The organism is Paenarthrobacter sp. FR1 (assembly GCF_051106045.1).
Lineage (GTDB): Bacteria > Actinomycetota > Actinomycetes > Actinomycetales > Micrococcaceae > Arthrobacter > Arthrobacter nitroguajacolicus_A.
This window is the reverse complement of record NZ_JBPFSF010000015.1, coordinates 54430-109460: the sequence shown is the minus strand read 5'-3', so window position 1 is coordinate 109460 and position 55031 is coordinate 54430. Positions and strand designations below refer to the sequence as shown.

General features: G+C 63.4%; 51 protein-coding genes and 1 tRNA gene (1 of these 52 running past the window's edge). 24 read left to right on the top strand and 28 right to left on the bottom strand.

The annotated features are described in order from the left end of the window. Window positions 1–181: 181 nt before the first annotated feature. Complete coding sequence (locus tag ACR30Z_RS21730; RefSeq protein WP_144652471.1) at window positions 182–676, top strand: SRPBCC domain-containing protein; 495 nt, start codon at window positions 182–184, stop codon at window positions 674–676. Next, window positions 669–1190 (top strand): GNAT family N-acetyltransferase, encoded by a 522-nt coding sequence (locus tag ACR30Z_RS21725; protein WP_434374577.1) that lies wholly within the window; start codon window positions 669–671, stop codon window positions 1188–1190. Before ACR30Z_RS21730 ends, ACR30Z_RS21725 begins: the two co-directional genes overlap by 8 nt. Before the next feature lie 24 nt (window positions 1191–1214). Here ACR30Z_RS21725 and ACR30Z_RS21720 read toward each other — a convergent pair whose 3' ends face one another. Both ACR30Z_RS21720 and ACR30Z_RS21715 read right to left on the bottom strand, forming a co-directional pair. Then, the gene (locus tag ACR30Z_RS21720) at window positions 1215–2237 is read right to left on the bottom strand and encodes a LacI family DNA-binding transcriptional regulator (protein WP_434374576.1); all 1023 of its coding nucleotides are present in this window, start codon (window positions 2235–2237) and stop codon (window positions 1215–1217) included. A gap of 20 nt (window positions 2238–2257) precedes the next feature. Beyond that, window positions 2258–4003, bottom strand: coding sequence for a glycoside hydrolase family 13 protein (locus tag ACR30Z_RS21715; RefSeq protein ID WP_434374575.1), 1746 nt, complete (start codon window positions 4001–4003; stop codon window positions 2258–2260). 212 nt (window positions 4004–4215) lie between these two features. On the opposite strand from ACR30Z_RS21715, the gene ACR30Z_RS21710 reads away from it, so the two are divergent. The 7 genes from ACR30Z_RS21710 (at window position 4216) to ACR30Z_RS21680 (ending at window position 14175) form a co-directional block, all read left to right on the top strand. Then, the gene (locus ACR30Z_RS21710; RefSeq protein WP_434374581.1) at window positions 4216–5514 is read left to right on the top strand and encodes a sugar ABC transporter substrate-binding protein; all 1299 of its coding nucleotides are present in this window, start codon (window positions 4216–4218) and stop codon (window positions 5512–5514) included. 98 nt (window positions 5515–5612) lie between these two features. Further along, on the top strand, window positions 5613–7250 hold the full coding sequence (locus tag ACR30Z_RS21705; protein ID WP_144652475.1) for an ABC transporter permease subunit: 1638 nt from the start codon (window positions 5613–5615) through the stop codon (window positions 7248–7250). Continuing rightward, window positions 7250–8182 (top strand): sugar ABC transporter permease, encoded by a 933-nt coding sequence (locus tag ACR30Z_RS21700; protein ID WP_434374574.1) that lies wholly within the window; start codon window positions 7250–7252, stop codon window positions 8180–8182. The genes ACR30Z_RS21705 and ACR30Z_RS21700 overlap by 1 nt, the downstream gene beginning before the upstream one ends. A gap of 2 nt (window positions 8183–8184) precedes the next feature. Beyond that, window positions 8185–10119 carry a glycoside hydrolase family 13 protein gene (locus ACR30Z_RS21695; protein WP_434374573.1) on the top strand — a complete coding sequence of 645 codons (1935 nt, stop codon included), beginning with the start codon at window positions 8185–8187 and terminating at the stop codon, window positions 10117–10119. 130 nt (window positions 10120–10249) lie between these two features. Further along, a complete protein-coding gene (locus ACR30Z_RS21690; RefSeq protein WP_434374572.1) occupies window positions 10250–11695 on the top strand; it encodes an FAD-binding oxidoreductase in 1446 nt (481 codons plus the stop codon). A 278-nt stretch (window positions 11696–11973) separates the two neighbouring features. Next, window positions 11974–13185 carry an MFS transporter gene (locus ACR30Z_RS21685; RefSeq protein ID WP_244296839.1) on the top strand — a complete coding sequence of 404 codons (1212 nt, stop codon included), beginning with the start codon at window positions 11974–11976 and terminating at the stop codon, window positions 13183–13185. A 501-nt stretch (window positions 13186–13686) separates the two neighbouring features. Then, window positions 13687–14175 carry a pyridoxamine 5'-phosphate oxidase family protein gene (locus ACR30Z_RS21680; protein WP_434374571.1) on the top strand — a complete coding sequence of 163 codons (489 nt, stop codon included), beginning with the start codon at window positions 13687–13689 and terminating at the stop codon, window positions 14173–14175. 56 nt (window positions 14176–14231) lie between these two features. Here ACR30Z_RS21680 and ACR30Z_RS21675 read toward each other — a convergent pair whose 3' ends face one another. The 6 genes from ACR30Z_RS21675 to ACR30Z_RS21650 all read right to left on the bottom strand — a co-directional run bounded on the left by ACR30Z_RS21675 (window position 14232) and on the right by ACR30Z_RS21650 (window position 21414). After that, window positions 14232–15461, bottom strand: a complete 1230-nt coding sequence (locus ACR30Z_RS21675; protein WP_144652481.1) for an amidohydrolase family protein — start codon at window positions 15459–15461, stop codon at window positions 14232–14234. 36 nt (window positions 15462–15497) lie between these two features. After that, window positions 15498–16520 carry an ABC transporter ATP-binding protein gene (locus ACR30Z_RS21670; protein WP_144652482.1) on the bottom strand — a complete coding sequence of 341 codons (1023 nt, stop codon included), beginning with the start codon at window positions 16518–16520 and terminating at the stop codon, window positions 15498–15500. Window positions 16521–16528: 8 nt separating this feature from the next. Continuing rightward, a complete protein-coding gene (locus ACR30Z_RS21665) occupies window positions 16529–17581 on the bottom strand; it encodes an ABC transporter ATP-binding protein (RefSeq protein WP_434374570.1) in 1053 nt (350 codons plus the stop codon). Continuing rightward, window positions 17578–18579, bottom strand: a complete 1002-nt coding sequence (locus ACR30Z_RS21660) for an ABC transporter permease (RefSeq protein ID WP_144652484.1) — start codon at window positions 18577–18579, stop codon at window positions 17578–17580. The genes ACR30Z_RS21665 and ACR30Z_RS21660 overlap by 4 nt, the downstream gene beginning before the upstream one ends. 81 nt (window positions 18580–18660) lie before the next feature. Further along, window positions 18661–20385 carry an ABC transporter substrate-binding protein gene (locus ACR30Z_RS21655; RefSeq protein ID WP_434374569.1) on the bottom strand — a complete coding sequence of 575 codons (1725 nt, stop codon included), beginning with the start codon at window positions 20383–20385 and terminating at the stop codon, window positions 18661–18663. A gap of 51 nt (window positions 20386–20436) precedes the next feature. Then, the gene (locus ACR30Z_RS21650; protein WP_434374568.1) at window positions 20437–21414 is read right to left on the bottom strand and encodes an ABC transporter permease; all 978 of its coding nucleotides are present in this window, start codon (window positions 21412–21414) and stop codon (window positions 20437–20439) included. Window positions 21415–21630: 216 nt separating this feature from the next. Between ACR30Z_RS21650 and ACR30Z_RS21645 the strand changes: the two genes are divergently transcribed. After that, the gene (locus ACR30Z_RS21645; protein ID WP_434374567.1) at window positions 21631–23097 is read left to right on the top strand and encodes a chlorohydrolase family protein; all 1467 of its coding nucleotides are present in this window, start codon (window positions 21631–21633) and stop codon (window positions 23095–23097) included. Between the two features lie 52 nt (window positions 23098–23149). Next, a complete protein-coding gene (locus ACR30Z_RS21640) occupies window positions 23150–23833 on the top strand; it encodes a GntR family transcriptional regulator (protein WP_244296843.1) in 684 nt (227 codons plus the stop codon). A 63-nt stretch (window positions 23834–23896) separates the two neighbouring features. Here ACR30Z_RS21640 and ACR30Z_RS21635 read toward each other — a convergent pair whose 3' ends face one another. From ACR30Z_RS21635 to ACR30Z_RS21615, 5 genes are all read right to left on the bottom strand, one after another. Continuing rightward, window positions 23897–25312, bottom strand: a complete 1416-nt coding sequence (locus tag ACR30Z_RS21635) for a DUF4032 domain-containing protein (RefSeq protein ID WP_144652488.1) — start codon at window positions 25310–25312, stop codon at window positions 23897–23899. Beyond that, window positions 25309–26904 (bottom strand): beta-N-acetylhexosaminidase, encoded by a 1596-nt coding sequence (locus ACR30Z_RS21630; RefSeq protein WP_434374566.1) that lies wholly within the window; start codon window positions 26902–26904, stop codon window positions 25309–25311. The genes ACR30Z_RS21635 and ACR30Z_RS21630 overlap by 4 nt, the downstream gene beginning before the upstream one ends. Window positions 26905–27015: 111 nt before the next feature. Beyond that, entirely contained in the window at window positions 27016–28098 is a 1083-nt protein-coding gene (locus ACR30Z_RS21625; RefSeq protein WP_062070492.1) for an ABC transporter ATP-binding protein, read from the bottom strand. Between the two features lie 206 nt (window positions 28099–28304). After that, on the bottom strand, window positions 28305–29102 hold the full coding sequence (gene otsB, locus ACR30Z_RS21620; RefSeq protein ID WP_144652490.1) for a trehalose-phosphatase: 798 nt from the start codon (window positions 29100–29102) through the stop codon (window positions 28305–28307). Continuing rightward, window positions 29092–30591, bottom strand: coding sequence for an alpha,alpha-trehalose-phosphate synthase (UDP-forming) (locus ACR30Z_RS21615; RefSeq protein WP_434374565.1), 1500 nt, complete (start codon window positions 30589–30591; stop codon window positions 29092–29094). The genes otsB and ACR30Z_RS21615 overlap by 11 nt, the downstream gene beginning before the upstream one ends. A 176-nt stretch (window positions 30592–30767) precedes the next feature. Between ACR30Z_RS21615 and ACR30Z_RS21610 the strand changes: the two genes are divergently transcribed. The 3 genes from ACR30Z_RS21610 to ACR30Z_RS21600 all read left to right on the top strand — a co-directional run bounded on the left by ACR30Z_RS21610 (window position 30768) and on the right by ACR30Z_RS21600 (window position 32503). After that, window positions 30768–31646, top strand: a complete 879-nt coding sequence (locus ACR30Z_RS21610) for a DsbA family protein (protein ID WP_144652492.1) — start codon at window positions 30768–30770, stop codon at window positions 31644–31646. A 159-nt stretch (window positions 31647–31805) separates the two neighbouring features. Further along, window positions 31806–31882: transfer RNA gene (locus tag ACR30Z_RS21605), tRNA-Thr, on the top strand. Between the two features lie 159 nt (window positions 31883–32041). Further along, the gene (locus ACR30Z_RS21600) at window positions 32042–32503 is read left to right on the top strand and encodes a GNAT family N-acetyltransferase (protein ID WP_434374564.1); all 462 of its coding nucleotides are present in this window, start codon (window positions 32042–32044) and stop codon (window positions 32501–32503) included. A gap of 162 nt (window positions 32504–32665) precedes the next feature. Here the strand turns inward: ACR30Z_RS21600 and ACR30Z_RS21595 are convergent, their stop codons facing one another. Together ACR30Z_RS21595 and ACR30Z_RS21590 are read right to left on the bottom strand one after the other, a co-directional pair. Next, on the bottom strand, window positions 32666–33157 hold the full coding sequence (locus ACR30Z_RS21595) for a DUF2306 domain-containing protein (protein ID WP_434374563.1): 492 nt from the start codon (window positions 33155–33157) through the stop codon (window positions 32666–32668). A 79-nt stretch (window positions 33158–33236) separates the two neighbouring features. Then, entirely contained in the window at window positions 33237–33626 is a 390-nt protein-coding gene (locus tag ACR30Z_RS21590) for a hypothetical protein (RefSeq protein WP_434374562.1), read from the bottom strand. A 157-nt stretch (window positions 33627–33783) separates the two neighbouring features. Between ACR30Z_RS21590 and arr the strand changes: the two genes are divergently transcribed. Next, a complete protein-coding gene (gene arr, locus ACR30Z_RS21585) occupies window positions 33784–34194 on the top strand; it encodes an NAD(+)--rifampin ADP-ribosyltransferase (protein ID WP_434374561.1) in 411 nt (136 codons plus the stop codon). A 16-nt stretch (window positions 34195–34210) separates the two neighbouring features. Here the strand turns inward: arr and ACR30Z_RS21580 are convergent, their stop codons facing one another. The 7 genes from ACR30Z_RS21580 to ACR30Z_RS21550 form a co-directional block, all read right to left on the bottom strand. After that, window positions 34211–34666, bottom strand: coding sequence for an SdpI family protein (locus tag ACR30Z_RS21580; protein ID WP_434374560.1), 456 nt, complete (start codon window positions 34664–34666; stop codon window positions 34211–34213). A gap of 124 nt (window positions 34667–34790) precedes the next feature. After that, window positions 34791–35684, bottom strand: a complete 894-nt coding sequence (locus tag ACR30Z_RS21575) for a glucose 1-dehydrogenase (protein ID WP_144652497.1) — start codon at window positions 35682–35684, stop codon at window positions 34791–34793. A 264-nt stretch (window positions 35685–35948) separates the two neighbouring features. Further along, window positions 35949–37028 (bottom strand): LacI family DNA-binding transcriptional regulator, encoded by a 1080-nt coding sequence (locus ACR30Z_RS21570; protein WP_434374580.1) that lies wholly within the window; start codon window positions 37026–37028, stop codon window positions 35949–35951. A gap of 38 nt (window positions 37029–37066) precedes the next feature. Next, window positions 37067–37972, bottom strand: coding sequence for a carbohydrate ABC transporter permease (locus ACR30Z_RS21565; protein ID WP_144652499.1), 906 nt, complete (start codon window positions 37970–37972; stop codon window positions 37067–37069). Continuing rightward, on the bottom strand, window positions 37969–38850 hold the full coding sequence (locus ACR30Z_RS21560; RefSeq protein WP_144652500.1) for a carbohydrate ABC transporter permease: 882 nt from the start codon (window positions 38848–38850) through the stop codon (window positions 37969–37971). Before ACR30Z_RS21560 ends, ACR30Z_RS21565 begins: the two co-directional genes overlap by 4 nt. A gap of 48 nt (window positions 38851–38898) precedes the next feature. Beyond that, a complete protein-coding gene (locus tag ACR30Z_RS21555) occupies window positions 38899–40236 on the bottom strand; it encodes an ABC transporter substrate-binding protein (protein WP_434374559.1) in 1338 nt (445 codons plus the stop codon). A 49-nt stretch (window positions 40237–40285) separates the two neighbouring features. Further along, window positions 40286–41722: a GH32 C-terminal domain-containing protein gene (locus tag ACR30Z_RS21550; RefSeq protein WP_144652502.1), complete on the bottom strand. Its 1437-nt coding sequence runs from the start codon at window positions 41720–41722 to the stop codon at window positions 40286–40288. A gap of 160 nt (window positions 41723–41882) precedes the next feature. Between ACR30Z_RS21550 and ACR30Z_RS21545 the strand changes: the two genes are divergently transcribed. The 4 genes from ACR30Z_RS21545 to ACR30Z_RS21530 all read left to right on the top strand — a co-directional run bounded on the left by ACR30Z_RS21545 (window position 41883) and on the right by ACR30Z_RS21530 (window position 46101). Further along, entirely contained in the window at window positions 41883–42005 is a 123-nt protein-coding gene (locus tag ACR30Z_RS21545; RefSeq protein WP_280115991.1) for a hypothetical protein, read from the top strand. 47 nt (window positions 42006–42052) lie between these two features. Further along, the gene (locus ACR30Z_RS21540) at window positions 42053–43615 is read left to right on the top strand and encodes a glycoside hydrolase family 32 protein (protein WP_144652503.1); all 1563 of its coding nucleotides are present in this window, start codon (window positions 42053–42055) and stop codon (window positions 43613–43615) included. 68 nt (window positions 43616–43683) lie between these two features. Continuing rightward, on the top strand, window positions 43684–44292 hold the full coding sequence (locus ACR30Z_RS21535; RefSeq protein WP_144652504.1) for a dihydrofolate reductase family protein: 609 nt from the start codon (window positions 43684–43686) through the stop codon (window positions 44290–44292). A gap of 141 nt (window positions 44293–44433) precedes the next feature. Further along, window positions 44434–46101, top strand: coding sequence for a RecQ family ATP-dependent DNA helicase (locus tag ACR30Z_RS21530; RefSeq protein ID WP_434374558.1), 1668 nt, complete (start codon window positions 44434–44436; stop codon window positions 46099–46101). 21 nt (window positions 46102–46122) lie between these two features. Here ACR30Z_RS21530 and ACR30Z_RS21525 read toward each other — a convergent pair whose 3' ends face one another. Both ACR30Z_RS21525 and ACR30Z_RS21520 read right to left on the bottom strand, forming a co-directional pair. Continuing rightward, window positions 46123–47052, bottom strand: a complete 930-nt coding sequence (locus ACR30Z_RS21525; RefSeq protein ID WP_434374557.1) for an NAD(P)H-hydrate dehydratase — start codon at window positions 47050–47052, stop codon at window positions 46123–46125. Next, window positions 47030–47806 (bottom strand): histidine phosphatase family protein, encoded by a 777-nt coding sequence (locus tag ACR30Z_RS21520; RefSeq protein ID WP_434374556.1) that lies wholly within the window; start codon window positions 47804–47806, stop codon window positions 47030–47032. Before ACR30Z_RS21520 ends, ACR30Z_RS21525 begins: the two co-directional genes overlap by 23 nt. A 133-nt stretch (window positions 47807–47939) precedes the next feature. On the opposite strand from ACR30Z_RS21520, the gene ACR30Z_RS21515 reads away from it, so the two are divergent. Then, window positions 47940–49241, top strand: coding sequence for an NAD(P)/FAD-dependent oxidoreductase (locus tag ACR30Z_RS21515; protein WP_434374555.1), 1302 nt, complete (start codon window positions 47940–47942; stop codon window positions 49239–49241). Here ACR30Z_RS21515 and ACR30Z_RS21510 read toward each other — a convergent pair. After that, window positions 49213–49959, bottom strand: a complete 747-nt coding sequence (locus tag ACR30Z_RS21510) for a 3-keto-5-aminohexanoate cleavage protein (protein WP_434374554.1) — start codon at window positions 49957–49959, stop codon at window positions 49213–49215. The genes ACR30Z_RS21515 and ACR30Z_RS21510 overlap by 29 nt on opposite strands. Before the next feature lie 41 nt (window positions 49960–50000). Here ACR30Z_RS21510 and ACR30Z_RS21505 point away from each other — a divergent pair, with 41 nt between their 5' ends. Next, window positions 50001–50462, top strand: coding sequence for a GatB/YqeY domain-containing protein (locus ACR30Z_RS21505; protein WP_144652508.1), 462 nt, complete (start codon window positions 50001–50003; stop codon window positions 50460–50462). 23 nt (window positions 50463–50485) lie between these two features. Here ACR30Z_RS21505 and ACR30Z_RS21500 read toward each other — a convergent pair whose 3' ends face one another. The 3 genes from ACR30Z_RS21500 to ACR30Z_RS21490 form a co-directional block, all read right to left on the bottom strand. Then, window positions 50486–51217 (bottom strand): DUF72 domain-containing protein, encoded by a 732-nt coding sequence (locus tag ACR30Z_RS21500; protein ID WP_434374553.1) that lies wholly within the window; start codon window positions 51215–51217, stop codon window positions 50486–50488. A 41-nt stretch (window positions 51218–51258) separates the two neighbouring features. Then, on the bottom strand, window positions 51259–51489 hold the full coding sequence (locus tag ACR30Z_RS21495; RefSeq protein ID WP_144652510.1) for a hypothetical protein: 231 nt from the start codon (window positions 51487–51489) through the stop codon (window positions 51259–51261). Between the two features lie 101 nt (window positions 51490–51590). Continuing rightward, a complete protein-coding gene (locus ACR30Z_RS21490; RefSeq protein ID WP_144652511.1) occupies window positions 51591–52049 on the bottom strand; it encodes a MarR family winged helix-turn-helix transcriptional regulator in 459 nt (152 codons plus the stop codon). 139 nt (window positions 52050–52188) lie between these two features. Between ACR30Z_RS21490 and ACR30Z_RS21485 the strand changes: the two genes are divergently transcribed. The 3 genes in view from ACR30Z_RS21485 to ACR30Z_RS21475 are tightly spaced (at most 2 nt apart) and all read left to right on the top strand, a layout consistent with a single transcriptional unit that may run on beyond the window. Further along, window positions 52189–53133, top strand: coding sequence for an SDR family NAD(P)-dependent oxidoreductase (locus tag ACR30Z_RS21485; protein WP_434374552.1), 945 nt, complete (start codon window positions 52189–52191; stop codon window positions 53131–53133). A gap of 2 nt (window positions 53134–53135) precedes the next feature. Next, window positions 53136–54026: an amidohydrolase family protein gene (locus tag ACR30Z_RS21480; RefSeq protein ID WP_434374551.1), complete on the top strand. Its 891-nt coding sequence runs from the start codon at window positions 53136–53138 to the stop codon at window positions 54024–54026. A gap of 1 nt (window position 54027) precedes the next feature. After that, window positions 54028–55031, top strand: the 5' portion of a protein-coding gene (locus ACR30Z_RS21475) for an acyl-CoA dehydrogenase family protein (RefSeq protein ID WP_434374549.1). It continues 232 nt past the right edge of the window; 1004 of the gene's 1236 nt are visible here — the first part of the coding sequence; its start codon is at window positions 54028–54030; the stop codon falls past the right edge of the window.

Sequence of the window (55031 nt, the reverse complement as noted above, 5' to 3'; positions counted from 1 at the left end):
AAGCTAAGACCCACAGCGCCGATGGTACTGCACCCGGGAGGGTGTGGGAGAGTAGGACACCGCCGGACAACCATTCGAAGAGCCCCGACCACAGGTCGGGGCTCTTCACCTTTAACACCCACACACCAGGCAGGCACACCCCGGGCCCGCTAACCCGGAGCCACCGGTAGAGTTGGTGGTCATGGAAAACCTCTTCAGCCACCCCGCGTCGGAGCCCGAGTCGTCCCAGCCGGCCAGCGCCGACCTGGAGCCGCTCATCATCACCGTCGTGGTCCCAAGCAACGTATCGCACGCCTTCCAGGGATTCACGGACCACCCCCACTTGTGGTGGCCGCTGGAACAGGAGAGCGTCTTCGGCGCTGGATCCCACGTCGAGTTCGAGGAGAACCTGATCCTGGAAACCGCCGAAGACGGGCGTACGTCCGTGTGGGGGACCATCGACGATTGGCAGCCTCCGTTGTCTTTCCACGCCAGCTGGTACCCGGCGAGCACCCCTCTGTGGTCCACCGAGATCCGCGTGGCCTTCCGGTCCGTGGAGGAGGGCACTGAGGTGCGGTTGGTGCACGACGGTTGGGAAGGCGCGGAAGACCCTGCCGCTTCCAGGGCTTCCTACGCTGAAGGTTGGCCCCGTGTCTTGGAGCGCTACGTGAGATTCATGGGCGGAGCAGTTGCCTAGGGTCCGCCGGCTCCGCGCAGACGACTGGCAGCTGTTGCGGACAGTACGGTTGGAGATGCTGGCGGACACTCCCATGGCATACGTCGAAAGCCTTGACGCTGCCCGCCGGCAAACCGATACGCAATGGCAGGAACGCGCTGCCGCGATGTCCGGCGACTCGAGCGTTACCCTGGTGGCTGATGGCGGCGAGGACGGCAGCAAGCTCTCCGGTTTGATGCGTGTGGTGGTCAAACACCCGCAGGACCCGGAGAAGCCCCTCCAAGCGATGCTCATCAGCGTGTACGTGGCGCCGGAGCATCGGGGACTGGGGTTGGCAGATGAACTCCTCAACCAGGCATGCAAAGCCGCCGGCGAAGACCTCGGCGCCGAACACCTCGAGCTTGGAGTGCATCAGGACAATTCCCGAGCCCTGGCGTTCTACCGGCGGCATGGATTCGAGACCACGGGCGCCAGCCGGCCCTACCCGCAGGACACGAGCAAGCTGGAGCTCGTCATGGAGCGCCCTCTGCCGTAAGGTCCGGCGGCATCGCGTAAAGCGCTACGAGGCGCTTATTTTGGGGACGGCCGTGCTGGTGCGCACCACCAGCTTGGTGGGGTGCTCCGTGTCGGCAGGCTCCAGGATCAAGCCGTTGTTGATGGCGCCCAGCAGGGTCCGGACTGCCAGCGCACCTTGCCCTTTGGCATCCTGGTCGATGGTGGTGAGGCCCATGACATTCCCAAGATCGTGCCCATCGATGCCCATGACCGAGAGATCGTCCGGGATGCGCAGCCCGAAGTCCCGGGCAGCCAGGATGGTGCCGATGGCCATTTCGTCAGAGGCAGCGAACACTGCCGTGGGGCGCTCCGGGGCGCTGGCCAACAACTGGCGGGCCGCGGCGTAGGCGCCTTCAATGGTGAAGTCAGCCGAAACGATCCATTCGGGCCTGACTGGACAGCCGGCGTCGTTCATTGCTCTTTGGAAGCCGCTGCGGCGGGTTCCCGGCAAGTGGAAGTCTTGGTCGTAGGCCTCATGCCCGGTGATATGGGCGATCTTGGTGTGTCCCAGGCCCAGAAGGTGGTTGGTTGCCTTCAACGCGATCGCTGTGTCGTCGATCCTGATGGTGGAGGCTCCGGGAAGGGGGCCGCCGATGCCCACGATCGGCCTGTGGACTGCGTGGAGCTGCTGGATCTCCTCTTCGCTGAGCTCCAATGACACCGCTATGACCGCGTCCACGCGTTTGCGCAGCAGGAAGTCGTTGAAGACGCTGTGCCGATGGGTGGGGTTTTCGCCGATGTTGTAGAGGGTGAGGTCGTAACCGGCCTCGAGCAATGCCGCGGAGGCACCCTCGATCACCGCTGAGAAGAACCAGCGGTGGACCGAGGGAACCACCAAGCCAACGTTGTGCGTCCGGCCGGAAGCCAGGCTCGACGCATGGTAGGACAGCACGAAACCCAATTCGGCAGCTGCGGCGCGGGCCCGCTCCCGGCTGGTGGGGGAGACGTTACCTTTGCCGCTGAGCGCCCGTGAAACAGTGGCAACGGACAGCCCTGCGCGCTCGGCCACATCCTTGATGCCGGTCATGCCGCTCCTTGGTGGAAAAGTTAGCTGGCTGTTAGCCAGATTGTCTCCCCTGAGCCTAGTAGATCTGAGCCTAGTAGATCCGCGCCTGCTTCCGGTGCGGAGCTGCGCAGGATCGTCTCACCTGCCGGGAGTGGCATGGCTTCGGTCCCGACGTTCATGATCACCAGAGTGTTGCCGTTGAGATAGGCCAGCGAAGAGTCGGTGCAGTAGTCCTCTACCCAGGCGAGGGATCCTTCGCCGAGCCGGTGTGTTGCCCGCACAGCGAGCATCTCCCGGTACAGAGCGAGGTGCGACGCCGGATCGGACTCCTGCTTGTCCCTCGCCAGGGCGGGCCAGGACTCGGGCTGCGGGAGCCAGGGATCCAGGCCGCTGCCGAAGCCGGCGTGCGGCTCGGCGGACCGCCAGGGGAGCGGGACCCGGCAGCCGTCACGGCCGATCCGGGCGCCACCTGTGCGGGCGAAGGTGGGATCCTGGCGGAAGCTGCCGGGAATGCTGGAGGAATCGGGAAGGCCCAGCTCTTCACCTTGGTAGAGGTAGGCGCCGCCAGGGAGGCCGAGCATGAACATGGTGGCCGCGGCAGCCCGGCGTCGTCCCAGTTCTTCGTTGGGCTGAACGTCGTCGGGACCGATGCCGTCGCCGTCGCGTGGTCCTGGACCGTCGTAGCCGAAGCGTGAAACGTGCCGGACAACGTCGTGGTTGGACAGTACCCAGGTGCTCGGGGCGCCCACTGCGTCCAAGGAGATCAACGAGTCGGTGATGATGTGGCGTAGTCGGTTCACGTCCAGGCCGGCATGCAGGTACGGGAAGTTGAAGGCTTGGTGCATCTCGTCGGGACGGACCCACTGTGCCAGCCGGGGGAGTGGGTCCACGTTGGCTTCGGCGCACAGGATGCGGTCAGGACCGTACTCTTCCAGGATGGAGCGCCAGCGGCGGTAGATGTCGTGCAGGGCGGGCTGGCCGAACATGGGAGCATCCTCGCCGGGGAAACCTTCGGAGCTGTTGCCGTCCGCTCGTCCACCCCAGTTGGGGAGCCCGGCGGCTTTGACCAATGCGTGGGCGACGTCCACCCGGAAACCGGAGATGCCGCGGTCCAGCCAGAAGCGGAGGACGCGTTCGAACTCGGCGTGGACGGCAGGGTTGTCCCAGTTGAAGTCCGGCTGCGATGAGTCGAAGAGGTGGAGGAACCACTGGCCGGGCTGGCCATTCGGCTCGATGATCCGCGTCCATGCCGGTCCACCAAAGTGGGACTGCCAGTTGTTGGGCGGCTGGTTGCCGTCAGGTCCTTGGCCGTCACGGAAGATGAACATATCCCGCTCCGGGCTGTTGACGCCTGCCGCGAGTGCCGCCTGGAATGCGACGTGCTGGTCTGAACAGTGGTTGGGGACGAGGTCCGCGATGACGCGCAGGTTGAGCCGGTTGGCCTCTGCGATCAGGGCGTCGAAGTCGGCCAGGGTGCCGAACAGGGGATCCACGTCGCAGTAGTCGCTGACGTCGTACCCTGCGTCCCGTTGGGGGGAGCGGTAGAACGGCGACAACCACACGGCGTCGACCCCCAGGTCCGAAAGCTGTGAGAGCTCAGCCGTGATGCCCGCAAGGTCTCCTACGCCGTCCCCATTGAGGTCGCGGAAGGATCGCGGATAGATCTGGTAGATCACGGCGGAACGCCACCATCCGTGTGCCTTCGAAGCGTCATGGACAGGGGTGAGCTGCGTGAAGGCTGCTGTGGGCTCGTGGGCCGCAACCGGGAGCAATGAATCAACGGACATGCACACATCGTAGAAGAGACTGGAACAAATTGAAAGCGCTTCCAATTCTCAGTACCCTTTCATCACGCATTGAAGATGGCTCGGGGTTTTCAAAGGAGCATCCCGGCATGTATTGTGTGGAAGCGCTTGCAGTTGTGAGCCACATCACCGACGACACCACCGGGGGCAGAGCCCTTGCCGTCGTCGACGCAGAAGAAACGAAAGGGACACCAATGAAGGTGCACAACACCCTCGCGACTCAAACCACCCGCCGCGTTTTCGCCACCGGCGCGATCTCCGTGGTTGCAGCCCTGGCCCTGAGCGCCTGTGGCGGCAGCGCCTCCACCGCTCCCAGCTCGGACGCTGCCAAGCCCGACCTGAAGGCTGCCGGCGCCGGCACCATCACCATGTGGGTGGATGCAGAGCGTTCCCCGGCGTTGAAGGACATCACCGAAAAGTTCAAGACGGACACCGGCATCGACGTGAAGCTCGTGGTCAAGGACTTCGCAGCAGTCCGCGATGACTTCATCACCCAAGTGCCAACGGGCCAAGGACCGGACCTCATCGTTGGACCGCACGACTGGATCGGCAAGTTCGTCCAGAACGGCGTGATTGCACCCGTGGAACTGGGCGACAAGGCCAGCCAGTTCCAGGATTCCTCCATCAAAGCCATGACCTACAACGGTGCCGTCTACGGTGTACCGTACGCCATCGAAAACATCGCCCTCCTGCGCAACACCAGCATCGTGGACAGCAAAGCCGCCACCTTGGACGAGGTGGTGGCCAACGGCAAGAAGGCCGTAGCGGACGGCAAAGCCACCTTCCCTTTCCTGGTGGGCATGGATCCGAAGCAGGGCGACCCGTACCACCTGTACCCGCTGCAGTCCTCCATGGGTTCCCAGGTGTTCGGCAAGAATGCCGACGGCGGCTATGACGCCAAGCAACTCCTCATCGGTGACGCTGCCGGCGTCGAATTTGCCAAGAAGCTGGCCGCTTGGGGCGATGCCGGCGAGAAGATCATCAACTCCAACATCACCGGCGACATCGCCAAGGAGAAGTTCCTGGCCGGTGAATCCCCGTACTTCCTGACGGGCCCGTGGAACGTGCCGGACGTGCAGAAGAAGGGCATCACGTTCGCCGTGGACGAGCTCCCTGCCGCTGGTGGCGAACCTGCGCAGCCGTTCATCGGCGTCAACGGCTTCTTTATCAGCGCCAAGAGCGCCAACGCACTGGCCACCAATGAATTCGTGACCAATTACCTCACCTCCGAGTCTGCCCAGGACTCCATGTACGCGGCGGGTGGCCGCCCGCCGGCGCTGAAGGCATCGTTCGAGAAGGCTGCCAGCGACCCCGTGGTTGAGGCCTTCGGCAAGATCGGCGCCACCGGCGTGCCCATGCCGGCCATCCCGGAAATGAGCGCGGTGTGGGCTGACTGGGGAGCTACCGAACTCGCCATCATCAAGGGCCAGGGTGACCCGGCTGAGGCGTGGACCAAGATGGCCGCCAGCATCAAGTCCAAGATCGGCGGCTAGTACCGCAACCGGGTTATTCCACCGGTCTGCCCTGGGCCGGGCGGCATTCCACCGCCCGGCCCCTGCCTGCCGCCAACCGCTTTACCCAAGGATCCACAATGCCAAAGCCAGATCTCCAAGAACTGCCGTCCACCGTAGCCAGCCCGGCGCCGACGCAGCCGCCTCGCGCAAAAGCCCGCCGCGCACCCGTCAAGCGCCACCCCGACTCCCTCAAGGGCACCCTCCTCAAGATTGTCCTGTTGGGCCTCGTGGACGCTTTCGCCGTGTACGTCCTGATGATGCTCTTCCTGAGCCAGTCGTGGGCTGCGCTGGCGGTTTCCTCCCTGGTGGTTCTTGCCATCAACTGGATCTACCTCCGCAAGGGCGGACTGCCAGCCAAGTACTTGGCTCCGGGCGTGCTGTTCTTGCTGGTGTTCCAGGTCTTGGTGGTGGTTTTCAGCGGCTACATCGCATTCACCAACTACGGCGACGGGCACAACAGCACCAAGGACGATGCCATCTCTGCCATCCAGCTGACGGCCCAGAAGCGTGTCCCGGATTCACCTGCGTACAAGGCCTCCGTCCTCACCAAGGGCAACGATTTCTACCTGCTGTTCACGGATCCGTCCGGGAAGGCGCAGATCGGCAGCACGGAACAGCCCCTCACCGAGGCAACAGGCGCGGGCAAGGATTCCACCGGCAAAGCAAACTCCCTGCCCGGCTACCAAACCTTGAAGTTCCAGGAGATTGTGGCCAATCAGCAGGAGATCCTGAAGATCACGGTCCCGGTTTCGGACAATCCCGCTGATGGGACGCTCCGCACTGCGGACGGCAGCACGGCCTACCAGTTCAAGCCCGCGCTCAATTACGACGCCGCCACGGATACCTTCACGGACACCGAGACCGGCACCCAATACCGCGACAACGGCAAGGGCGCGTTTGCCGACGCCAACGGCGGGACACTGGCCACCGGCTGGAAGATCGACGTCGGCATGGACAACTTCGCCCGTGCCTTCACGGACCCCAGCCTCCGCGGACCACTCCTGGGCGTGATCCTGTGGACCTTCACCTTCTCCATTGCATCGGTGGCATTGACCTTCGTTATGGGCCTCTTCCTGGCCATCACGTTCAACCGCGAGGACCTCCGCGGCAAGAAGGTGTACCGGATCCTCATGATCCTGCCCTATGCCTTCCCGGCTTTCCTGTCCGGATTGGTGTGGTCCGGCATCCTGAACCCCGAGTTCGGCTGGCTCAACCAGACCCTGCTGGGCGGTGCGAACATCGGGTGGCTCACAGACCCGGTCCTGGCCAAGATCAGCGTGCTGGTGGTCAACGTGTGGCTCGGCTTCCCGTACATGTTCCTCGTCTGCACCGGCGCGCTGCAGTCGCTGCCCTCCGAAATTGACGAGGCCGCACGCATGGACGGCGCCTCCGCCTGGCGGGTGTTCCGCTCCATCAAGCTGCCGCTGCTGCTGGTGTCCGTGGCACCCCTGCTGATCTCATCCTTCGCCTTCAACTTCAACAACTTCAACGTCATCTACATGCTCACCGGCGGTGGGCCACGCTTCGCGGACACCGACCGTGACATCGGATCCACCGACATCCTGATCACGCTGGTCTACAAGGTGGCGTTCGGCCAGGGAACGGGTCGCGACTACGGCCTGGCCAGCGCACTGGCCATCATCATCTTCATCATCGTGGCCACCATTTCGGCCATCAGCTTCAAGCAGACCAAAGCACTCGAGGACGTGAACTGATGAGCGTACGCACTCTCGCCGCCAGCAAGGAAACAGCGTCCGACGGCGGCCCCTCGCCGCTGGTGCCCAAGCGCCGTCCGTTCGGGGTTTGGTTCAAGGACAAGGGGTGGCGGCACGTGGTGGGCGTCGCCACGACGATCTTCGCCGTGTTCCCCCTCCTGTACGTGCTGTCCGCTGCACTGGATTCCAACGGCACCCTGGTGGGCTCCAACGGGCTGTTCTCCAGGTTCGACACCGGCAACTTCGTGGCACTTTTCAGCGATCCGAGCCGCCCGTTCGGCCGCTGGTTTGTGAACACCCTGGTAGTTGGCGTGGTGACATCGGCCGCCACCGTCTTCCTCGGAGCCATGGCCGCGTACGCCTTCTCCCGCATGCGCTTCAAAGGCCGCCGGATGGGACTCCTGACCCTGCTCCTGCTGCAGATGTTCCCGCAACTGTTGGCCGTCGTCGCGATCTTCCTGCTCCTGAGCGGCATCTCCCAAGTGATCCCCGCGCTGGGGCTCGGCAGCCAGTTGGGCCTCATCATGGTGTACCTCGGCGGCGCACTGGGCGTGAACACCTACCTCATGTACGGGTTCTTCAACACAGTCCCGCAGTCCTTGGATGAGGCCGCCAAGATCGATGGTGCCAGCCATGTGCAGATCTTCTTCGGCATTATCCTCCGCCTGGTGACACCGATCCTGGCTGTTGTGGGGCTGCTGGCCTTCATCGGCATCTCCAGCGAGTTCGTCATTGCCAGCGTGGTGTTGACCGATCCGGACAGCCAGACACTCGCCGTCGGGCTTTACTCCTACGTGGCCCAGCAGCGTTCCGAAAACTGGGGCGTCTTCGCGGCAGGTGCCGTGATCGCCGCGCTTCCTGTGATGGCCCTGTTCCTCTTCCTGCAGAAGTACATCGTCAGCGGACTCACCGCTGGCTCAGTGAAAGGCTGATCATGCCCATCGCCCTTCCCCACCACGACGGCTCCAGTCTCTTCGTATCCAAAACTGCGTCCGAGTCTGTGTCCCTTGGCGATACCGTCCGGCTCCGGGTGCGTGTCCCGCAGCGGTGGGGTCCGGCGTCGAGGGTTTGGGTCCGCTCCGTCCAGGACGGCGAGCCGCGCTACGACGCTGCCATCCGGCTGGGCGCAGCCGACGGCTGGGAGTGGTGGGAAGCGGCGATGCTGGTAGCCAACCCCGTGGCCCAGTACCGCTTCCTGCTGGAAGTCGCTGAAACGCACGACGACGGTGCTGCCGCCAGCGCAGCGATCGGCAGCACCGTCGGACGGAGCTACTGGAACCTGAACGCCCAGGGCCTGTACCGCCGGGACGTGTCCGATGCCGCGGATTTCCGGCTGACGGCGTTTGCCCCGGCCCCGGAGTGGCTGCACAAGGGCACCATGTACCAGGTGTTCCCGGACAGGTTCGCCCGCTCGGAGCAGGCGGACCACCATCCCACCCCCGACTGGGCCATCGCATGTTCCTGGGACACCCCGGTAGTCGGGACGGGCGAACAGGCCTCCACACAGTTCTACGGGGGAGACCTGCCGGGAATCACGGGCAAACTGGACCACCTGCAGGAACTGGGCGTCGATGTCCTCTATCTGACCCCGTTCTTCCCCGCACGTTCCAACCACCGCTACGACGCCTCCACCTTCGACTCGGTGGACCCGCTCCTGGGAGGGGACCAGGCCTTGGTGGACCTGGTTGAAGCCGCACACGCGCGCGGGATCAAAGTGATGGGCGACCTCACTGCGAACCACTCCGGCGACGCACACGAGTGGTTCGTTAAAGCGCTCGCCGATCCAGGTTCGGAGGAAGCCGGGTACTACTACTTCAGCGCCGACCATTCGAGCTACGAATCTTGGTGGGGTGTGCCGTCGCTGCCCAAGTTCAACTGGTCCTCGGATGCCCTGCGCCGACGCTTCATCGCCGACGATGATTCCGTGGTGGCACGCTGGCTCAAACCGCCATTCAGCCTGGATGGTTGGCGCATCGACGTCGGCAACATGACCGGGCGCCTCGGATCGGTGGACCTTAATCACGAAGTAGCCCGACTCATTGCGGACCGGGTCCGCGAGATCAACCCGGACGCCGCCCTGCTGGCCGAGTCCACGTCCGACGCAGCCCCCGATGTCACCGGCGAGCACTGGCAGGGCGCCATGACGTACTCCAACCTCACCCGCCCGTTGTGGTCCTGGCTCGCCAAGGATGCTCCCAATGTGAACTTCTTCGGCTCACCCCAAGCGGGACCCAACAGGATCGAGGCCGAGGAGTTCCTTGCGACGCACCAGGACCTCGCCTCGGGATTTAGCTGGGGTGTGCGACAAAACAATATGAACGCCCTGAACACCCATGACACCGCGCGGGCCACAACGGTGATGGTCGACGGCGGCCCGGAAGTGGGCGCTGCGCTCACGTACTGCCTGCCGGGCGTGCCCGTGGTGTTCGCCGGCGATGAATTCGGCTTGGAGGGGTTCAATGGAGAAGACTCCAGGACTCCCATGCCGTGGGATGCTGCCGAGCGCGCGCTCACGGACCTGCGATCCGTCCACGCCAACCTGGGGCGGCTCCGCAAGGATCTTCCAGCGCTCACGGAAGGCGGGGTGCGCTGGCTCCACGCCGAGGGCGACGCCTTGGCCTTCGTCCGGGAGACGGCAGAGTCCTCAGTGCTGGTGTTCGTTGCGAGGGACGCTGCCGAGGTCCTCCTCGACCATTCGGTCCTCTCCACCGGGCAGCTCGAAGCGTTGCTGGCCGCCCCCGTGCACCGCTCCGGAGCGGTAACGTCGGCACCCTCCCAGCCATCCGCCGTCGAGGGTGTCCGCCTCCGCGCAGAAGGCATCTCCGCCGGAATCTGGGAGCTGCCAGGGACGGTGATCCCCGCTCCGTAGCCGGAGCCTGTCGCCGTGCTGCGGCGTCCCGTGCTGGCTAGACTGTGAGCACTAAAACACTGCGAAGACTGCCGGTTTGGCGTGTCCGCGGTGCGTACGTGGAGGGACCACTGTGTCGGACGAAACGGCTATGGCCGGAACATCAGAGGAAAGCATCAAGGGCCGGACGGCGGGCCACGGAGAACCCACCCAGCCCTCAACAGGGCAGCAGATATTCCTGAAGGAGCTCGCGGCCGGACTCCGTGCAGGGCAGATGGCGGAGGATGAAGAAACCCTCACCGTGTACTCCATCGATCAAGGACCGCTGCTGGAGCGGCACCTACCTCTTGCTGTCGTCTGGGCCGAATCGGTGGAGGACGTCCAGCACATCGTTCGAAGCTGCGCGGCCCACCAGGTGCCCATCGTCGCCCGGGGAGCCGGAACCGGCGTCTCCGGCGGCGCGCATGCCACCGAAGGCTGCATCGTCCTGGGCCTTGAACGGATGAACCGCATCCTGGACCTCAGCCCGGACGACGAGACCGCCGTCGTCGAACCCGGCGTCATCAACGCCGACCTGAACGCTGCTGTCGCCGAATACGGCCTCATGTACGCGCCGGACCCGGCGAGCTACAAAATGTCCACCGTCGGCGGCAACGTGGCCACCAACGCAGGAGGGCTGCGATGCGCCAAATACGGCGTGACACGCGACTCCGTGCTGGCCCTGGATGTGGTCATGGCGGATGGTTCGCTGATGCACACCGGCCACCAGACCTTCAAGGGCGTGGCGGGGTACGACCTCACCGCCCTGCTGGTGGGTTCGGAAGGAACGCTGGGCATTGTGGTGGGTGTGACGGTTCGCCTGAAGTACCTGCCGCGGGAGGTCCACACCATCGCTGCCTTCTATCAGGACTTCCGAAGCGCAGCCGCTGGAGTGCTGGCCGTAGGCAAGGCCCGCGTGCAGCCCGCCATCATGGAGCTCCTGGACAACGGCACCCTGGTCCAGCTCGACGAGCTCAACGGCGGCGACCTCCAAGCGCGGGGAAAGTCCTTGCTGCTGATCCAGACCGACGGCTTCGGAGCGGCCGCAGAAGCCGACGTCGTCCGGCAAGTACTTGCCGACGGCGGCGCTACCGTGACCACGGAAGCCAGTGAAGAAGCCGAAATGCTGGTGGAACTGCGCCGCAACAGCCGCGGCGTGGAAGTGGATGACGAATTCAGGGTGGGCGAGGACATCGCCGTCCCGCGTTCCAGGCTGGTGGACTTCGTGGCCGAGCTCGAGGCCATGGCTGAGCGATTCCAGGTTCGGCTCAAAGTGGTGGCCCACGCCGGCGACGGCAACCTCCACCCCACGTTCTGGATGGACCGGGTAGACCCCGCTACCGACGCTGACGCCTTGCTGCGCCTCAACGCGGCCCTTGATGAGTCCATCCGGGTAGGGCTGGCGATGGGTGGGACGATCACGGGAGAACATGGGGTGGGGCAGTACAAGCTCCGGTGGCTCGGCTTGGAGCAGCCGGAGCCGGTCCGGGAGCTACAGCGGCGGATCAAGGAGTTGTTTGATCCGCAGGGGATCCTGAATCCGGGGAAGGCTATCTAGGGTAGTCCGTGGGCGTGTAGGCTGCCCACCTTAGACGCGCGCTGCCGCGTTCCGGCCTTTTGGCGGTGCCCCTAAGCCACCGCCCTTGGTATCCCAAATATTACCGACCGCTGGTTGCTTCCCTACTGGACGGCTTATTGCTCTGCATTTACTTTCCGTCAATCACCTCATAGTCTTACTTGGTATACCAAAGTGGCTATGAGGAGATTGACGTGCAAGAACGGCGCAGAGCTGGTGTCCTACCTTCGGGGAGTGGGGGCCGACTCGCTACGGGGCTCGTGTTGCTTGCACTCGTTGTGGTCTCCGTCAATCTTCGGCCGGCCATTACTACCGTCGCCGGGGTGATGAACCAGGTTCCGGGTGTGTTCGGGCTGGATCCGGCGTTGCTTCCGCTGTTGGGGACCTTGCCGGTGCTGGCCTTTGGCATCTCGGGGCCGATCGGACCTTGGCTGGCTCGACGGGTCGGGACTGGGCGTGCCGTTGCCGTGGCGTTGTTAGTGCTGGCTGCGGCCCTGATCGTTCGGGCGACGGTGCCTGCGCTGCTGTTGCCCGGCACATTCCTGGCGGGCTCGGCGATCATGACCGCAAGTGTCCTGGTGCCCCAGATCGTTAAGGCAAACCGCGGCACCGGGTGGTGGACCGGCCTGTGCACCATGGGATTCGGTCTCGGCGCTGCGCTGGGCGCTGGACTGGTTCAGCCACTGGAGCAGGCCTTCGGCGGAAACCTGCCCTCAGCGCTCGCGGTGTGGGCGGTACCGGCCCTGGTCGGCGCGTTCCTCATCCACCGCTCCGGAGGACGCCCCACGGTGGTGACCACCACTGCCGGGACGGCTATCGGAGCCCCCGGCACAGCCACGCCGCTTCGGAAGCAGCGGACAGCATGGGCAGTCACCGCCTTCTTCGGCCTGCAGGCCATGCTCTACTTCGCCATCACGTCCTGGTTGGCCGTGTACTTAGTGTCCCGGGGTCTTTCATCCGCCGACGCCGCTGCCTTGCTGGCCTGGTTCAGTCTCGCGGGACTCCCCGCCAGTTTGCTGGCCCCTGTGCTCGCAGGACGTCCCCGCATCCTGAAAATTATGGCGCCGGGTCTTGGTTTGTCAGTGGCGTGCGCACTCCTGGGAGTCCTCGCAGCACCTACGGAACTTCAGTTCGTCGCCGTCGGTGTTCTCGGGATTGTCCAGAGTGCTGGCTTCGGCCTGGCCATGGCCCTGGTGGTGATCCGGTCAGACGGGCCCCAGTCCGCCGGGAGGCTCTCAGCCATGAGCCAGGGCTTCGGATTCGCCCTGGCATCCCTTGGTCCATTGGTCGCTGGGCTGCTGCACGCAATGACCGGTGCTTGGGAAGTGACATTCTGGGCGCTCGCCGCCGAAGCCGTAGTGCTGGCTGGTGCCGGATTCTTTGCCATCCGCGGACCGCTGGTGAGGGTTGACGAGGGTGGGATGGTGGCGGCGTCCGGCACTAAGCGCGCAGATTCCAACGCTCCTGCTTGATTGCTGTTGGTGGAATCTACGTTTGGGATGCCAGGGGCATGGGGGCCAATTGCTGTTGGTGGGGCCGTACTCCTCGATAACCCATTCTTGGACCTGGTCCGCCACCGATACCAGTTGGTCGGACAGTGCGAGATCGCCCCTGACCGACACGCCTTGTCCGGTGGAATCGCGGGTGCTGTAGATCATCGCCGAGAGCATCTGAGGGTCGTCGTCCCAGTCGCCTTCTTCAACGCGGGGTTCCGCCAGCCCGCTGTAACTCACATCCCGCAAGACGTGACTGATTATCCCTGCAATCTCTGCCGCCATGGAAGCCTCTCCCACTACCTCCTTGTGACCGCTTCCGCCGTAAAGGCCTGTTCAGTTGTTGCTGGATTACCTCTGACCGGAACCACGACGTCGACGTGACGGCGCACCGGTAATCGAAAAGTCAATCCTACTGCTGGCCCGCGCGAGTCAGTGTAGCCCTGTTGGGGCGCAACCCTGCGGCGTATCCTCGGCGATATGACGAACTCACCATCAGGGACAAATCAGCCAAGCACACCCGCTACGGAGATCCTTGAAACCAAGGAATGCTGGGAGCTCCTCCGTGGCGTCTCAGTGGGCAGGCTCGCCGTAGTAGTGGATGACCATCCGGATATCTTCCCCGTGAATTACAAGGTTGACCACGGAACCATGGTGTTCCGGACAGGCGAGGGCACCAAACTCCATGCGGCGTTGGGCGATGCCCCTGTGGCCATCGAAGCCGATGGTGTGAATGCCGAAACCGGGGTGGCGTGGAGCGTAGTGGTTAAGGGCCAAGCGTCCGCCGTGACGCTGACGCAGGACGTGTTGGATACCATCGGCCTCTTGCTTTTCCCGTGGGAGGCCGGACAGAAAGACCAATTCATCCGCATCACCCCCAGTAAAGTCACGGGACGGCGCTTTACTGTCACTCCTGCCGTGACTTGGTGGACGCCCCTCGATGACGCTCCCACGGCACGCGGCGAGTAAGGAAAAGGCCGGTTCCCCCGCGGCGAAGCGGTGAAACCGGCCTTCCTTGTCAGTGCCTAGACGAGTTCCAGCTGGTCGGCTACAACCCGACCGGCGTGAATGACCGTGCGGTCCTTGCCGCGGTCCATCACCGTGGAGGCCACTGTTTCGCCGTCCACCAAGAGAAGATCCGCCGGATCCCCAACCTCGACGCCGGGACGGTGGGCCGTGTCCTTCAGCCGGGTCGCGCTGGGGTCCAGGATGCTGGCGCCACCTATGGTGGCGATAGCCAGGCAGTGCTCGATCAATTCGTCCTTGCGGAAGCCATGGGTAAAGGCGAGCTGCCACGTCCGGTCCAGCATGTCGGTGTTGCCGTAGGGGGACCAGTAGTCGCGTTGGCCGTCCTCGCCCAGGCCAAGCCGTACCCCGGCCTCGGTCAGAAGCGGGATGGGCAACTGGCCTGCGGCAGAGGGTGCCACCGAAGCCAGGGAGACATCAAGCTCTGCGAAGGCGTCAATCAGCCTCCGCGTGGTGGCCTCATTGACGCTGCCCAGTTGGTAAGCATGGGACATGGTCACCTTGCCCTGCATCCCCAGGGACCGCGTCCGTTCCAGCACGAGGTCCGTGCTGAAGACGCCGAGTTCGCCGGGTTCGTGAAGGTGGATATCGATGGGGACCTGGTACTTCTCGGCGAGGCCGAAAACGATGTCGAGGTGCCTCGCAGGGTCCCGGTCCAGGGTGCAGGGATCAATGCCACCCATCACGTTGGCGCCGGCCTTGAGCGCTTCCTCCATGAGTTCCACCGTCCCTTCCTCCAGTAACAAGCCGGCTTGGGGGAAAGCAATAATGTCCACCGCAGCCTGGCCGGCGAACTTCTCCTTGGCGGCAGCCACGGCGTCGAAGCGTTCCAGCCTGCAGTCCACGTCAACCTGTGCGTAGGAGCGGACCCGGGTGGTGCCCCGCGCGATCATCCTTCCCAGGGTGTCGTTCACGCGATCCTGCAGTGGCACCTCGGCGTTGCGCCAGTTCTGCCGGTCGTTCATCATCATGGTCCACACGCCCGGGCCGCCGGTGTGCTCGCGGAACGGCAAACCGATCCGGGTGGAATCGAGGTGGACATGGACGTCGGAGAAGGAGGGCAGCAGCAAGCGTCCGCGGCCCTCCACTACGGTCACGCCGGCTGGAACGGCGCGGTCCGGGTCATGAGGTTCGACGCCGGTGATCTTGCCGCCTGCTTCACCCGCGACGATGGTGACATCGCTGAGCGCTTGCCCCCACGGGCGGGCGGCACGGATCAGGGTATTCAATGGTTGCTCCTTTGGTTGTGAATCCATGGCCTGCTTCTATTGCACGCCCGCCAGGGCCTTTGCGGCCATACCTGCGTGGTGGCAGGCCGGTGCGGCGGGCGTGGCTGGTGTCGGAATCTCGTTGATGCACCGTTGGCGTTGTTCTTCCGGAAGGGTGCCGATCAAGGGGCAACGGGTCCGGAACACACAGCCGCTGGGCGGATTGGCCGGTGACGGCAGGTCGCCGCGAAGCCGGATCTTCACCTGTTCCCGAGCAGCCCTTGGATCCGGCAGGGGCACGGCGGAGAGCAGGGCCTTGGTGTAGGGATGCAGGGGGTTCTGGAAGAGCTCGTCCCGGGGTCCCTGTTCCACGATCTTGCCCAAGTACATCACTGCGACCTCGTGGGAGATGTGCCGGACCACGGAGAGATCATGGGCAATGAAGATGTAGGAAACGCCGGTGTCCCGCTGGATCTGCTGCAAGAGGTTAACCACCTGCGCCTGCACGGAGACGTCCAACGCGGAGACAGGCTCGTCGCACACGATGACGGACGGGCTCAGGGAAATGGCCCGGGCAATGCCCACGCGTTGCCGTTGTCCGCCGGAGAACTCATGCGGGAAACGGTTGTAGTGCTCCGGCTTCAGGCCAACCTGGTCCAGGAGCTCCTTGACACGGTTCTTGAGGCCACCCGGAGGGTTGATCTTCTGCGCCACCATGGGAGCCGCGATGGCCGTGCCCACGGTCTGCCGCGGGTTCAGGGAAGCGAAAGGATCCTGGAAGATCATCTGGACTTTTCGCCGGAAGTTATACAGATCCCGGCCGCGCAGCTGGCTGATGTCGACGCCGTCGATCACAATCCGTCCACCCGTCGGGTCCATGAGTCGCGCCACCATGCGTCCGGTGGTCGACTTACCGCAACCGGACTCACCCACGAGGCCCAAAGTCTGGCCTCGGGCAAGACTGAACGATACGCCGTCGACCGCTTTGACAGATCGTTTGGCGGCGCCCGGCAGCAGGCCGCCCTTCAACGGGAAGTGCTTTTTCAGGTTCTCCACCTGGAGAATTGGCTGATGTTCCATGGCGGGTCCTAACGCGAATTCCGGATGGTGACGATCTGTGGGCCGCTCAGGTGGCAGCGCTTGCCGTGCCCGTCGTCGACCCTCAGTTCGGGCCGCTGGCTGGCGCACACGCCGTCACCGACGAGTTCGGCGTACTGGCACCGCGCGCTGAAGATGCAGCCTTTGGGCAGGTCAAGGAGCGACGGCGGCTGGCCGGGTATGGGGTTCAGCTGGCCGGCGGCGCTGTTCAGCGTGGGCATGGAGTTGAGCAGGCCCAAGGTGTACGGGTGCTGGGTGTCGTAGAAGATGTTGTCCACCGGCCCGGATTCGACGCATTGCCCGCCGTACATGACCAGCACGTCGTCGCAGACTTCGGCCACCACGCCAAGGTCATGCGTGATGAGGATGAGGGCCGAGTTGGTTTCCTCCTGGAGTTCTGACATGAGGTCCAGGATCTGCGCCTGAACGGTCACGTCCAAAGCGGTGGTGGGCTCGTCGGCGATCAGCAGCTCGGGTTCGCAGATCAACGCCATCGCGATCATGGCACGCTGGCGCATGCCGCCGGAGAAGTGGTGTGGGTACTCGTCGTAGCGCTGCTCCGGGCTGGGGATACCCACCCTTCCCAGCATGTCGACGGCGGCCGCCCGGGCTTGCTTCTTGCTCGCCTTGTTGTGGACGAGGTACGCCTCGGCGATCTGGTGTCCCACCGTGTAAAAGGGGTGCAAGGCTGAGAGCGGATCCTGGAAGATCATGCCCATGTTGCGGCCGCGGAGTTGGCGCATTGCCGACTCGGGCAGTGTTACCAGATCCTTGCCTTGGAACACGGCCTGGCCGGTGACCTGGGCGGACGTGCCTTTGAGCAGGCCCATCAGTGCCTGGCTGGTGACGGATTTTCCGGAGCCGGATTCGCCCACGATACCCAGGGTCTGGCCGCGATCCAGGGCGAAATCCATGCCGTTCACGGCGGAGACAACGCCGTCATCCGTCGGGAACTTCACTGTGAGGCCGCGGACTTCAAGGAAAGCAGCGGTTGCTGTGCTTCCGGCAGTAGCGCTCGCGGTGTTGGTCTGCAGCTGGGTCATTGGAGCCTCACTCGGGGATCGATGGCGGCGTAGGCGAGGTCCACGGCGACGTTCGCAACGATGACGAAGAACGCGGCCAGCATGGTGATGGCCATGGTGACTGGAAGGTCGCCGGAGATGGCGGCGTGCACTGCCGTGAAGCCCAGGCCCGGGACGGAGAAGATCTGCTCGGTGAGGACCGCGCCGCCGAGCAGCAGGCCGATGTCCATTCCGAGCATGGTGACAACCGGGGTGATGCCCGCACGGACGCCGTGCTTGAACGTGACCGTCCGGGGTGCCAGGCCTTTCGCACGTGCGGTCCTGATGAAGTCCTCGCCAAAGGTTTCAATCATGTTGGTTCGGGTGACACGGATATAGGAGGCGCTGAAAAGCACCGCCAAGGCGATCCATGGCAACAGGTAGTTGGCCACCCAGGCTCCCGGGCCCTGTGGTCCGAAGGGGCTATTGATTTCGTTGGTGGTGAACGGCAGAAGATGCAGCTGGTTGACGAACAGGAGCAGCAGGAACAAGCCGGTGACCGGGATGGGAAGTGAGACGCCCACCGAAGCCGCACCCACGATGAACTTGTCCACCGGCGTTCCTTTGCGAAGGGCGGCCAGCAGCCCCAGCCCGACGCCGGTGATGGTCCACAGGACCAGTGCGCCGATGGCCATGGAGAAGGTGTAGGGGAGCGAGCGGCCGATGATGTCGGCAACGTTCTCATTGGTTTGGAACGACTTGCCGAGGCAGGGCCATTCACAGAGCGTCTGGGCTCCCGGAGCGCCGATCATGCGCGAGGAGAAGAATCCCCGGATGTAGTCGATGTACTGCACCAGGAAGGGCTGGTCCATGCCCAGCGCTACACGGGCCTCCGCCACGCGTTCGGGAGTGCACTCCTGACCGCAGGCGGCGGCAGCGGGATCGGACGGACCAAGCTGGAAGAGCGTGAAAGTAATGAAACTGACCGCGGCGAGAAGCAGGACCAGCGATCCGGTTCGGCGAAGAATGAAAGTCATCATGGTGGTGGTTGCGGGCCGCCCGCCGGGGCAGGCGGCCCGCTTCTCCTTCTGGACTATGCCCGAATAGTTTTCGAAGCCCGGTTATTGCTCGACGCCGACGATCGAGAGGTCGATGCCGCCGAAGAAGTAGCCCACCTGGGCATTGCGGACGTTGGAACCCACCACGCTGTTGGTGTGGCTGCGGATGAGCGGGACGATCGGGTAGGTCTTCAAGGCTGAGCCGAAGGCTTCGGACCACTTCTTGCCGAGTTCCTCCGAGGTTCCGTCCGTGTTGCGCAAATCGAACATGGCCTTGGAGACTACGGGGTCGAAGTAACGGGAGGTGTTGGAGAAGCCGTAGCTGGTGCCGTCGTTGTTCGGTCCCAGCAGGGGATCAGCGGACGTGCGGATCGATGCCGGGTCAGCGCCACCGCACCAGCCGGAGCGGCCCATGTCCGGGAGCTGTTCGCTGGCGAGGATCGAGTAGTAGTTCGGGGCAGGAATCGGAACCAGCTCCACCTCGATGCCCAAGGCTTTGAGGTTTTGCTGGACCACGGTGCCCGTGTTCTTGAAGGCGTCCCTGTTGTTGGCGTAGCCGTACGTCAGGGTCTTGGGGTAGTCCTTGCCTTCCAGGAGCTTCTTGGCTTCCTCGAGCTTGGGCTTGCCTGCGGGGTCCAGCTCCAGCTCCGTTTCCACGTAGCCGCGCATCTTGGAGTTCAGTGGGCTCTGGGTGATCTCGCCGAAGCGGCGTCCGCCGTACTGCACCAGGATGGACTGGCGATCCAGGGCCAAGGCGATCGCCTTGCGGACATCCGGGTCAGTGATCTTCTGCGTGTTCAGGCTCAGGACGTCGTTGCAGCCCAGCAGGCCGGACGCTACGCGATCCTTCACCTTGGCGTCGGCAAGCTTGGCGGAGTCGGAAGTTTGCAGGGCGCCATTGGAGTCGAGCGTGATGGCGTTGGGGTCCGAGTCGGCAAGCAACTGCTGGCTGATGGTGGCTTGCGAGGTGGACAGAGAGAAGCTGAAGGTGTCCGGCAGGGCGGAGCGGTTGGGGTCGGTGGCGGGATCCCAATGCGGGTTGCGGACCAACTTGAGGGACTTCCCGCGGTTGTAGGACTCCACCATGTAGGGACCCGAGGAGACGGGGTGGTTGGTGTAATCCAGCTTGGTGTCCTTGGCTTTGGGGACCGGCGCCGTGTTGGAGCGGGACGCCAACGCAGGGAACTCCGCGAAGGGCTTCTTCAGGTGGAAAACCACCGTGCGCTCATCGGGCGTTTCAACGGCCTGAAGCACAGCGGCAGGATCCTTGTACGGCCCCTTGTACCCGCCGGCGTCGAGCGCTGCATTTAGTTCCTGCGGCGCCTGGGTGAAGACGTCCTGCGCGAAAGTACGCTCCACGCCGTACTTGATGTCGGCAGAGGTGATGGGTGTGCCGTCCTCGAACTTCACGCCGTCCTTGAGGGTGAACGTCCAGCTGAGGCCGTCATCGGAGACCTTGCCCGTGTCCGTTGCGAGGTCCGGGACCACTGTGGGAGGCTGGCCGGCGGTTTCCTTGGCCATGGTCAGTGTGCGGTAGTACAGCTGGCCGACATTGGCCGTCTGGACGTAATTGCTGTTCCCGGGATCGAGGGTCTGGAAGTCCGAAGACATCAGGACGTTGATGTTTCCGCCCTTGGAGTTGAAGCCGGACTTGACCACGTTGGGGGCAAGCTCGGTGACCGACTCGGCAGGCTTGGAAGTGCTGGGCTGGTTCTGGCCTGCGCCGCAGCCGGTGGCTGCCATGGCGATCAACACGGAAAGAGCCAGGGCTCTTGCGGGGGTTTTCATGATGCTCCTTGTGAGGGGTGGAGGGCGATGCGGGGAATGGTGCGGAAATTGTCACCGGGAGGACTTGGGATCCAGCGCATCCCGGACGGCGTCGCCCAGGAGGTTGAAGGCCAGCACGGTGATGATGAGCATGAGGCCGGGGACAGCCAGGAACCACGGGTCGCTGAGGTACCAGTTGCCGGACTGGGCAGCGTTGAGCATCTGGCCCCACGACGGTGTGGGGTCCTTGACGCCGACGCCAAGGAAGGACAACGCTGCTTCCGCTGAGATGTTGGTGGGGATCAGCATGGTGGCATACACCAGGACGACGCCCATGACGTTGGGGATGATCTGCCGGAACAGGACGCTGAGGTGCGAGGCGCCGAAGGACCGGGCCGCTTCAACGAATTCGCGCTCGCGGAGGCTCAGCACCTGGCCGCGGACGATGCGTGCGAGGTAGGCCCAGCCGAAGAAGCCCAGGATGATCACCAGCGAGGCCATGGGCAGGAAGCTGCCCTCACCCAGCGGGGTATCCCGGAGCCTTGACTGCAGGATCGGCGTCAGGGAGAGCACCAGGAGGAGGTGCGGGAACGCGAGGAACAGGTCCATGATCCGGCTGATGATGGCATCGGTCTTGCCACCGAAGTAGCCGGCGGCTGCGCCGAGTACCGTCCCGAGGACCACGGAGACTGCTGTGGAAAGCAGGGCAATGGTGAGGGAAACCTGGCCGCCATGGGCGAGCCGCGCGAAGAGATCCCGCCCCAGTCCGGGCTCTACCCCCAACCAGTGCTGCGCCGAGGGGTACATGTAGCCGGGGAGGGGCAGCCCGGGTGTTTGGAAGTCGTCCAGAACCTCGGGGCTGGTGTTGGACGTGTAGGGGTCGTTGCCGGACATGGCGCTGAGCACTGGGGCCAGGATGGCGAACAGCAGGATGGCCACCACGACACACAGGCTGAGGAGCGCCACCTTGCTGCGCCGGATCCTCATCCACGCGGTGGCGAGCAGAGAGCGCGCCTCAGCCGGCGCGGCCACTTTGTTCTCAGACGTCATTGCCGAAGGGGGCGGGGGGCTGCCGGTGTTTGGTTCGACGGACTGTAACTGGGTCAACGGTTCTGCTCGTTTCATGATCAGGAGCTGGCTCCGGAATTCTTGTATACCAAAATAGATTAGAGCAGGATTGATGCGATGTAAATCACAAATAATGTACTGTTTGGAATACCAGAGAGTAATATGAGCTGTCCCTGCGGACAGGAAACAGGAGTCGCCGTGCCCACCAAGGTCACCGCCCGCTACGTGCTGGGCCATCACGACGGACACCACGTGCTGCTGGAAAACGCGTGCGTTGTCTACAGCGGCCACACCATCGACTACGTGGGCCACCAGTACGAAGGTCCGGTGGACGAGGAACGTCACGTGGGCGACGCCGTACTGATGCCGGGCCTGATCGACCTCGATGCCCTCACCGACATTGACCACCTCATTTTGGACAGCTGGGCCGGCGCTGAGCAGGCCAAAGGCCACCAATGGTCCGAGGACTACTTCCGGAACCGCCGCGCAGACGTCTTCACCGCCGAGGAACGCCAGCAGATCCGTGAGTACGCCCTGATCCAACTTGTCCTGCATGGCATCACCACCTACATGCCCATCGCCTCCGAGGTGCACTCCGAATGGGCAGAACCCTTCGAGGAACTGGTGGGCATGGCGGAGACCAGTCGGCGGCTGGGCCTGCGCGGCTACCTCGGCCCGGCCTACCGCTCAGGCGTGAACGTCGTGTTGCAGGACGGCGAGCGTTCGGTGATGTTCGACGACGGCCGCGGCCGTGAGGGGCTGGCCGACGCCTTGCGCTTCATTGACCATGCGACGGACCTCGACGATCCCCTGATCAGCGGCGTCCTGCTCCCGTGCCGGATCGAGACGCTGGACATCGAGCTGCTCAAAGCCACCGCAGCAGCCTCCAACGAGCGGGACGTGCTGGTACGCCTGCACTCGTTGCAGGGACTCGTGGAGCGGCAGCTCATCCTGGACTGGCACGGCGTGACACCCCTGGAACTCCTGGACCAGGTGGGCCTCCTCAACGAGCGGCTCCTGATTCCCCATGCCACCTACACGGACAGGAACCCTGCCGTGCATGGCGAGGACCGCGGCGACCTCGCGCGGTTGGCGGACAGCGGCGCCAGCATCATCCACTGCCCCCTGACCTCCATGCGCTACGGCAGCACACTGGATTCCTTTACCGCGTACAAGAATGCGGGCATCAACATTTCCTTGGGCACGGACTCGTTCCCGCCGGACCTCATCCGGGGCATCGATGCTGGAGTGCAGCTCGCCAAGATCCTCGCCGGGACCAACGACGCCGGTGATGTTGCCGGATACTTCGACGCCGCTACGCTGGGCGGTGCCCAGGCTTTGAGGCGCCCAGACCTCGGCCGGCTTGAGCCAGGCGCCCAGGCCGACCTGGTGGCGTTCTCCTTGGGAGACTTCCGCGACGGCGTCCGCGAGGACCCGCTGCGGACCCTGCTTCTGAACGGATCAGCGCGCCAAACGGTGCTGTCCGTCGTGGCGGGCCGGACCATCATGGCCGAGGGCGTGATCGACGGCGTCGACCTCGGATATTGGCGGTCCAAGGGCCAGGAATTGTTCGACAAGATGCGTCGCGCCTACAGTGCCCGTGACATCAAGAACCGTCCTGCCGATGAGCTGTTTCCTCCCGTGTATGCTCGGTTGGAACGCTGACCGGCGCCTCCCGGCGATGGGAGCGCACGCAGGGATGAAGGGAAGTTCCACAGTGGCTGAGGCAGTGCCGGAGACCGGGAATGGCCGCGATGACGAGGCCCGCGCGGACAACGTCTACCAACTGGTGTTGGAGGGCATAGTCACGGGCAAGTACGCCCAAGGCATGCGGCTGCGTGAACGGGAACTTTCCGAGGTTTACAACGTCTCCCGCATCCCCGTCCGGGAAGCCATCCAGAGGCTGGAGCAGGACGGCTTCGTGGCCACCTTCCCGCGGCGCGGTGCCGTGGTGAGGCAACTGACATTGACCGATGTCAACGAACTCTTCGACGTCCGGCTCTGCTTGGAGACCTTCGCCGCAAGGATGGCCGCCACCCGTGTGGCCGAAGGGAGCGACGGCGGCAGGCTGGCGGAACTCATGGAGGCCTCCAAGGCTGCCATCGATGACGAACGCACTGAGGATGTCGCCCTGATCAGCGCCGAACTTCACGCCGAAATCGTGCGCCTTTCCGGCAACAGGCTGTTGATCGAATCCGTCAAGCCGCTGTTCGGGCGGATGCGCTGGATCTTCGGACTGGCCCACAACCGCAGCAACGAACTCCAGCGCGACGAGCATACGGAATTGTGCAACGCGATCCTGAAGGGCCGTCCGGACCTTGCCTACTCGCTGGCGTACTCACACATCGAGCTGGGCCGCGAGCCCGTGCTGAACGGGCTCGCGGAAACCCTGGAACCCTGAGTTTTTGTCCAGCTAACGCCCTTTAGGAGCCGTCTAAGGGGCGTTAGCTGTACAAAGACTCCATTAATCGTCCGCGTCCGGGTACTCGTCCTCGTCGTCGTACCGGCCGGATTCCTCCACCTCCACCTCAAGGATCTTCAGCAGCTCGGTGTCCGGGTTCAGCATGATGGCGGCCTCGTCACGGCGGTGCTGCAGCACGGTGTCCAGGTAGGACTGCACCGTCTCCGCCAATGGGACGTACCTGTCCTGCTTCTGGCTCATGTACCAGCGGTGTTCCAGGACTTCGTGCACCACTTCCGCCGGCTCCAGTTTCCCGGCCAAGTGACGCGGGATGGAACGCACGATTGGCTCGAAGATCTGGCTGACCCAGATGTGCGCGCTGATTTCCTCGTCCAGGTCCGGGTTGTTGTCTGCCCGGAACTGGTCCATGTCGTTGAGGAGCCTGCGGGCCTGGTTCTCCTGGGCGTCCAGGCCGGTCAGGCGCAGCAATCGCCGCTGGTGGTGGCCGGCGTCCACCACCTTGGGCTGGAGCTGGATGGTGGAGCCGTCCGCCGTGGTCTTGATGGCGTATTCCTCCACGTCGAACCCGAGCTCGTTGAGGCGGCGGATGCGGGCACCCACGCGCCAGCGTTCACCGAGTTCGAAGGATTCCTTCTCCGTGAGCTCAGTCCACAGCCTGCGGTAGCTGTCCATGATCAGCTCACTGGTGGCTACGGGATCCACCTTTTCCTCGATGAGCCCGCCGTCCAGAAGGTCCATCAGCTCGCCGGCGATGTTCACCCGGGCGATCTCGAGGTCGTATTCGCGCTGCCCCATGGACAGGTCCGGGTAGAGCTCGCCGGTTTCGGCGTCCACCAAGTAGGCGGCGAAGGCGCCGGCGTCACGGCGGAACAGGGTGTTGGACAGCGAGACATCGCCCCAGTAGAAGCCGATGAGGTGCAAGCGGACCAAGAGCAGCGCCTGCGCGTCAATGAGGCGCGTCAGGGTGTCCTTGCGGAGCATTTGCGAGAACAACGCCCGGTACGGCATGGAGAACTTCAGGTGCCGTGTGACCAGTACCGGGTTGAGCGGCCTGCCGTCCGCCGTGGTGCGTCCCGTAATGACAGCCACAGGTTCCACGCAGGGAACGTCCAGCCGTGCCAGCTTCCGCAGCATGTGATACTCGTGGCGTGCAACGTGCTCGGACGTTTCCTTGATGGCGATGACCGAACCGCCAAGGTGGGCGAAGCGCACGATGTGCCGGGAGATACCGCGGGGGAGCGCGGCAAGGTTTTCAGCCGGCCAGTCCTCCAAGGCGATGTGCCATGGCAGATCCAGCAACTCCGGATCCGCCGCAGCTGCGGTGATGTTCAGGGAACCGATGACGCTGGCGGGCGGCGTGGTGTCCTGTGCACTCGCAGCTTCAGTCCTGGGGAGCTTGCCGATCTGCCCGTAGTCGGTAGGTTCGTCGTGCCACTGGGCTTCGTTTTGCTCGCTCATGCCTCAATTGTTCCGTACTTGGACTCGCTACCGGCTATCGGGTCTGGAAAGGGATACTCCGGCTTCGCGGACCACTCGACGTCGGGGGCTTTCTGGAACACGACACCTTGCTGGGCGAGCCGCTCGCCCAGGGCGCCCAGCCGACGTCGGAAGTCACCGGCGTTGCGGACCTCCTGGCCGGACCAAGCGACTTCAGCCAGCGAAACGGCCCTGGGGTACAGGAGCCACTGGGCCTGCTGGTTGTTGCGGACAGTTTCGGTCCACAGGGGGCCTTCGACGCCGAGGATCTGCTGGTCCTGCAGCCCGCCTTGGGCAGGGTCCCAGTTGTAGTACTCGGACCAGGTGAAAGGCCCGCCTTCCACCCATTCGAGGCCGACAGGGCTGTCCGAGGCATACTTCTGGTCCAGGTAGGTGTTGGCCGCGGGGGACATCATCACCCGTGATCCGCTCTGTTCAGCCTGCCGCACGGTGGGCTCGAAATCGCCGTGCCAGTACTGGATGACGCTACCTTCCGGAAGCTCGACGGCGGCGAACTCGTTCCAGCCCACCACGGATTTGCCGGTCTCGGCGCCGATCCTCACGAACCGCTGCACCATGGCCACGTAGTCATCGTGTCCCGTGACATGGGCCTCGTCGCCACCGATGTGGAGATACGGGCCGTCAGTGATGGCAGCGAGCTGGCTGAGGACTTCACGGACGAACTCGTACGTGGCGGGCAGCTCCACGCTCAAGGTTGACCATCCCACCTCCGAGGTGGTGCTCATGGGCTTGGCCAGGCCATCGGGATTGAGCTGCGGGATGGCGGCGAGGGCGGCGTTGACGTGGCCCGGAAGATCGATTTCCGGGATGACCAGCACGTTCTTGGTGGCGGCGTAGGCCTGGATGTCCCTGAAATCCTGCTGCGTGTAGAAGCCGGAGTTGCCGCGCGGAGGTACCGCGGTGGGCACCTCCACCGCGCCCTGGCCGCCCACTTCGGTCAGTTTGGCGTAGGGCAACCCGGAAGGGTTCTCTGCGGGCTCGTGTATTTCGATGCGCCACGCTTGGTCGTCCGTAAGGTGCAGGTGCAAGGCGTTGAACTTGAACTGGGTCATCACATCGATCTGCTCCTTCACCTCCTCCACCGTGAAGAAGCTGCGGGCGACGTCCAACATGAGGCCGCGGTACGCAAAGCGCGGAGCATCCGCAATCTCGACGGCGGGAATCACCCAAGTGCCGGCGTCACGGTTCTCGGCGGCGCCGGCTTCCTCGATCGCTGCGGGGAAAAGCTGCCGGAGCGTCTGCACACCGTTAAACAGTCCTGCCGGGGTGGAGGCGGTAAGCCGGATTTCATCCTCGGCGACGGTCAGTGTGTAAGCCTCACGGCCGCCGTCGAACGATTCCACCAACTCCAGGGAGATGTCTCCGGGCCGGTGTTCTTCGACCAGCGGCAGGGCAAAGCCGGTGGCAGTTCGGAGCAGCGCGGCCAACTGCTCGGCTACCTGAGCGGCGGCGTGGCCGGCCGCGATCCTGGCGCCGGGGGAGAGGAGGAAGGCCGGCCCGTCCCCGGGCGCGACGTGCGAAGGACGGGGGATCAGGTTATCTGTGGTGTTCATGCCGATCTTTCTGAGAGAAAGGTTAACGCGAGAGCGGCCCGACCGGGAGAGGTCGGGCCGCTATCTAAATGCGGAACGTACAGACGCCGTAGCGCCGGGTGCCGGTGGGGACTAGTCGCCCAGGCGCAGGCCGGTCTTGGTGTCGAACAGGTGCACGTGGCCGGACTGCGGACGAACGAAGATGGACTCGCCCTTCATCGGGGGGCGACGACCGTCGACGCGTGCAACGATGTCGTGGCTCTTGCCATCGAGGATGGTGTGGCCGTAGACGTAAGCGTCGGCGCCGAGTTCTTCCACCACGTCAACCTCAACCTGGAGGCCTTCGCCGTTGCCGACAGTCTCGAGGTCTTCCGGACGGGAACCGACGGTGACGGTCTGGCCGTGGGCCTCTTCGAGGACGTCGCGCGGCACGGGGTAAACCGTTCCGCCGAACTGGACGCCGCCGTCGACGACGGGGAGTTCCAGGAGGTTCATGGCCGGGGAGCCGATGAAGCCTGCGACGAAGACGTTCTGCGGGCGGTCGTAGAGGTTGCGCGGGGTATCAACCTGCTGGAGCAGGCCGTCCTTCAGGACTGCCACGCGGTCACCCATGGTCATGGCCTCGACCTGGTCGTGCGTCACGTAAACCGTGGTGACGCCGAGGCGGCGGGTCAGGGATGCGATCTGCGTACGGGTCTGGACGCGAAGCTTGGCATCAAGGTTGGAGAGGGGCTCATCCATGAGGAAGACCTGGGGGTTACGGACGATTGCGCGGCCCATGGCAACACGCTGACGCTGACCACCGGAGAGTGCCTTCGGCTTGCGGTCCAGGTATGCCTCAAGGTCAAGAAGCTTGGCGGCTTCGCGAACACGCTCGGCGCGCTCTTCCTTGGAAACGCCAGCGATCTTGAGAGCGAAGCCCATGTTGTCCGCAACGGTCATGTGCGGGTAGAGGGCGTAGTTCTGGAAGACCATTGCGATGTCGCGGTCCTTCGGCGGAACGTCCGTGACGTCGCGGTCACCGATCAGGATGCGGCCTGCGTTGACGTCCTCAAGGCCTGCGAGCATGCGCAGCGATGTGGACTTACCGCAACCGGAAGGTCCAACGAGGACCAGGAATTCGCCATCGGCGATGTCGATGTTGAGCTTATCGACGGCGGGCTTATCTGTGCCCGGGTACAGACGCGTAGCGTTATCAAAAGTAACTGTAGCCACAGTTATCAATCCCTTCACCGGCAGGTACGTGCCGGACGATCCGTTGTGAATGGTTCATTTTCTTCAGTTGAACTCCCCGGCCAATGGCCGGGGAGGATCGTGTGACGTCGCACGGTACTGTGCGTCACATCACATCCAAGAGTATGTCAGACTTTTGGACCTACTACCTAAATGTTACGAACGTCACACGTGTGACTGCTCACGCATCAGGCCTCAGCGGTGACCCGGCGCCGTTCCCGCAGCAATGCTTCCAACAGCTCAGCCACGTGCACGGGAGCCTCCACGCGGTACTGCGCCTGCGTGAAGTCCAAACCCACCTTGATGCCGACGTCGTCGCCCATCAGCCTGCCCAAGGCGTCCTCATCAGTAACGTCGTCACCAGCGAAAAGGATGGCAGTGGCACCCGTGGCCTGTCGAAGGAACTCCACCGCCTCCCCCTTGGAAGCGTGGACCACTGACGTCTCCAACACGCGCTTGCCCGTCTTCAGGTAGACGCCGGGATGCTCGCGCAGCACGCGCAGGGCAGCCTCGACGGCGTCTTCCGCAACGTCGTCGTCGGCCATCCTGGTGTGGAGAACGACGCCGGCGGGCTTGTCTTCGAGCAACGTCCCGGGAGCGATGTTCACGATCTCCATGAGGACCTCGCGGACTGCGGCCAGCTTCGCGCGCTGCTCATCGTCCAGTTCCAGGCCCAGGGACCCTTCACCGAGCCACACCTCGGCCCCGTGGCTGCCGATCAGCAGCGTGGTGGCCGGAGGTGAGGCGACCAGCCGCAGGCTGTCCAGTGCCCGGCCTGAAATGAGTGCCGTCGTCGTGCGTGGCAGTTCGGCAAGAGCCTCCAACGCCGCGGCCGAGCGCGGAAGAGGGCGCGCATCTTCAGCGCGATCAACGATGGGGGAGAGCGTTCCGTCGAAATCGAGGGCCACCAGGAGCTGTTCAGTGCTGGAAATGCGCCGGACGGCCTCCAGCAATTCCGGCGAGAGGGACAGATTCTCAGCTGTCATCGCGCACCACCTTTTCCTCCAGTGCGGCCAGGAACTCGGCGGACCAATGATCAACGTCGTGGTCCAGGATCTGCTTGCGCATCAGCTTCATGCGGCGGCGTGCTTCCTTGGGGGAAAGGTTGATGGCGCGCAGGATCGTGGACTTGAGACCGTCGATATCGTGCGGGTTGATCAGCAGGGCCTGCTTGAGTTGATCGGCTGCGCCGGCGAATTCACTGAGGACCAGCGCGCCGTCGTCTTCTGAACGGGCCGTGACGTATTCCTTGGCCACCAGGTTCATGCCGTCGCGCAGCGCCGTCACCAACATGACGTCCGCCGCGAGATACATGGCCACCATTTCTTCCACCGGGTAGCTGTGGTGCAGGTAGCGTACGGCCGTGTTCTGGATGGTGTCGTACGTGCCGTTGATGTGGCCTACGGTGCCCTCGATTTCCTCGCGCAACAGCCTGTACTGCTCCACGCGCTCCCGGCTGGGGCTGGCCACCTGGATGAGGGTAGCGTCCTCCACCTTGATGTGGCCGTCCGCCAGGAGTTCCTCAAAAGCCTTAAGCCTGTGCCGGATGCCTTTGGTGTAGTCCAGCCGGTCCACGCCCAGGAGGATGGTCTTGGGGTTGCCCAGGTCCTTGCGGATCTGCTGGGCCCGCTCAATGATGTCCGGCCTGGCGGCGAGCTCGCGGATCTGGTCCACATCGATGGAGATGGGGAAAGCCTGCGCCCTGGCGATATGGGTCACTTCCCCGTCCGGGCCCTTCACATGAACCTGCTGCTGCTTCACGCTGGCGCCCAGGAAGCGGCGGGCGGAGCGCATGAAGTTGCCGGCGTCGCTGGGGCGCTGGAAGCCCAGCAGGTCAGCGCCAAGCAGGCCGTCGATGATTTCGCGGCGCCACGGCAGCTGGGCAAAGATCTCCGGCGGCGGGAAGGGAATGTGGTTGAAGAAGCCGATCTTGAGGTCCGGCCGGGCTTCCCGCAGCAAACGCGGAACCAGCTGGAGTTGGTAGTCCTGCACCCACACAGTGGCGTCCTGGGCGGCGTGCCGGGCTACGGCGTCAGCGAACTTCTTGTTGACCTTGCGGTACGAATCCCACCAAGTCCTGTGGAACTCCGGCGGTGCAATGACATCGTGATACAGCGGCCAAATGGTCGCGTTGGAGAAGCCCTCGTAGAAGAGTTCAACGTCGTCGCTGCTCAACTGCACGGGGATGAGGTCCATGCCTTCATGGCTGAAGGGGCGCACGGTCTCGTCCGGAGCGCCATGCCAACCTACCCACGCGCCGTCGGACTTTGTCATCATCGGCGCGAGCGCCGTAACCAAGCCGCCGGGCGAACGCCGCCACCCGTCGTTGCCGTGGCCGTTGTCTTCGCTGATGCGGTCCACGGGCAACCTGTTGGAGACCACCATGAAGTCGAACTTGGTTGCCGTGGGCCTCTTGACGGGAGAAGCCCGAACGCCTTCTTCGGTCTTGAGTTTTTCGCTTGCCAAATCCTGCATTAATGCTCCCTGGGGTTGCTGTGACTCAACTCCCAGCCTACCGGCGGAATCTTCACGGGCAGTTGATCGTTCAACAACCGGCAGGAAGGGTGTGCGGTGGAGCTCCAAGTTGGCTCCCGTAAACTGTCCCCGTTGCCCTAGCTATGCACTACGACGTCGAGTAACCCGAGGAACTGATGAGCCCCGCAAACGAATCCCGCCTGTCCAAGGCTGAACGCACCGCACAGGCGCGGGAAAAAGCGCGCGCAATCCGCGAAGAACAGTTGAAGAAGGACAAGCGCAACAAGCTTCTGGTCGGCTGGGGCATTGTGGTTGCCATCGTCGTCATCATCGCTGTGGTGGCGTTCGTCGTTGTTGGCAATGTCCAGAACAACGCCCCCATTGCCGACCAAGGCCCCACTCCGGCCAACGGTAACGTGCATGGCGGCGTGACGTTGCTGGCAAACACCGAAGTTGTTAAGTCCGAGCCAGCTACCGTCAACGTCGCTGATGTCCCTGCACCTCCGGCCACCAAGCCGGCCACCGTGACGGTTCCCGGCGGCGAGGCCGAAGCCGGCAAGCCGGTCAAGGTCATCGCTTACATCGACTTCATCTGCCCGGTGTGCAAGCGGTTCGAGACCACCTACGGAGAGTCTCTGACCAACCTCCGGAACGAAGGAAAAATCTCCCTCGAGTACCGGCCGCTTGGCTTCCTGGACCAGCAGTCCTCCACCAACTATTCTTCCCGCGCAGCCAACGCAGCTGCTTGCGTGGTGAACTCCTCCCCTGAGAAGTACGCCGAATTCTTCAACCTGCTCTTTGAGCGCCAGCCCGCTGAAGGCGGCGCCGGTATCTCCGACAAGGACCTGAAGGCGATGGCCACCGAAATCGGGGCCGCGAACATCGACTCGTGTGTCGACAGCAAGCAGTTCCGTCCGTGGGTGAAGGTCGCCACGCAGGAAGCTGCCGCAATCGGCATCACGGGCACCCCCACCATCTTCATCGATGGCAAGCAGTGGGACGGCACCACCGACCTGAACGCTGATATCCAGACTGCGATCGACGCCAAGGGCTAAGCCCTAAAGCACGACGGCGGCCGGTCACCCTTTGACTCATGGGTGGCCGGCCGCTGTTGTACTTGCGGCTGGTACTGTGGGCGAATTTCCGTGACGGGGAGGGTCTGGGCTACCCTTATCTAGCGCTGATTTGCGCGACGCGCCGTGTTACCGGCGCATGCCTCCTTAGCTCAGTTGGCCAGAGCACCGCTCTTGTAAAGCGGGGGTCGTCGGTTCGAATCCGACAGGGGGCTCCACAAACCCCTCCATTCCGGCGATTTTGCCCGGGGATGGAGGGGTTTTTGTGTCTGAAATGCGGGGCACTCCACGTCGACAACACGCTTTCAAGAAGCCAGACGACACCAGCGGCCGGTTTCTCAAGAACCCGAGACCCTGCTGGCCAGTATGCTCTCGCTATGATTTCCATTCAAGCCGTCGACGCCGGCGATTACCCCGCACTCCTGGCCCTGTGGCGCCGCTCGGTCGAGGCCACCCATGCTTTCCTGACAGCAGCTGATGTCGACGAGATCGAGCGGGACGTAGCCGCTTACCTGCCGCAGATGCCGGATCTCAGGGTCGCCGTTGAGGGCGGGACGCTCGTAGGGTTCATCGCTGTCTCGGGGGCCACTGTCGAAATGTTGTTCGTTGACTCTGACGCGCAAGGGCGCGGAATCGGGTCTGCGCTGTTGCAAGCGGCAGCAGCCGGGCATGATGCTGTGCGGGTCGATGTGAACGAACAGAACGCCTCCGGACGGGCGTTCTACGCCGCGCGGGGGTTCTCCGAAGTGGGCCGCTCCGAAGTTGACGGCGAGGGCCGCCCCTTCCCCATCCTGCACCTGCAGTTGCTGGTACCGGAACTACCGGCAAGTCCGGCCTAAAAGTTTCTCGCTTTTCCGCGTCACGATCTGGCCGGAGCAGCCACTGTTCCTTTAGGAGGGGTCCATCCTCGTCTGGTCGTGAAGAGTGGCAACTGACCGAGGTCGCACTCTAACCCAGGGCGCCCAACCATGCAGAACAGGATCGTCCGGGTTCGTAACTGGTTAACGTTCCGCCCTGGCTGGGACGGTCCTCTGTCGCATTTGCCGGAGTCCGGCGATGGTCAGCCCGGCGGTAAGTGCGAGGGCGGCCACCCAGAGCGTGAGACCGGCGAGGTCGTGAAAGGCCATTTGGGGGAGCCTGCGATCCGGCACGGCAACGACGCCGATGAACGCGCCGACAAGTCCGAAGTAGCTGCCGGTCATGAAGCGCTGGTGCGCCCGGATGTTGCCGCGGCGGACGGTCACCAGGCCCATCGTCAGGGTGCAAAACGTCAGCAAGGAAAGCGCGTGGAGCCAGTTAAATCCGCCGTCGATGGTCCGGATCCCGAAGGACGTGAGGACCACGACGTACATGGCCACCGCCCAGATGCGGCCCAGGACCTTGTGCGCTGCAGTGCCTTTGTTGCGGCGGAGCAGATTCACGGCACCGAAGATCAGGGCATAGCCCGCTGCGATGGCGTGCAGGGCGATCAGGAGAGTCCAGGGCGATGGCATACGGCCAGCCTAGTGGCCGTCAGCTGCACCTTTGCACATGTGTTGGCGGATGACTCCCTTATTGGAACATGCCAACCCTTCAGCCGTCCGAGACCAGGATATTGGCATGTACTTTCGTGAATCCGGAGGCTTCCAGATCCTTCGTGTCGAAGCCGTCAGAGACGAGAACGGATGCTTTCTGGTCAGGTCCGGACGTCTTCAGGATCTCGCCGCGTCCTGTCCCTCCCACTGAGCAACTGCTGTGCCAGCCGGCAGGGTTGTCAACAGGATAAACAGCCAGGCAGGCGGTGCGCCCTTCCTCATCTTGTCCGAGGAAGTACTTCTTGCCATTGGCCTCGGCAACCATGAGTACTTTTGCCAGGTGCGTTTCCGGTCCGAAATTCACACCTTCGGGAAGGTCGTCGCTCGCTGCGGATGGGCGCTCAAGCGCTGTGAAACCGGATGCCCCGGAGCACCCTGTGAGCAACAAGCCCCCTACGACGGTTGTAACCAGGAATGCGAACTTTGAATTCTTGATGGCGCTGCCCCCTCAGGCTCTAGTGTGTTGATTCTAACCAGGCGCCTGGCCGCACGGGCGAACCCGAAAACGTCCCACGGAACAAGTGACGTCGGCTTAGGCTTTAGCTGTGACGAAACCCCTGGACGATGGCCCCTTCTTTCACGGCACCAAAGCAGACCTTCGGGAAGGAGACCTCCTGAGTGCAGGCTTCAGGTCGAATTACCGTCCCGAAGTGGTCATGAATCACATCTACTTCACTGCACTGCCGGACGGAGCGGGACTCGCTGCGGAGCTCGCAGCAGGTGACGATGAACCGCGCGTCTACGAGGTGGAGCCCACCGGGGCGTTCGAGGACGATCCGAACGTGACGGACAAGAAATTCCCGGGGAATCCCACACGGTCGTATCGCAGCCGCGATCCGCTCCGGGTAGTCGGCGAAGTCACCGACTGGACGCGCCTGACGCCCGAAGCGTTGCAGGCGTGGAAAGACCGCTTGGCGGCGATTCTGGCCGATGAACGCGGCGAGATCATCAACTGACAAGGGCCCATGAGAGCTAGCGAGTCGAAAAACAGACTCGTTCTGCGACCGAATTTGCCTTGAAGTACATGCGCAGGAGCAGCACCACCAGGACGGCAGTGAAGCCAAGCCCGATGAAAAAGATCCAAACCACGCTGCTGTCATCCTTGGGCAGTACACCGAAGATCACCCATAGAGCTGCCGTAAATACGAGCAAAAGGCCCGCTGTCCTTTTCAGAACCTTCACGGACGCCTCATGGGCGGCAACCCAAGCGTCGTCGGACGCCATGGTTGCCTTGGACCGGATGCCGAAAGTGTAATTTGGCCTGGACTCTCCCGCCTCCACTTGGGAAGCAAGCATCTTCAAGAGTCCGGCCACCACCAGGAAAGCGATGCTGAACATGGCCGTACTGAATTCCAACCCCAAGATGTGCCCCCATCCACGCCGTGCTTGCTGGAACTGTTCACGGTAGCCAGCGCCTTTGGAAGGCACAACTCAAACCAACCGGGACGAGCCTTCCGTCCTGTTCGGCAGCGTCGCACGAACTGAATTAACGACGACGGCGACGCTCCCGCGCGTGGGGGCGTCGCCGTCGTGCTTCTCATCAGGGTGACGCCTAAGGCGTGGGGCTGCCGCCGTTGACATTCAGCGTCTCACCGACGACGTAGCTGGATTCCGGCGAGGCGAGGAAGACGTACGCCGGGGCAAGTTCGGCCGGCTGGCCGGCGCGGCCCAAAGGAGTCGACTGTCCGAACTCGGGCAGTTCTTCCTTCGGCTGGCCGCTGCTGACCTGCAGGGGCGTCCAGATGGGGCCCGGTGCCACGGCGTTGACCCGGATGCCCTTCGGCGCCAACTGCTGTGCCAAGCCCTTGGTGAAGTTGTTGATGCTGGCTTTGGTGGTTGCATAATCCACCAGGGTGGGCGAGGGGTTGTAGGCCTGAATGGACGTGGTGTTGATGATGGTGGAGCCGGCCGGGAGATGGGGGAGGGCAGCCTTGGTAAGCCAGAACATGGCGTACACATTGGTTTTCTGCGTGTGGTCGAACTGCTCATCGGTGATGTCCGCGAGGTCCTTCTGCGCCACCTGCTTGCCCGCGTTGTTGACCAGGATGTCAATCCCGCCCAAGACAGCGACGGCAGTGTCCACCACTTCCTGGCACGTTGCGGAGTCCTTGAGGTCACCGGGGACTTTAACAGCCTTACGGCCGGCGGCCTCGATGATCCCGGCAATCCGGGCAGCGTCCTCTTCTTCTTCGGGCAGGTAGGAAAGGACGACGTCGGCTCCCTCACGGGCGAACGCGATGGCGGTGGCCGCTCCGATTCCCGAGTCGGCTCCGGTGATGATCGCCTTGCGGCCTTCGAGTCGTCCGGTTCCGCGATAGCTATCCTCACCGAGGTCAGCCTTTGGTGTCAGTTCAGCGTCGAGCCCGGGCTCGGGCTGGTGCTGTTTCGGCGGGGAGATGTGCTCGTAAGCGGTGACCGGGTTTCGGAAGGTGTACTGGTCAGTCATGCTGGTCCTCCTGATGGTTAGGCGTGGAGCATGGAAAAGCTAAGTAAGCTTATGATTTCCAGCCTAAGCAAGGAGAGGTGGCTCTGCCAAGTCGGACGGAAGTTCCGCCAGCAGCTCCTCCGCCGTCGGAGGTGCCGTGTTCGCGCCGAGCCGGCCGAGCCCGTAGGCAACGTTCATGGGGGAGCCGCCGGGGCATGGGCGGCCGGCGGTCGCGATGAAAGTGGGTGAAGGTTGTCAGCTGAAAGTCAGCCAGGTGAAGCTGGGCTACGCGGCGGAGTGCACAGCCACAGAGGCCCGCTCAACGGCAGGGCACGAGATTTTCACGGGGTTGCCGTCAGGGGACTTGTCCAGGCCGAGCAGCATGCGGACACCGGCGGCGCCGAGTTCATAGTGGGGCAGGGACACGGTGGAGAGCGGCGGCCGAAGGTGGGCCGCAATGACTTCCTGGTTGTCGAATCCCACTACGGCGATGTCGTCCGGAATGGAGAGGCCGTTCTCCCTTAGCCCGTCGTAGAGGCCCATGGCCATGCGGTCGTTGTAGCAATAGACGGCGGAAACGTTGCGCTTGAGGAGTTCTTCCGTAGCACCGTAACCACCTTCCTGGTCCGGGTAGGCCTCCAGAACCAAGGAGGGGTCGAACGGAATGCCCGCGGCTTCCAGAGCATCCTGGTAACCCTTGAGTCGTCCGTCCTTGGCTGGAGCGGGCGTGGTGGTATTGATGAAGGCAATGCGCCGGTGGCCGCCGCGGAGCAGGATTTCTGTTGCCGATTGCCCGCCCTGGGCTTCGTCGGGAACCACAGCACGGGATGTCGACGAATCCGGGGAGAAGCAATTGACCAGGACGAAGTCGGACTCACGCAGGGTTTCCGGGACATCCGTGGGCCGGTGGAACCACGTTGAGTAAAGGATCCCGCGAACCTTGTATTCGAGCATCATGGCGATCGCATCTTTTTCCAGGTCGAGGTTGCCCTCGGTATTGGCGATCAACAGGGCGTAACCGTGCTTCCAAGCCTCATCCTGCGCTCCGTGGATGATCTGGCCGGCGAAAGGGGTGGTGGCAACGCCGTCGGCGACGAGTCCGATGAATTTGGACGTTCCACTGACGAGGTTCTTGGCCATGGCGTTGGGCCGGTATCCGAGGTGGCGGATCGCGTCCTTGACGCGTTCGCGCGTCTCCTCTGCGATGCGGGCGTTCTTTTTCTTGTTGATGACCAGCGAGACCGTGGCGGTGGAAACGCCTGCGGCTTCAGCGACTTCGCGGAGGGTCACTGGATGGGCACGGTCGATTTTGACAGGAACGTCGGGGGTGGCCGCGCTGCCTGAATTTTTCTCCTGCGAAATCATCTGTCCTCCACCAGGAGTATATCCGTCTGCCATGGCCGTCATCCCTTGTTCGCCCCGCTCTCCAGGCCTTGGATCATGGCCTTGTTCAGGACAAGGAACACCAGCAGCAACGGCGTGATGGTGACGCACACAGCGGCGAAGGTGGCTGTCCAGTCCACCTTTCCCATGGCCCCGATGTAATTCTGCAGGCCCAGCGGAATGGTCTTCAGTTCTTCGGAAAGGACAAAGGTGTTGGCGAAGATGAAGTCATTCCAAATGAAGATGCTGTTGACCAGGACCACGGTGACCACGGTGTTCAAGGACAACGGCAAGGTGATCAGTCCAAAGATCCGGTAAGGGCCTGCGCCGTCGAGGGAAGCGGCCTCGTACGTCTCCCGCGGGATGTATTCGAAGAATGAAGAGAACAGATAGATGGACATGGGGAGGGCAAAACCGGCCAGGGGGATGATCATTGACTGGTAGGTGTCCAGCAGGTTCACGGTGGAGTAGTCGATAAACAGCGGAACCAGCGCAATCTGGACAGGCACGATAATGCCCACCAGGAACAGCCCACGAACGAACTTGCTGAAGCGGAAGCCAAGGACCTGGATGGCGTAGGCGGCCATCATGCCAAACAGGACGATCAGGATGTTGGCGCCCATGGTGACGATGAAGCTGTTGAGGATATTCCGGCCAAGGTCGCCCGTTTCGAACGCCCGGGCATAGTTCTCCCACGTCAGCGAACTGGGCAGGGCGAACGGGTCACCGGTGGCGAAGTCCTGTTCGGTGCGGAGACTGGTCAGGAACAGCCATGCAAGAGGGTAGACCTGGACGATCACGATCAGCATGATCAGGACCCGGGACAGAGTCCGGTACAGGCTGGGCTTGCGGCGTCGCTTCTGGACTGCTGGCGCGGGAGGCGTAGTGGTGGGTGGGGTGTGAACCGGGGCTGTCTGGGCGATCATGAGTCTGCCTTCCGCTTGAGCATGAACAGGATGAGGCCGACGGCGACGAGGCACTCGATCACGATGAACACGGAGATGGTGCTGGCGTACCCAAAGTCCGTACTGGTGAAGGCTGTCTTGTACATGTAGGTGGTGAGCAGCTCGGAGGATTGTCCCGGGCCGCCGTTGGTCATGAGGTAGGGAATATCGAAACCACGCAGGCCATATGTGGTGGCCATGATGGTGGTGGTGATCCAGACGGGCCGAATGTAGGGGAAGCGGATCTTGGTGAACAGCGTCCACTTGTTGGCACCGTCCAGGACTGCGGCTTCTTCGAGTTCCTTGGGAACGGCAATCAGGGCGGCGTAGATGATGAGCATGTAGAGCCCGGTGAACCGCCAACCTTCCGGCGCGGATACGGCCGCCAGCACAGTGTTCACATCGGAGAGCCAGGCACGTTCAAACGCACCGAGTCCCACCCAGTGCAGCAGTTGGTTCAGCAGGCCCACGGGATCGATCGAGTAGATGCGCACGAAAAGGAAAGCGATGGCTACCGTGGAGATCACGGCCGGCAGCAGGTACAGGGTCTTGATGAGTTCCCGGCCGCGGCGCAAGGACGTCAGAAGGCTGGCTACCACCAGTGCGCCGCCCAGTTGCAGGACCAAGCAGATGGCCAGGTAGATGAGGGCGTTGAAGAAAGACCGCCAAAAGATGTCGTCGGCAGTGAGCATCCTGACGTAGTTGGAGAGGCCGACGAACTCCATATCGCTGATGCCGTTCCACGAGAAGAAGCTCAGGAACAGCGATTGGAGAATGGGAAAGAGTACGGCTGCGCAGTAGAGGAGCAGCGGCGGAAGCAGGAAGACCAGGACTGATGTCCTTGACCGGTTGGGAAGCATGGCGGGGCCTTTCAAGCGGGGGGCCTTGCGGCCCCCCGCTGCTACGTTTTATTTGAAGAACTTGGGGGCGTTCTGTTCGATGGCGTTGTCCATGGTTTGCGTGAACTGCTCCGGCGTGATGTTGCCCTGGACGAGGAGCACCAGCTCCTGCTGCAGCCTGCCGTTGGTGGTGGGGTCCAATTGGGTGTCCCACGGCATGGCCTGCTTGCTGCCGAGGCCGTTGGCCGTCTCCAGGGCCTTCTTGTACAGCGGGGTGGCATTCGCCGGAATGGTGGTCTGCACATTGGTGGTGGGGGAGAGCGCACCCGTGGCGGCGTACTCAGCCGGGTACTTCTCCAGCGCGAATTTCAGGAAGTCGCTGACCAGAGGATCGTAGGTCTTGGAGTTCACGGCCATGCCGATGCCGGACGGGGAGACGAACTCGTTGGCTGCCGTCACGGACCCTTCAGTGGTGGGAAGGGTGAAGAAATCGATGTCGTCCCGAACCGCTGGGTTGAGCTTGTCTGTGGCGAGGCTGGGGAGTTCCCACGTTCCGATGTTGTACATGGCCGCTTGGCCGGACGTGAACTGGTTCTGCGCATCCGAGTAACCCTGCGCTGAGAAGCCGTCCTGGAAGCACTTGGCCTTTCCAAGTTCTGCCATCCATGTCACGGTCTTTTGTCCGGCGGCGTCCTTGAAGGACGCGTCACCCTTCTTGAGTTTTTGGACGAAGTCCGGGCCGGCTTCACGGAAGGGCTGGTATGCAACGTAGCGTTCCAATGGCCACTGATCCTGCCCATCGATGGCGATCGGCGTAATTCCAGCGCTCCTCAGCGCCGTGCACATGGCAGGGATGTCATCGAGGGATTTCGGCACGGAGACGCCGGCTTTTTCCAGCAGCGCCTTGTTGTACCAGATGAACTCCAATTCGAACTGGAAAGGAATCATGTACAAGGAGCCGTCGTCGAAGCGCTGATAGTCCAAGGCGCCGGGACGGTAGTCGTCGTAGATGTCCAAGGACTTCAGCAACTTGTCGGCGTCCACCATCTTGCCCTGCTTCGCCAGCTGCTGTGCGAACGGGGTGGCATCCGTATCAAACAGCTCCGGGAGCTTATTGGCCGCGGCCAAGGTTTCGAGCTTCTGGATGTAGGAGGGCCGGTCCGGCGTGGTGATCAGGTTCAGGGCGAAGCCCGGGTGGTCCTTGGCATAGTCATCGGCGAGCTTTTTCATAATGTTGATGACCGCCCCGTCGGCAGGCCTGGAGAGAAGCCACGATATTTCGCGGGGTTTGACCTCGCCCGTGGGGCTGACATTGGCGGGATCGGTGGTGCCTCCGCCGCCGCCACAGGCTGTCAAAGCCAAGGCTGCGGCGGCTGCGACGGCGGCAGCGCGGAGTAGTTTCTTCATTGCGGCAATCTCCCTTGATTGGAACAGAGGTTGGGGTGGGGTGGGGTATTCAGTTGTCGGTTCGTTGACGTATTTCAAGGTCTGTGACGGTGGCGGATCCTTCGCCGGCGAAAACGCCGATCCGTCCCTCGGCCAGGTCGTAGATCCTGGCGCTGAGCGCAACCTGGCGGTCGACGACGGCGACGCAAGTGTCGCCGTCGACGATGACTTCAAGGGTGTGCTCGCCCGGGGCGAGGTTGCAGGCTCGCTCGAGTTCGACGTCGAACGGGACGTCCCCGGAAACGTGCCACTGAGCATCGCCGGTGATGGCGCGCGGCCACCGATCAAAGACGAGCCGCCCGCGCTTGGGTTCCACACGCAAAATGTAGGAATGGTCGCCGTCGGGGCTGGAGCGCAGCAGCAGCCCGCATTCGGTGGTGTTGGGAGCGATGTCCAGTATCACTTTGGCGTAGAACTGGCTGGGCAGGTCCTCGTCGGAGACAAGGGCCGTGTATCCGTCAGGTGCTTCCAGTCGGGTGGGCAGGTTGTTGGTCAGGGAGACCGGGACGTCGTCCCAGAAGCTGTCCACCAATTCGTCGGCAAAGGAGAATCCGAGCGTACCGTCCGGGTTCTGGCGGGCCTCCAGGACAGACATGGTGCCGGCCCATTCCCAAGGGCCGTGGTCCCTGTTGCCTTCCTTGCTGGCGATCCAGCCGAAGAAGAAGCGGCGCCCGTCGCGCTCTGCTGTCTTGGAGGCGTAGAAGGCGCGGCCGTCGATGCTGTCCAGGGTCGGCACGGTCCACGGACCGTCGGGGCTCTTGGCCATCCGGTACCGGGTGGTGAACGACTCCGAGAACTCGGAGTAGACCATGTACCACCAATCGCCCCATTGGAAAACGTCCGGGCATTCGTGCGTGATGTACCGGCGCGGATCCCAGAAAGGCTCGGTGTGGTCCCAGGTCATCAGATCCGTGGACACGCACTGGGCGATGACGCCGCGGCGCCGCTCCGGCCCTTCCGAATGCCGCGCCGCGAGCAGCATCCGCCACTGGCCCTTGGCGTCATCGCGGAACACGAAGGGATCCCGCCAGTCCCCGGACTCGTACCCGTCGGGAGCTCCGAAGGTGAGCTCCGGGTGCTTGGTCCAGCTCTGCATTCCGTTAGTGCTGGTGGCGTGCATGACCAATTGGAGAGGGGCGCCGTCAGCGCCCAGGTTGCTGGGATTCTGGCCGGTGTAAAACAAGTGGTGGACGCCTGTTTCATCGACGACGACGCTGCCCGTGTACGCGTTGAAGTCACGTTCCGCTTCGGTGCCGTGAGGGAGGGCGACCCCGTGGTCCTCGAACTGCGTCAGGTCCTTGGTGGTGACGAGGTTCCATGACGTGCCCGGTTTCGGATGGGACCTTACTTCGTGGAGGTAGAAGAGCCAAAACTCCCCGTCTTTTTCGAAAGGGATGAGATCTCCAACCCATCCATCGGTGGGTTGGTAGAAGACTGAGCGTTTCATCTGCGCTGATGTCCATTCTGCTAAAGCGTTTGATCACTAGAAAGCTAGCGCGGAAGTTGGATGTGATCAAGCGTTTTAGCAAAATTAACCTGCGGGAAATTTTCCTACGCTAAAACGCTTGACCAGCGGGGACCGCTGGCACTAACGTCCTGCGTAGCCGATGAGCCAACGGCCCCTCAACGCGGGTTCGGCATCCATCACCGGTTTCTCCACCTCACATATTGGCCAGCTGGCTGCCGGGAACGTCGGCGTTCCCGCTTCTGCCGCTGCGCCCACCCAATGACGTTCGGCGGTCAACTGCGCCCGCCGAACTTGAGAGGAAACCCATCCATGACGCACCACATTTCACGACGCACCGTCCTGCAAGGCGCAGGCGCAGGGGCGCTGGCCCTTTCCTTCAGCGGCCTCCATCCTCTGGCAGCCGCGCACGCACAGACTTCCCTCCGGGCGGTCTATCACATGACGCCACCGTCCGGCTGGCTCTGCGATCCGCAGCGCCCGGTCCATACCAACGGCGCGTACCAGCTGTACTACTTGCACTCCGGGCAGAACAACGGTCCCGGCGGCTGGGACCACGCCACAACCAACGACGGCGTAGCGTTCACCCACCAGGGCGTTGTCATGCCCCTGCAACCCGACTTCCCTGTCTGGTCGGGATCGGCCGTCGTCGATACTGCCAACACGGCCGGCTTCGGTGCCGGAGCGGTGATCGCATTGGCCACACAGCCCACCGACGGAATCCGGAAGTACCAGGAGCAATATCTGTACTGGTCCACCGACGGCGGCTACACCTTCACGGCGCTCCCGGATCCTGTCATCGTCAACACCGACGGACGGACCGCGAGCACACCTGCCGAGATCGACAATGCGGAGTGGTTCCGCGACCCCAAGATCCACTGGGATGCCGTGCGCAGCGAGTGGGTGTGCGTGATTGGACGAGCACGCTACGCAGCCTTTTACACCTCTCCAAACCTGAGGGATTGGCAGTGGACCTCCAATTTCGACTACCCAAACCCCGCGCTCGGCGGGATCGAGTGCCCCGATCTGTTCGAGATGACTGCCGGCGACGGCTCTCGGCATTGGGTGTTTGCCGCGAGCATGGATGCCTACGGTGTCGGCTTGCCGATGACCTATGCATATTGGATGGGCACCTGGAACGGCACGGCCTTCATCGCCGACAACCTGACTCCACAGTGGCTCGACTGGGGCTGGGACTGGTACGCCGCCGTCACGTGGCCCTCCGTGGAGGCGCCGGAGACCAAGCGCCTGGCGGTCGCGTGGATGAACAACTGGAAGTATGCCGCACGGGACGTTCCCACCGACGCATCGGATGGCTACAACGGACAGAACTCGATCGTTCGCGAGTTGCGGCTGGAGCGTCAATCGGGAGGCTGGTACAGCCTGCTCAGTTCCCCGGTCGCCGCTCTCCAGGGATACGCAACAGCTACCACCACCCTCCCTGACCGCACAGTCAACGGCAGCGCCGTTCTGCCATGGAGTGGCCGCGCCTATGAGCTGGAGCTCGACATCGGGTGGGACGCAGCCACGAATGTTGGGGTCTCCGTAGGCCGCTCCGCTGATGGATCACGTCACACGAATGTGGGTAAGTATGGCGGCGAGCTGTATGTTGACCGTGCGCCGTCGGATCAAAGCGGCTACGCGCTGGCGCCTTACACGCGCGCCGCCGCGCCCATCGACTCCAGCGCCAGGTCGGTGCACCTGCGCATCTTCGTGGACACCCAGAGCGTGGAGGTGTTCGTGAATTCCGGACACACCGTGGTGTCGCAGCAGGTGCATTTTGCGGAGGGCGACACCGGTATTTCGCTCTACACGGATGGGGGCCCGGCTAACTTCACCGGCATCACCATCCGCGAGTTCGGGAACCCGATCTAACTGCAGGGGGGCGGGGTGCCGGGCCGCTGCGGCCTTGACATCCCGCCCGCCGCCAACACACTGGGTCCATGTACAAGAACAGCCGTGTTTCCGCCCAGTTTTCGGTGTCCCTTGACGGTTTCATCGCACGCGAGGATGACAGCGTAGGGCCCCTGTTCGATTGGTATGAGGCCGGAGAACGTGAAACCTGGATGCCCGGACATCCCCGGCCGTTCCATCTCAGCGAAGCCGATGCCGTCTACTGGAGCTCACTCCCGCGTGAGGGAGCGTTCATTGCCGGCCGCCGCATCTTCGACATGACGAAGGGGTGGGGAGGGCACCCGCCCAATGAGTCGCCGACCGTCGTCTTGACGCACCGCGAACCGCCCGCGGATTGGCCTCCGAGCCGTCGGGATGGAATGCCCGCGCCCTTCGAATTCGCAGGCGACCTCACAACGGCCCTCGATCGTGCTGCCGAACGTGCGGCCGGCGCGGAGATTGGGATCGCCGGCGCAGACGTCGTGCAGCAATGCTTGCGGTTGGGGGTGATGGACGAGCTCCGCGTCGACCTTGTACCTGTTCTGCTGGGTCGTGGAGTCCGCTGGTTTGGGCAACTGGACACGGACATCATGCTCGATGAACCCGTCGTTATTCCCGGAACGCGTGTGACCCACCTCAGCTACCGGGTGCGCACGTGAAGACCGTCCTGATTCCATAAGCGCAGACGTTATCCACAACCGGAAGAACAGCGGACGACGGCGGGTCCCCGCCCGGGTTAGGCTGGTCATCTCGGCTGATGCAAGTGGCCGCAGGAACCATTTATGCGGAGCCATAGTTTAATGTCCGATGATCTTGCCCTGGCGGCCCTTGCGGCGTCGTCATTTTCTTTGCCTGCCCTGCGCGACGGCCAACTCCCGGGAATGAGCGCCCTCGTTGAGGGCCGCGATGTCCTGGCCGTAATGCCCACCGGGTACGGCAAATCCGCTACTTACCAGGTCGCAGCCCGGTACCTTCACAACCAGACCGGACGCCCCGCCGTCGTGGTTTCTCCCCTGATTGCCCTGCAAGAGGACCAACTGGACGCGCTGACCGACCACTTAGGTGACGGAGCCGCCGTCGCCATCAATTCGTCCCGAAGCGACTCACAGGTGGAGGCGGCCTGGCAGGCAGCCGAGTCCGGCCAAGCCACGTTCCTGTTCCTGGCGCCGGAGCAGTTGGCCAAGCAGGAGACGGTGGACCGGCTGAAGAAGCTGGACATCACCATGTTCGTGGTGGACGAGGCGCATTGCGTCTCGGCCTGGGGCCATGACTTCCGCCCTGACTACCTCGATGTGGGCAGCGTCCGCGAGCGTCTGGGCAACCCGCCCGTAGTGGGACTGACGGCCACCGCGTCCCCACCTGTCAGGGACGAGATTGTGGATCGGCTTGGCATGAAAGACCCGCTTATTCTGGTCCGCGGCTTCGACCGGCCCAACATCAGCCTCGACGTCATCCGCCATCAGGAAGACAAGGGCAAACGCAAAGCCGTGCTGGAGCAAGTCTCCGCGCTGGCGAAGACGGAAGGAATGGGGCTGCTGTACGCGGCCACCCGCAAAGATACAGAGAAGTACGCAGCCAAACTGGTGGAGAACGGCCTGCGTGCCGAGGCCTACCACGCGGGTCGACCGGCCGCTGAGCGCGAGCGTATTCACCAGCAGTTCCAGGATGACCACCTGGACGTAGTAGTAGCCACCACGGCGTTCGGGATGGGCATCGACAAACCAAACGTGAGGTTCGTGGTGCACGCCGACATTCCTGAGTCCCTGGATGCCTACTACCAGGAGATCGGCCGAGCCGGCCGCGACGGGGAGCCTGCCTCAGCCATTTTGCATTACCGCGCGGAGGACCTTGGCCTGCGGAAGTTCTTCGGCACGCACGCTCCCGACCCCGAGGCGCTCCTGGCGGTGTTGAAGGTCATAAAGAATGCCGGTGCGCCTGCTCCAAAGACCGCGCTGGCGGAGCTCACAGGCTTTCCCGCCCGCCGCGTCACGGCGCTGGTGAACCAATTGGAGGACGCGGGCGCTGTCACCACGGGCAAGCGCGGGATCAGGCTCGGTTCCAAAGCCAAGCTTCCCGCGCTGGTGGGGCGCGCCGTCGACATGGCCGAGGCCCGGCAGCGCGTGGACGAGTCCCGGCTCACCATGATGCGCGCCTATGCGGAGACGGACGGTTGCCGCCGCCAGTTCGTGCTGGCCTACTTCGGTGAGGACATGCCGGAGCCCTGCGGCAACTGTGACGCCTGCATTGACGCTGCAAACGACGCCGCCGGGCCCGGTTCCACAGAACACCTCGCCTCATCGGACGACGAGACGTTCCCGCTGCAGTCCACCGTGATCCACAAGGAGTGGGGGCAGGGCCTGGTGATGCGTTATGAGGACGATGTCATCACTGTCTTGTTCGAGCAGGAGGGGTACAAGACCCTTTCCCGTACCGCCGTCGTGGAGCATGACCTGCTGAAGCCCGCTTAGAAGGTACGGACTTGGGATGGTTTACGTGTTCAGTTCCAGCATCAAAGCGGGCAGTTCGTCGGCGAGCTCGCGGGCCAGGAACCCGAGCGGGCCGAGCTTGCTGGCCAACCGGTCTGCAGCGGCTGCGTGAAGATGGGTGCCCCAGCAGGCAGCCTGGGAGCCGCTGGTTCCCCGCGCCCGCAGCCCCGCGATGGCACCCGCCAATACATCCCCACTGCCCGATGTCCCCAACCCGCCGTACCCGGTGGTGATCTTCCACAGCTCAGTGTCCTGAGCTGCTTCGGCTGACGGCCCCGCGATATAGCCCTGGCAACTCACCACTGCGTCGAACCGCCGCGCAATGTCCACTACCGCAGTTTCCAGGTCCTCCACGTCGCGGCCCAGCAGGATCCCAGCTTCCGTGGGATTGGGCGTGAGGATCAGGCGGCCCCGCCATGGTCCAAGCCGGTCCTCCACCTTGCCCAGCGCTCCCAAAGCATAGGCGTCCAGAACGACGGCGGCTCCTCCTCCGGGGTCGGTGACACCGGCGGTGACCTCCCGCTCAAGCAGCGCTCGCAGGAGAGCCTCGGCGAGGTCGAGGTCGTCCAAGCCCGGCCCGATCAGCAGGGCGTCGGAACGCTCCAAGTACGGCGAGATCCGGTCCAGTCCCTCCCCGGTCACGGAACCGTCGGCGGTTTCGGGCAGACCCAGGGCGCCGCACTCGGGCAGCGCAACGCCCACCTGCACTGCCGCCGACTCGGCAACAGCCAGGGTAAGTTTTCCGGCCCCCGCACGAAGCGCCGCAGTACCGGCGAGCAGGGCCGCGCCCGGGGTTGCCCGCGCCCCACCGACAACCAGCACTGCTCCGCGCGAGTACTTGTCATCGCCGGGGGCAGGCAGCGGCCAGTCCCGCAGCAGCGACGGTGTCACCAAAGTGAGGGCGCTTGAATCACTGGGGGTGGACACTGGCATCCCCCGCATGCTCGGTGACAGTGACGCCCTGTTCCGTCAGGTGGTCCGCCACATTGAAGCTCTCCAGCGTCCACGGCCCGGCACCCTTTGGACGCACGTACCGGGTGATCGAGGCATTCAAAACCGACGTCGTCGCGGCAAGGTCCAGAATCTCCTCTTCGGACATGCCCTCCAAAACGTATCGAACCAGAAGGATCACGGCGTCATGGCAGACCAGCATCACTCTGTGCCCCGTTCCCAGGGTGTTGAGTTCGTCCAGGATCGAGCGAAGGCGGAGCGCCACGTCGGCCCACGACTCCCCACCCGGCGGACGGTAGTACAGCTTGCCCAGCCAGAGTCGACGTTCGGCCTCGTCCGGGTACCGCGTCTCCACGCCCAGCCGGGTCAGCCTGTCCAGGATGCCCAGCTCCCGGTCCCGGAGGCGTTCGTCGGTGAGTACCTTCACGGGCCAGCCGGCAGCCTCGACGGCGATTTCCGCCGTCTGCCTGGCACGAGCGTAGGGGGAGGAGACCACAGCGTCCGGCCTGGATTCTGCCGCGATCCGGGCCAATGCTGTCCCCAGGGCCTTGGCCTGCTCCTGCCCGGTGCCTGACAGATTCACGTCGGGGTCCCTGGCCGGAACATCGATGATCTCCGCCCCCGCTAGACGTGCTTCAGTTGCAGCTAGGTTGCCTTCGCTCTCACCATGCCTGATCAGCAGCAACTCCACAGCACCGGCCTCCTGCACCGCGTCTGTCAGCCCGTCCTCGTTCACAAAAGATCACCCCTCCGCGCGCCTTGCCGAATGCAGAACACTACCCACTGAGTACCCACCGGTCCAGAGAATAAACGCACGACGGCGGTTGGGAACCCTGTCGCCCGGCCCGCCAGTGAAGTAAGTTGCTCGCATGAAGGACACATACCAAGTCATTGTGGTCGGTGCCGGATTTGCAGGCGTTGCAGCAGCCAAGGAACTTGGCCGCAAAGGCATACGCGTCTTGCTCATCGACTCAAACAACTACCACCAGTTCCAGCCCCTTCTTTACCAGGTAGCTACTTCGCAGATCGGGGTCTCGGCGATTGCCCGGCCACTCCGATCCGTATTCCGACGCTTCAAGACGGTCAAAGTTCTCACCGCCAAGGTGGAGTCCGTGGATGCAGCACAGCGGACCGTCACGACGGAGGACGGCCAGACCCTGCGGGCGGAGCTCCTGGTCATCGCAGTTGGCGCAGTCCCCAATTTCTTCAACACTCCGGGCGCGGAGGAGTTGGCCTTCCCGCTGTACTCCGTCACCGATGCCACCAGACTTGGCACGGGGCTCACCCGGCTCCTGGACGAGGCCGACCGGAACCCTGACACCTTCGTGGACGTGGTGGTGGTGGGAGGTGGTCCCACGGGTGTTGAGACTGCCGGAGCAATGGCTGAGAACGTCAAATACGTGGTGCGGAAGTACTTCTCCCCGGAGCTCGCAGCGCGGTGCCGCGTGCATTTGGTGGACATGGTGCCCAGCGTCCTGAATATGTTCTCGTCAAAGTCCCAGAAGTATGCAACTGAGCATTTGAAGAAGGTCGGTGTTCAACTGCATATGGGAGTGGGCGTCACCGAGGTTCGGGAGGACGGCGTGACCCTGGCAGACGGGAGTTCCGTACCGGGACAGATCGTCGTGTGGGCTGGCGGCCTGAAAGCGGGCGATATTATTGCCGGCTCGGGGCTGACCCAAGGGCGAGGTGGTCGCATCGACGTTCACCCGGATCTCACCGCGCCGGACGTCGAGGGCGTGTATGTGATCGGCGATGCTGCCAACATCACTGATTCCACCGGGGCAAAATTGCCTCAGTTGGGTTCGGTCGCTCAACAAGCAGGGAAATGGGCTGCCACCAACATCCTCGCGGACCTCAGCGGGGGCACCCGCATGCCATTCCGATACCTCGACAAGGGCTACATGGCGATGGTCGGACGAGGTGCTGCTGTGGCGGAACTTGGCCGCAAACGCCTCCAGCTTCAGGGGATTTTCGCCTTTTTGTCCTGGCTCCTGGTCCACCTCGCACTGTTGTCCGGACTCCAGCAAAAGGTACGTGCATTGTTCTCCTGGCTCAACGGTTACATCCTGCACAGCCCTGCCCAGGTGGTGGTGAGCGGGCCCATGGAGAAAGAACCGCCCGCGCCGGAGGAAACGGGAATCAGGGGGCTGCCTGACCCGCGTCTATAGCGTTGGCGGCAGCAGCAACAAGCTGGGCATTTCCCGTGGCCAGTGTCCCGTCCGGCAACAGGAGTGTGTCCTCCAACCCGATACGTGAGTCCAGACCCCATCGAGCAGCAAGGCCCAATGCCGGCCACGCCGAACGATCCTCACCGTGAAGCAGAATAGGCGTGGTCCCAGCGAATGTGCGTGCGAATGCCACCAGGCTTTCAGCTTCCGCCGTCACATTCTCAGCGGGGATGTCTTGGATTTCCACCAGGACCCTCAGGCACTTGTTGTGCAGTGGCGATGCAGCCCATTGACGTGCGCCCTCCGCATGCCAGATGCCGGCTTCGATCCCGATTCCCCGCGCGTGAAGGGCACGGGCCACATCTTCTGCGCCGTGTTCATGCCAGTTCACGGAGGCGAAATCGGGTAGTTCAACCCACGACTCGATCATCTTCAAACGTGTTGCTGGGTCAGGCACGATCCAGGCGCCCGTGGTCACGCCCAAGGGAATACCCGGGCACGCTGCACGAAGGGCTTTCAGCCAAGAAGCCACGTGGCGTGCTTCCAGGCTGTCTTCGCCTCGATGATTCTTCGGATGGACGTGCAAGGACTGGGCGCCCGCCGCTGCAGCTTCCGCCGCTTCGTGGGCAAAATCAACCGGATGCGCCGTCAGACGAGGGTGTTCGGCTACGGGGCGGTCACCGTTGAGGCAAGCCTGGAGCAACACTCGTGTCCTCATGCTGGGAAGATAGCAGGAGGAACCCGGAAACAAGGAGCATCATGACACTCAAAGAACGCTTGAAAGCTGACGTCGTCGACCATATGAAGGCCGGCAATAAGATCGCGTTGACCACTGTGCGTAATGTGTTGGGCGAGATCACTACCCGGGAGAAATCAGGCAAGACACCGGTGGAACTCGACGATGCGCAGGTGACGTCGCTGCTCCAGAAGGAAGCTGCCAAGCGCCGGGACACCGCCCGCATCTACACGGAAGCCGGAGAAGCTGACCGTGCTGCGGCCGAAGTCGCAGAGGCGGAAATCATCGAGGCTTACCTCCCCAAGGCGCTCACCCGCGAAGAGGTGGAAGCGATCGTGGACCAGGCCATCGCTGCGTTGAAGGCCGACGGGCAGGAACTCTCCATGCGTTCCATTGGTGCCGTCATGAAGCCGGTCACTGCCAAGGTGGCAGGTCGTTTCGATGGCAAGACCGTCAGCGAGATTGTTCGCGGACGCCTGGCCTGATTATTACCAGTTGCATCAGCGACTTAGCTGAGCCCAAGCAGCCACCGCAAAGTGTCAGCGTTCCGCACGGCGTTGCCGCCGCCGTCGTTGTTGAAGTAGGCGTATACGTCCTTGCCGGACCCGCTCCACTCGCGAATCCGGTCAGCCCACCAGCGTAGATCGTCGTCCGAATAGGAGCCGCCGTAAAGATGCTGGTGGTCCGGGCCGTGCAGTCGAACATAGACGAACGGCGCGGTGGCCCGCAGGATGCAGGGCAGGTTGGCGCCACTCATGATGCAGTAGGCCGCACCGTGGCGTTCCAGCAGTGAATACACATCGGGGTGGTCCCAACTGTCATGCCGGAACTCAACGGCAACGCGGATCCAGTGGGGCAAGGCGGCCAGGAAGTAGTCCAAACGGGCGTCGTCGCGGGCAAAACCGGGTGGGAGCTGGACCAGCAGCACGGCACGTTTGTCGCCAAGCTCGTGCCAGCAGCGGATGATCCGTTCCACCCACACCTCCGGACCGTAGAGCTTCTTGGCGTGCGTGAGTCCCCTTGGCGCTTTGACGGACATGGCAAAGCCCGCGGGTAGGCGGTCTCGCCAACTCGCAAATGAAGTGTCCCGGGGCCAACGATAAAAGCTCGCGTTGAGCTCCACCGTGTTGAACTTGGCCACGTATTGGGCCAGGCGCTTCGAAGCCGCAAGCCCCGGCGGGTAGAGCACATTTTCCCAGTGGTCGTAGCTCCAACCCGACGTACCGATGTGGATGCCCATGCTGTGAATGTACCCCGGCCGGATGGTCGCTAACGGAAGGGCTACTGCTGGTGGGCTGTCCTCGCCATCAACGCCTGGAGATCTTCGGCCACCTTGGCGACTTCGCGCTGCCGGGCGCTGTGCGTTGGGTTGGAACTGGGTTTGGCACTGCGCGTTGCCGGGTGTGCCTGCCGTCGGGTTGTGTGGGCCGGGCGGCGGAGCTGGGGATCGCGCGAGGGCGCGTCGACAGTGACGGCTCCTTGCAGGGGATCGTGGAAGAGTGGGAGGTTCATACTTCCCGATCCTGACAGATGCGCCGCCATGCCGGTATGGACAGGTGCATACGCCTGTACTGCGCGGCTGTGCAGATGTCCATCCGGACCGCGGCAGGAACCTAGCCCCAGAGGGCCTTCTTCAGCAGGGCTCTTAGCTGGGCATTCTCGTCTTCGCTGAGTCCGGCGAGTTGCGTCTGCTCGCACACTTCAAGCGCCGCCCGCGCCTTGTTGTGGATCCTGCGGCCCTCGGCGGTGGAGACGATGATTTTCGCGCGCCGGTCCTGCTTGCCCTGGGCTCGTTTGACGAGGCCGCGGTGTTCAAGGTCGTCCACCAGGCTGACCACTTGGCTGGGGTCCAGGCTGAGGAAGTCGGCGAGCTCGCGCTGCGTCGGTTCCAGCCCGCTGCAGGCGAGTGTCAGCACGGAGAAGGACCGCTCCCGGAGGCCGTAGTCCGCCAGCGCCTTGTTGTTCAGCAGTGAGCCAGTGGCATGCAGCTTGGCCAGCAGCAGGCCCACGTCGTTGCCGATTTTGGCCTCGGCCAGGCGCGGGGTTTCCACTTCGGTGCTTTGCGGGCCCATGACAACTCCAATAGTAATGAAAAACAATCGTTGACTTTTTCAATGATCCGTATTCTCATTGATCATGACAAGGATCTCACGCCGCAGTGGGATCGGCCCCACCGGCTCCGGCCGGTTACTGCATGCGAAGGAGCACGCCATGAGCTTGAACGGCAAGGTTGCAATCGTCACCGGGAGTGGACAGGGTCTTGGCCTCGCTTACGCGAGGGAACTCGCCCGCCACGGTGCCGCCGTCGTGATCAACGACGTGAACGCCGAGACCGCAGCGCAAGCAGTCGCGCAGATTGAGGCCGACGGCGGACGGGCCACCGCCGTCGTCGTTCCAGTGGGCACCACGGACGCAGCCAAGGCGCTGGTTGCCGGCGCCGTTGAGGCGTTCGGTCGGCTGGACATCCTGGTTACCAACGCCGGCATCCTCCGCGATAAGAGCCTGTTGAAGATGACCGACGAGGACTTCGACCTGGTGATCAACGTCCACTTAAAGGGTACGTTCACCTGCGTTCGTGAAGCCTTCGCGTACTTCAAGGAAAACAACGTCGCGGGCCGCATCATCACCATCGGCTCGCCCACCGGCCAGCGCGGCAACTTCGGGCAGAGCAACTACGCGGCTGCGAAGGCCGGGATTGTGGGCATGGTCCGGACGTGGGCGCTGGAGATGAAGAAGGCCGGCGTGACGGTGAACTGCGTGATCCCCGTGGCTGCCACTGCCATGACCAAGACGGTCCCGTACTTCCAGAAGGCGGTCGAAGCCGACGAACGTGGCGAGGCCATGCCGTCCTTCTTCCGGCACGACCTCGGTTTCGGAACGGCCGACGACGTCGCTGGGCTCATTGCCTTCCTCGCCTCTGACGAAGCTGCCGGCATTACCGGCCAGGCGGTCGGCGCCGGTGGTGACCGGCTTCAGGTCTGGACGCACCCGACGGCGGCGAGCACGGAGTACCGCGACGGCGGCTGGAGCTACGAAGCGCTCCGCGAAAACGCTGGGTCCCTCTTCGGGCCGGACACGTTGCAGAGCTACGGTGAGGAATTCCTGCCCCTGCCGGAGGAACTGCAGCCCGAGCCGGCCAAGGCTGAGGCCCGCTGATCATGGCCGACCGTTACGAGCTGGGCATCGACGCCGCTGCCCTTGATGCGATCGACATGCACGTCCACCTCGAAGTGGACAGCTGCGGCCACGGCTCGCTCCCGGATGCCCTGACCGAAGCCTCGGCCAAGTACTTCAAAGCCGAGGACAGGACACCGTCCCTGGACAGGATCGCCGAGGTGTACCGCGAACTGAACATGGCCGCCGTCGTCTTTACCGTCGACGCCCGCACGCAGCTCAAGCACGAACCCAACAGCATCCCGGAGCTGATCGCAGGGGCTGCCCGGAACAATGATGTGCTGATTCCGTTCGGCAGCGTGGACCCGCGGACGGGGGAGGACGCGATCGCCGGGGCCAAGCACCAGGCCGTTGAGCTCGGTGCCCGCGGGTTCAAGTTCCACCCGTCGCTGCAGGGCTTCGATCCGTCCAACGAGGCGTTCTACCCGCTCTGGGAAACGCTTCAAGAGCTGGGGTTGCCGTGTATTTTCCACACGGGCCAGAACGGTATGGGTGCCGGGCTTCCGGGCGGGTACGGGATCAAGCTGGCGTACTCCAACCCGCTGTTGCTGGACGCTGTGGCGGCTGATTTCCCGGGCCTGCAGATCATCATGGCGCATCCGTCGGTGCCGTGGCAGGACGAGGCGAACTCGATCGCGACGCATAAGTCCAACGTGTTCATAGACCTGTCCGGGTGGTCGCCCAAGTACTTCCCGGAATCCTTGGTTCGGCTGTCCAATTCGGTGCTGCAGGACAAGGTGCTGTTCGGCACGGACTTCCCGCTGATCACCCCGCAAAAGTGGATGGGGGCGTTCGCGGACCTGCCCCTTAAGGACGAAGTCCGGCCCAAGATCCTCAAGGACAACGCGGTCCGGCTGCTCGGGCTGAGTGGTTGAGATGTCCACCACTGCGACACTGGGGACGGGCACGGATCAGCGGCTCTACGACGTAGCGGACTGGTACGACGCCGAAGCGCTGCTCACCACGGACGAGCGAACAGTGTTGGCCCGGTTGCGGAACTTCCTGGACGCCGAGGCCAAGCCCCTTCTGGCCGAGTACTGGGAACGGGGCGAGTTTCCTGAGCAGCTCAGTCAGCCGCTGATCGACCTTGACCTGATGGAACCCGCAGACCTCACAGTCAACGGCCCCGTACGCGGGATCTACCAAGGCTTCCGGATCTTCGAACTGGCCCGCACGGACGCTTCTTTGGCTACCTGGTACACGGCGCAGGCCGGACTGTTCCGGACAGCCATTCGGGTGGGAGCCTCGGCAGAGCAACAGCGCGAGTGGATGCCCAAGGTCATCGACTTCTCGCTCAAGGGCGTCTTTTCCCTCACCGAACCTGAGCACGGCTCGGACATCGCCGGAGGCCTGTCAACCACCGCCCGCATCGAAACAAACTCCGCAGCAGGGCCCGACGGCGGCAGCTGGGTTTTGGACGGCGCCAAACGGTGGATCGGGGGAGCCTCCACAGCCGATGTGCTGTGTGTGTTCGCCCGGGACATCGCCGATGGACAGGTCAAAGCGTTCCTGGTGGACCGAACCGCGGCAGGTGTCACCCTGGAGAAAATCCACGGGAAGACCTCGCTGCGGATGATGCAGAACGCCCACATCACCTTGGACGGTGTCCGCGTCCCGGAAGCTATGCGCCTTCACAATGTGGACTCCTTCAAGGACGTGGCCGCAATGCTTCGGGCCATGCGTTCGGATGTTGCCTGGATCGCCACCGGCATCCAGGCTGGTGCCTTCGAAGCCGCCCTGGCGTATGTGAAGGAGCGTCAGCAGTTCGGTCGCTCCTTGGGGTCCTTCCAACTGGTCCAGGAGAAACTGGCCCGAATGCTCGGCAACATCACGGCATCACTGTCACTGGTAGTCCGCCTGACCGAACAGCAGTCCGGGGG

What these genes read in the sequence shown, in the direction of transcription:
- ACR30Z_RS21730 (WP_144652471.1), top strand. Translation starts at nt 182, where the DNA reads ATGGAAAACCTCTTCAGCCACCCCGCGTCGGAGCCCGAGTCGTCCCAG.
- ACR30Z_RS21720 (WP_434374576.1), bottom strand. Translation starts at nt 2,237, where the DNA reads ATGACCGGCATCAAGGATGTGGCCGAGCGCGCAGGGCTGTCCGTTGCC.
- ACR30Z_RS21715 (WP_434374575.1), bottom strand. Translation starts at nt 4,003, where the DNA reads ATGTCCGTTGATTCATTGCTCCCGGTTGCGGCCCACGAGCCCACAGCA.
- ACR30Z_RS21710 (WP_434374581.1), top strand. Translation starts at nt 4,216, where the DNA reads ATGAAGGTGCACAACACCCTCGCGACTCAAACCACCCGCCGCGTTTTC.
- ACR30Z_RS21705 (WP_144652475.1), top strand. Translation starts at nt 5,613, where the DNA reads ATGCCAAAGCCAGATCTCCAAGAACTGCCGTCCACCGTAGCCAGCCCG.
- ACR30Z_RS21700 (WP_434374574.1), top strand. Translation starts at nt 7,250, where the DNA reads ATGAGCGTACGCACTCTCGCCGCCAGCAAGGAAACAGCGTCCGACGGC.
- ACR30Z_RS21695 (WP_434374573.1), top strand. Translation starts at nt 8,185, where the DNA reads ATGCCCATCGCCCTTCCCCACCACGACGGCTCCAGTCTCTTCGTATCC.
- ACR30Z_RS21690 (WP_434374572.1), top strand. Translation starts at nt 10,250, where the DNA reads ATGGCCGGAACATCAGAGGAAAGCATCAAGGGCCGGACGGCGGGCCAC.
- ACR30Z_RS21680 (WP_434374571.1), top strand. Translation starts at nt 13,687, where the DNA reads ATGACGAACTCACCATCAGGGACAAATCAGCCAAGCACACCCGCTACG.
- ACR30Z_RS21670 (WP_144652482.1), bottom strand. Translation starts at nt 16,520, where the DNA reads ATGGAACATCAGCCAATTCTCCAGGTGGAGAACCTGAAAAAGCACTTC.
- ACR30Z_RS21665 (WP_434374570.1), bottom strand. Translation starts at nt 17,581, where the DNA reads ATGACCCAGCTGCAGACCAACACCGCGAGCGCTACTGCCGGAAGCACA.
- ACR30Z_RS21660 (WP_144652484.1), bottom strand. Translation starts at nt 18,579, where the DNA reads ATGATGACTTTCATTCTTCGCCGAACCGGATCGCTGGTCCTGCTTCTC.
- ACR30Z_RS21655 (WP_434374569.1), bottom strand. Translation starts at nt 20,385, where the DNA reads ATGAAAACCCCCGCAAGAGCCCTGGCTCTTTCCGTGTTGATCGCCATG.
- ACR30Z_RS21650 (WP_434374568.1), bottom strand. Translation starts at nt 21,414, where the DNA reads ATGACGTCTGAGAACAAAGTGGCCGCGCCGGCTGAGGCGCGCTCTCTG.
- ACR30Z_RS21635 (WP_144652488.1), bottom strand. Translation starts at nt 25,312, where the DNA reads ATGAGCGAGCAAAACGAAGCCCAGTGGCACGACGAACCTACCGACTAC.
- ACR30Z_RS21630 (WP_434374566.1), bottom strand. Translation starts at nt 26,904, where the DNA reads ATGAACACCACAGATAACCTGATCCCCCGTCCTTCGCACGTCGCGCCC.
- otsB (WP_144652490.1), bottom strand. Translation starts at nt 29,102, where the DNA reads ATGACAGCTGAGAATCTGTCCCTCTCGCCGGAATTGCTGGAGGCCGTC.
- ACR30Z_RS21615 (WP_434374565.1), bottom strand. Translation starts at nt 30,591, where the DNA reads ATGCAGGATTTGGCAAGCGAAAAACTCAAGACCGAAGAAGGCGTTCGG.
- ACR30Z_RS21610 (WP_144652492.1), top strand. Translation starts at nt 30,768, where the DNA reads ATGAGCCCCGCAAACGAATCCCGCCTGTCCAAGGCTGAACGCACCGCA.
- ACR30Z_RS21600 (WP_434374564.1), top strand. Translation starts at nt 32,042, where the DNA reads ATGATTTCCATTCAAGCCGTCGACGCCGGCGATTACCCCGCACTCCTG.
- ACR30Z_RS21595 (WP_434374563.1), bottom strand. Translation starts at nt 33,157, where the DNA reads ATGCCATCGCCCTGGACTCTCCTGATCGCCCTGCACGCCATCGCAGCG.
- ACR30Z_RS21575 (WP_144652497.1), bottom strand. Translation starts at nt 35,684, where the DNA reads ATGACTGACCAGTACACCTTCCGAAACCCGGTCACCGCTTACGAGCAC.
- ACR30Z_RS21570 (WP_434374580.1), bottom strand. Translation starts at nt 37,028, where the DNA reads ATGATTTCGCAGGAGAAAAATTCAGGCAGCGCGGCCACCCCCGACGTT.
- ACR30Z_RS21565 (WP_144652499.1), bottom strand. Translation starts at nt 37,972, where the DNA reads ATGATCGCCCAGACAGCCCCGGTTCACACCCCACCCACCACTACGCCT.
- ACR30Z_RS21560 (WP_144652500.1), bottom strand. Translation starts at nt 38,850, where the DNA reads ATGCTTCCCAACCGGTCAAGGACATCAGTCCTGGTCTTCCTGCTTCCG.
- ACR30Z_RS21555 (WP_434374559.1), bottom strand. Translation starts at nt 40,236, where the DNA reads ATGAAGAAACTACTCCGCGCTGCCGCCGTCGCAGCCGCCGCAGCCTTG.
- ACR30Z_RS21550 (WP_144652502.1), bottom strand. Translation starts at nt 41,722, where the DNA reads ATGAAACGCTCAGTCTTCTACCAACCCACCGATGGATGGGTTGGAGAT.
- ACR30Z_RS21545 (WP_280115991.1), top strand. Translation starts at nt 41,883, where the DNA reads ATGAGCCAACGGCCCCTCAACGCGGGTTCGGCATCCATCACCGGTTTC.
- ACR30Z_RS21540 (WP_144652503.1), top strand. Translation starts at nt 42,053, where the DNA reads ATGACGCACCACATTTCACGACGCACCGTCCTGCAAGGCGCAGGCGCA.
- ACR30Z_RS21535 (WP_144652504.1), top strand. Translation starts at nt 43,684, where the DNA reads ATGTACAAGAACAGCCGTGTTTCCGCCCAGTTTTCGGTGTCCCTTGAC.
- ACR30Z_RS21530 (WP_434374558.1), top strand. Translation starts at nt 44,434, where the DNA reads ATGTCCGATGATCTTGCCCTGGCGGCCCTTGCGGCGTCGTCATTTTCT.
- ACR30Z_RS21525 (WP_434374557.1), bottom strand. Translation starts at nt 47,052, where the DNA reads ATGCCAGTGTCCACCCCCAGTGATTCAAGCGCCCTCACTTTGGTGACA.
- ACR30Z_RS21515 (WP_434374555.1), top strand. Translation starts at nt 47,940, where the DNA reads ATGAAGGACACATACCAAGTCATTGTGGTCGGTGCCGGATTTGCAGGC.
- ACR30Z_RS21510 (WP_434374554.1), bottom strand. Translation starts at nt 49,959, where the DNA reads ATGAGGACACGAGTGTTGCTCCAGGCTTGCCTCAACGGTGACCGCCCC.
- ACR30Z_RS21505 (WP_144652508.1), top strand. Translation starts at nt 50,001, where the DNA reads ATGACACTCAAAGAACGCTTGAAAGCTGACGTCGTCGACCATATGAAG.
- ACR30Z_RS21500 (WP_434374553.1), bottom strand. Translation starts at nt 51,217, where the DNA reads ATGGGCATCCACATCGGTACGTCGGGTTGGAGCTACGACCACTGGGAA.
- ACR30Z_RS21495 (WP_144652510.1), bottom strand. Translation starts at nt 51,489, where the DNA reads ATGAACCTCCCACTCTTCCACGATCCCCTGCAAGGAGCCGTCACTGTC.
- ACR30Z_RS21490 (WP_144652511.1), bottom strand. Translation starts at nt 52,049, where the DNA reads ATGGGCCCGCAAAGCACCGAAGTGGAAACCCCGCGCCTGGCCGAGGCC.
- ACR30Z_RS21485 (WP_434374552.1), top strand. Translation starts at nt 52,189, where the DNA reads ATGAGCTTGAACGGCAAGGTTGCAATCGTCACCGGGAGTGGACAGGGT.
- ACR30Z_RS21480 (WP_434374551.1), top strand. Translation starts at nt 53,136, where the DNA reads ATGGCCGACCGTTACGAGCTGGGCATCGACGCCGCTGCCCTTGATGCG.